Source organism: Paracoccus sp. MC1854 (assembly GCF_014164635.1).
Classification (GTDB): domain Bacteria; phylum Pseudomonadota; class Alphaproteobacteria; order Rhodobacterales; family Rhodobacteraceae; genus Paracoccus.
In genome coordinates this window covers 111,517-154,236 of the sequence record NZ_JACJFU010000009.1, presented here as the reverse complement: position 1 = coordinate 154,236, position 42,720 = coordinate 111,517, and the positions used below count along the sequence as shown (strand labels likewise).

Genomic DNA, 42,720 nt, shown 5'->3' with positions numbered 1-42,720 from the left:
GACGGCCGCCCTGGGGCTTGGGCCGCGGCCTCGGCAGCAACGGCTCCAGCGCCGCCCACAGATCATCGGATACAAGGGGCTTGCTCATGTCCCCTAACGCACGAGAGGCGGTTTTGTTAGGCGCTCTAAGTCAGGCATTGCGGATGATGATGAGATGAGACGACATGATCTGGCTCGTTGAATGGGAAATGAAAAAGGAATGCGGCGCTCAGGCCCGCAGCCCGGCGAAGGTCATCGGGTCGAGGCTGACCTGCGCGAAGGTCGGCCCCTCGGTCAGCAGGCTGACGGCGTCGTGGGAATGCAACGATTCCTGGTGGCTCGCGATCACGCGGAAGTCGCCGACGCGGGGTTCCAGTTCCAGCTCGTGGGCGAAGGCGCGGACGGCGTCCTCGACGAAGATCGGGTTCGCGGCGTTCAGTTCCGCGAAAGCCTGCTCGTCCTCGCGCTTGACCATCACCTGCGTCTCGGTCGCAACCGCGCGGCGGCAGAGTGCCACCATGTCCTCGAACCACAGCTTCTCCTCGCCTTCCATCACTGCCGAGATACGGGCGATCGAGCGCTGGGAATGGGGCGTCGCCAGCTGGCTGCGCGATTCGCGGGCGTGTTCCGACAGTTCCAGCGAACAGGGGCAGGTCGAGGAATAAACGTAATCGAAGTGCATGACCTTCAGGCGCTGCCCGCCCTGGTCGATCAACTCCATCGCGATGTCGTAATACTGCCAGCCGCTGAGGCCCGAACGCAGCGATTCGACCTGTATCGGATAGGACAGCCGCATCTGCAGCCGCGCGTCGAAGGAATCGAGGTGGTCCTTGTAGTCGCTGACCGCCGCCGCCAGCACCCCCAGCGAGAACTGCTTTTCCGCATGGGCGTAGAAGGACCGCATGATCCGGCTCATGTTGATGCCCTTGCGGTCGGCGTCGAGGCTGACGGTGCCGGTCACGCTGGTTTCCAGCATGATCTCGCCCCCGTCCCGGCGGCGATAGCGGATCGGCAGGCGGAAATGGGAAATGCCGACGTGCTGGATGACCTTGCGGGCGCCGACGATCAGGCTGGCCGGGCCGTTCTGCAGGTCCGGCAGGTTGGCGCGATACTGTTCGTCCACCTTGAAGTCGGACGGATAAGTCCGGCTGAGTGCAGGATAAACGGGAATGAACGGCTTGTTGCGGGTCATGGCGCGTCCAGAGGCTATGCGTTGCCCCGAATATGGGGAACCGCGCCCGAAAGGCCAGAGGCTTAAGCCAAGGCCCCCAACAAGTCGGAGATCAGGTCGTCGGGATGTTCCAGCCCCACTGACAGCCGAACTAGCCCTGGCCCGATGCCCATGGTGGCGCGGCTGGCCTCGCCCAACCGCTGGTGGGTGGTGGTCGCCGGGTGGGTGGCAATGGACTTGGCATCGCCGAGGTTGTTCGAGATCGACACCAGCTCCAGCCGGTTCAGCATGGCAAAGGCTGCCTCCTGCGTGCCGAGGTCGAAGGCGATCATCGTGCCGCCGGACCCCATCTGCCGCATCGCGAGGTCATGCTGCGGATGCGACGGCAAGCCCGGATAGATCGTGGGCAGTCCCTCGCCCTCAAGCGCCTGCGCCACCAGCAGCGCACTGTCGGCCATGGCGCGGACACGCAGATCCATGGTCGTCAGCCCGTTCAGCATGATCCAGGCATTGAAGGGGCTGATCGCGCCGCCGGTGTGCTTGAGGTAAGGCTCGGCCACCTCGCGCACGAACTGGCGGGTGCCGCAGATGATGCCGCCGAGCGCACGGCCGCCGCCATCAACATGCTTGGTGGTGGAATAGACGACGACATCCGCGCCCTGTTCCACCGCGCGGGAAAAGACCGGGGTGGCGAAGACATTGTCGGCAATCACCAACGCGCCCGCTGCATGGGCGATTTCGGCGATGCCAGCAATATCCATGACCTCAAGAGTCGGGTTCGAGACTGTCTCAAAGAAGCAGCCCTTGGTGCCCGGCGTCACCGCCGCCCGCCACTGGTCAAGGTCGGTGCCGTCCACCAGCACCACGTCCACGCCGAATTTCTTCAGAACATCCAAGACGTAAAGACAGGAACCGAACAACTGGCGCGAGGATACCACACGGTCGCCGGGCGCGACCATGCCCATCAGCGCGCCATTCACCGCCGCCATGCCGGATGCAGTGGCAAAGGCGTCCTCGGTCCCCTCCAGCGAGGCCATGCGGTCCTCGAACATCCGGCTGGTGGGGTTGCCGTAGCGGGCATAGATGAACTCGTCGGGACCCACCTTCTGGAACCGCGCTTCGGCCTGCTCGGCGCTGTCGTAGGCGAACCCTTGGGTCAGGAACAGCGCCTCGGCCATCTCGCCATACTGGCTGCGGCGGATGCCGTGGTGGACGGAACGGGTGCGGGGATGGAGCTTGCGGTCGGCCATGGGGCGCCGATACTCCCCCGGCCGAAAAAGCGCAATCATCCCCTTGACGCTTCCGAAGCCGTCCCTAGGTTGAAGGCTCCTCGACCGGGCCCCTCTGGCGATCTCTGCGGATCGTGATGTCGGTCGCATCACGCAACACAACGCAGAGGACGACATGGAGCTGACCTCCCTTTTTCTTGGCCAACCCGTATGGATGTGGGCCATCTTCCTTGCCATCGTGCTGTTCCTGCTGGTGCTGGACCTTGGCGTCCTGAACCGCGGGCAGCAGGAAATCGGCGTGCGCAAGTCGCTGCTGATGTCCGCATTCTACATCGCCATCGGGCTGGCCTTCGGCGGCTTCGTCTGGGCGCAGCTCGGCCAGCAGTCCGCATTGGAATACTGGACCGGCTTCGTGGTCGAGAAGTCGCTGGCGATGGACAACGTCTTCGTCATCGCCACGATCTTCGGCTTCTTCGCCGTGCCCCGGCACCTGCAGCACCGGGTTCTGTTCTGGGGCATCCTCGGCGTGATCGTCCTGCGCGCGATCATGATCGGCTTCGGCGCGGCGCTGGTGCAGCGGTATGAGTGGGTGCTGCTGGTCTTTGCCGTCTTCCTGGTCGTCACCGGCATCAAGATGCTGCGCTCGGGGCACGAGGATGAAAGCGACCTGTCGCAGAACCGCGTGCTGAAATGGATGCAGCGGAACCTGCGCGTGACCGACGGCTTCGTGGGCGACCGCTTCTTCGTCCGCCAGCCCGGACAGTCGGGCAAGATGCGGACCTTCGTCACGCCCCTGTTCCTGGCGCTGATCGTGATCGAGTTCGCCGACCTCGTCTTCGCCGTCGACTCGGTGCCCGCGATCTTTGCCATCACGACCGACCCCTATCTGGTCTATACCTCGAACATCTTCGCCATTCTGGGCCTGCGGGCGCTGTATTTCGCGCTGGCCGCGATCCTGCACCGTTTCGCCTATCTCAAGCCGGCGCTGGCCGCGTTGCTGATCTTCATCGGCGGCAAGGTGCTGGTGGCCGAGGCGATCGGGATCGAGAAGGTGCCGCCGATGATCTCGCTGACCGTGACCTTCCTGATCCTTGCCACCGGGGTCATTGTCTCGCTCGTCAAGACCGCGCCGGGGCATGACGCCGCACTGAAGAAGGACGAGGCGGCCGAGCGTCTGGCCGAGAAGGCTGTGGGACAACCACGTTAATCTAGTCAGCGCAAACGTGAACGGAATGAGAACGCGGGCTTTGCAGAAAGGCCCGCGTTCTTTATGTTAGGCCGCATGAGCCAGTTCGACGATCACGACGCCTTCGAGGCCGCCGCCCGCCCTTCCCTGTCCCAGCGGGCGATGACGGGCAGCGCCGCGCCCTACCTTGACGGGCTGAACCCGGCGCAGCGGCTGGCGGTGGAGACGCTGGACGGCCCCGTCCTGTTGCTGGCGGGCGCGGGCACCGGCAAGACCCGCGCGCTGACGACGCGAATCGCCCATCTGCTGACGCAGGGCCGCGCCACGCCCGGCCGCATCCTTGCCGTGACCTTCACCAACAAGGCCGCGCGCGAGATGAAGGATCGTGTTGCCCGCCTGATGGGCGAGACGGTCGAGGGGATGCCCTGGCTCGGCACCTTCCATTCCGTCAGCGTCAAGATCCTGCGCCGCCATGCCGAACTGGTGGGCGACGGACAGGTCCACCTCAAGTCCAGCTTCACGATCTTGGACACCGACGACCAGATCCGGCTGCTGAAGCAACTGATTGCGGCCGGGAACATCGACGACAAGCGCTGGCCCGCGCGGATGCTGGCCGGGCTGATCGACGACTGGAAGAATCGGGCGCTGACGCCCTCGCGCGTGCCCGAAGGCGAATCGCACGCCTATGACGGCAAGGGTGCGAAGCTTTACGCCCAATATCAGCGGCGGCTGCTGGAATTGAACGCCGTCGATTTCGGCGACCTGTTGCTGCATTGCGTGATGATCTTCCAGGCGCACCCCGACGTGCTGGCGCAGTGGCAGGACCGCTTCCGCTATATCCTTGTGGACGAATATCAGGACACCAACGTCGCGCAGTATCTGTGGCTGCGGCTGCTGGCGCAGGCACACCGCAACATTTGCTGCGTGGGCGACGACGACCAGTCCATCTATGGCTGGCGCGGGGCCGAGGTCGGCAACATCCTGCGCTTCGAGCAGGATTTTCCCGGCGCGCAGGTGATCCGGCTGGAACAGAACTACCGCTCCACCCCCCACATCCTTGCTGCCGCTTCGGGGCTGATCGCGGCGAACAAGGGCCGGCTGGGAAAGACCCTGTGGACCGAGGCCGAGGAGGGCGAGAAGGTCCGCCTGATCGGCCATTGGGACAGCGAGGCCGAGGCCCGCTGGATCGGCGAGGAGATCGAGGCCTTCCACGGCGGCCACCGCCATTCCATCGGCAAGCGCAGCCTGAACGACATGGCGATCCTCGTGCGCGCCTCGCACCAGATGCGGGCCTTCGAGGACCGCTTCATGACCATCGGCCTGCCCTATCGCGTGATCGGCGGCCCCCGCTTCTACGAACGGCAGGAAATCCGCGACGCGATGGCCTATTTCCGGCTGGCCGTCAGCCCCACCGACGACCTCGCCTTCGAGCGGATCGTGAACACCCCCAAGCGGGGCCTCGGCGACAAGGCCATCCAGACCATCCAGCGCGAGGCGCGGGCCGAGGGTCTGTCGCTGCTGGAAGGCGCGGCGGCCGTGGTCGCCTCGGGCGCGCTGACCGGCAAGGGCGCGTCCAACCTGCGGCAGTTCACGCAGTTCATGGGCCGCTGGCACGCCGACGCCTTGGATTCCACCGTGAACCATGTCGAACTGGCCGAGCGCATCCTGGACGAATCCGGCTACACCGCGATGTGGCAGAACGACCGCTCGCCCGACGCGCCGGGGCGGCTGGACAACCTCAAGGAACTCGTCAAGGCGCTGGAGGAGTTCGACAACCTCCAGGGCTTCCTGGAACACGTCGCGCTGGTCATGGACGTGGCCGAGGGCGAGCAGGCCGAGGAAGTGTCGATCATGACCCTCCATGCCGCCAAGGGCCTGGAATACCCCATCGTCTTCCTGCCGGGGTGGGAGGACGGGCTGTTCCCCAGCCAGCGCAGCATGGACGAATCTGGCCTGAAGGGCTTGGAGGAGGAACGGCGCTTGGCCTATGTCGGCCTGACCCGCGCCGAGGAACTTGCGACGATCACCTTTGCCGGCAACCGCCGGATGTATGGCCAATGGCAATCCTCGCTGCCATCCCGCTTCATCGACGAACTGCCCGAGGATCACGTCGAGGTGCTGACGCCCCCCGGCCTTTACGGCGGCGGCTTCGGGGCCGCGGCGCAGGTGACGGGCCAGCCCTTCGCGCAATCGACCATGCACGATCGGGCCAGCCGCGCCGATGTCTACAACTCGCCCGGCTGGAAGCGGATGCAGGACCGCGCGGCCGTGCGGCCCGGCCCCTCGCACCGCCCGCCCATCGTGATCGACGCCGAACCCTCTGCCCGCTTTGCCGTGGGCGACCGGGTCTACCACCAGAAGTTCGGCACCGGCAGCGTCATGGGCATCGCCGAGGACACACTCACGGTCGAGTTCCCGGCGGGCTTCAAGACCATCAAGGCGGCCTATGTCCAGCCTGCGGGTGGAACCAACGGCGACGTCCCGTTCTAAAGGGCGGCGCTGACCACATCCGCAAGCGGCGTGGTGGGCCGGCCGATCAGCGCCGAAAGCTGGCGGCCGTCCTCGAACAACGCTGCTTGGCCCGCATCCGCATCGAAGCCTGCGACCGCCGCGGCCATCTCCTGCGGCAGGCCCATGCCGGCAAGCGCCTCGGCGTAATCGGACTCGGACAGATTGCGATAAGGGATCTGCTTGCCCGTCTGCGCCGAAACCTCGGCCGCCAGATCCTCCAGCGTCCAGGCGGTATCACCCGCGAGTTCATAGGTCTTGCCGGCATGGCCCTGGCCTGCCAGCACCACGGCCGCAGCCTCGGCATAATCTGCACGCGCCGCGGCCGAGATGCGGCCGTTCCCCGCCGCGCCGATCAGCGCACTGTTGGCAATCGCCGCCTTCAGGTTGCCGGTGTAGTTCTCGGCATACCAGCCGTTCCGCAGAATCGTGTGCGGAATGCCCGACCGGGCAAGCACGTCCTCGGTCTGGCGGTGCTCCTCAGCCAGCGACAAGGGCGAGCGGTCGGCGTGCAGAAGGCTGGTATAGACGATCTCGCCGACACCCGCCTGCTTCGCCGCGTCGATCACGGCCTGATGCTGAGCCGCGCGCTTGCCGACCTCGCTGGACGAGATCAGCAGAAGCTTGTCCACTCCGGCAAGCGCCGGTGCCAGCGTCGCGGGCCGGTCATAGTCGAAAAGCCGCGCCTCGACCGCAAGATCGGCGGCTTTATCGGGCGAGCGGGCCAGCGCGACGATCTGCCCGGACGGCAGCAGCTTTTTCAGCTTCTCGATGGTCAGGCGGCCAAGCTGGCCGGTGGCTCCGGTGACGGCGACGGCCATGGTCTTCCCCTTGGTTCCATGTGATGCAATTCAACGGGTCGGGTTGATCCGAAACGATGGTATCCCTTAGATGGTTGCCGTCCCTTACCCGCGAAAGGCAGCCCATGTCCCCCAAGTTCAAGGCCGCGCTCGACTACGGGCCGCTGATCGTCTTTCTGGCGGTGTTCCTGCTTTACCGCGACCGGACGGTCATGTTGTGGGGGCAGGAATATCCCGGCTTGATTCTCGCCACGCTGGTCTTTGTGCCGCTGACCATCGCCGCCAATGCCCTTCTGTGGTCGCGCACGGGCGAGTTGTCGGTGATGCAGCTTGTCACGCTGGTGGTGGTCGTGGTCTTCGGCGGGCTGACCGTCTGGCTGAACGACCCCCGCTTCATCAAGATGAAGCCGACGCTGATCTACCTGACCTTTGCCGCGCTGCTGGGCGTCGGTGCGGCGCTGGGCCGCAACTGGCTTGGCCTTGCGCTGGGCGAGGCGATCCCACTGTCGCCCGAGGGCTGGCGTATCCTGACCCACCGGATCATCTGGTTCTGCCTCGGCCTTGCGGCGCTGAACGAACTGATCTGGCGGACGCAGAGCGACACCGTCTGGGTCGTCTTCAAGACCGTCGGGTTGATCGTCCTGACGATGCTGTTCTTCGTCCTGAACGCCCGTGTCTTCGGGCGCTATGCGCTTTCGGCCCCGAAGGATAGCGGTCCCGGCGTCGGCTGAGGCGCCCCTGCGGCGAAGGGCGGCGCCAGAAGCCGCGACCAGCGCCGCGACGGCTGTTCGGGGCGGCAGCGCGCCAGCGAGGCCAGCGGCAGTTCCGCCGGCGTGCAGAGGATCGCGCGCCAGACGTCGAACAGCCCCCGCCGCAGATAGGGCGACCAGTGGCAGGCCCGGCTCGCCCCGCGCGCAATAGGGAAACCCAGCGCCCGCAGCCCGTCCAGCGTGCTGTCATCGTCGATCTGCAGGTCGAGCCAGTTCCCCCGCGGCCGGTCCAGCCCGAAGCCGAGCGCGCTGTGACGCCCGGCTGAAAGCAGCAGTTCCAACCCCAAGTCATAGGGGTCGTTCTCGCGCGAGGTAACGTTGACGACATCGGCCAGCATCCCGGCGGGACTGGCGATGGCGGCCTCGGCATCGTGGCGCAACTCGGCCGCGCTCAGCAGGATGACCCGGCCGACCGCGCCAGGCGTCGCCCGGCGCAGCGCCGACAGCGCCACCCTGCCCCCCAGCGAATGCCCGATCATCGCCACGGGGCGCTGCGCTGCCAGCGCCAGCCGGTCGATCAGTCCGGCAAGATCGGCCCCTACCCGCGAGGCCCGGGCATGGGCCTGCCGGAACCGCCCGAGCGCGGGCCAGCCGTGGGCGATGGCAAGCCCTTCGTCGCCATCCGCGGTGAACCCCAGCGCCGCGGGCCATGACACCGCCCGCCGTGCCCGGGGATCGGGATCAAGTGACAGGATGTGCCTGTGCGGCGAGGTTTCCGCGCGTTCGGGCGAGAAGCGATAGCCGTGCAGCATGATGATGATTGGTGCGCCGGGTGGCAGGCTGGCCGCGCGGGCCCACAGGTCGGGTCGTGCCCCTGCTCCGCTATCCAGCGCGATCAACGCCATGGCTGCCTCGTCCTGCCGCGAGGCCGTGATGCCTGCCCGCTGCGACCGCAGGATGACGCGCCGGTGCAGGTTCGGTGACAAGGAAGGATCAGACCGGCGGCAAGCCCGCCTGCGGCTCAGGGGCGTTGGCCGCGGCCCTGGTTTCACGAGGCTCTGGTCTGCGGCCAGGAAAAGGAAAACCGCGCCACGGCAGCAGCCGGGCGCGGTTCTGGTCGTTCGGAAAAGGAGATCTTACTTGATCTTGCCTTCCTTGTATTCGACGTGCTTGCGCACGACGGGGTCGTATTTGTTGACGGTCATCTTCTCGGTCATGGTCCGGGCGTTCTTCTTGGTGACATAGAAATGCCCGGTGCCCGCCGTCGAGTTCAGCCGGATCTTGATCGTCGTCGGCTTCGCCATTGGTCCTGCTCCTGCTTCGGGGCGGGCCGTAGGCCAGTCCGATAACCCCGTGAAATTCCTGAAGCCCGCCTTTTAAGGCCAGCGCGCCCCGAGTCAACCGGATTCTGCGTGAAAGCCCATGGAAATCATGCGCGGATGGCCTGTAAGCCGGGTTCTGTCCGGGGGTGCCCTTGTAGAGGGGGCGCCCCGTGGATGACCATTCCTCTGGTCCCGCCGTTGCCGACGGGCTCTAGCTGCCAACCCGGATCTGCTGGGGCGCAGGCGGCCCTGCGGGGCCAGGCCCCGCGCGCGATCCCTATTCGGCATTGCTCCTGGTGGGGCTTGCCATGCCGGTGCGGTTGCCCGTCCCGCGGTGGGCTCTTGCCCCACCGTTTCACCCTTGCCCCCGCAAGCAGGGGCGGTCTGTTCTCTGTGGCGCTTTCCCTGGGGTCGCCCCCGCCGGGCGTTACCCGGCACCATGCCTGCATGGAGCCCGGACTTTCCTCGGAGGGCCGAAGCCGCCCGCGGTCATCCGGCCATCCGCGCTGGCTTCAGATAGAAGCCGCCGGCCAAGCGGTCAAGCCGCCTCAGTCCAACTGGACGGCTGCCAGGATCGGACCCGGCAGCCCGCCTGCCAGCGCCTGCTGGACAAGGATCGCGTGCCGCGTGTCGTCGGGATAGGCGTCGTTCGGATCGTTGCCCGCCCGCACGGTCAGCCGCAGCGGCTCGCGCGCAGGCCACAGGGTCACCGGCTCGGTCCCGACCACGATATTGCTGTAGACGATGCTGCGGCCGCGATTTTCGCCCGCCTTCACCAGCACCGTGCGATGCGGCAGGTAGCGCACCAGCGTCACCTCGACCCCACCGGGGATCGGGGCGCGGGGGGTCAGGTCGATGACATGCCCGTCGCCCGCCTCGGTTGCCGTGACCATGACCACTGGCGGACGGGCGTGGTGTTCGTCGATCAGCGCCATCAGCGCCGCGCGATGCAGGGTCAGCACCGTGTCCTGCCCGTCCACGATGATCTGCGGCGTATAGACCCCGCGCTCGCCCGCCACGGCGGCATAGCCTTCCTGCCGGGCAGCATGCTCGGGGCGGCCGAACTCATCCGTCCAGCCGAGATAATCCCAGTAGTCGACGTGCCAGCTGAGCGTCAGGACACCCGGCTGTTCGGCCAGCGAGGCGACCAGCGCATCGGCCGGCGGGCAGGACGAGCAGCCCTGCGAGGTGAAAAGCTCGATCACCACCGGCGGATCGCCGACCAGCCCGACCCGCCCCTGACCCGGCGCCACGCCCGCCGCGGGGGGGTGGCGTTCGGGCACCAGCGAAAAGGCGCCCTCGGGGATCTGGGTTCCGGCTCCTTCGGGCGCCTCGATCAGCGCGACTTCTGCGGGGGCGGGACCGGCCATGACCGTGAGGGCAAGGCCGAATGCGGCCGCAAGCCGGACAGGACACAGGGAAAAAGTTAACGGCAACATCATCATTGCCGATCGGAGTAGGCCAGCAGGGCGGGCAAGGCCAAATCAAGGCTTCGTTAGCATCCGGGCATAGCGGGCCCACTTGCAAGTTCCGACGATTATGTATACCGTCGCATACAATCAATTGCGCCCCCCTGACTCGTCCAGAGCGCTTGCACCGCAGGACGAGTCGGGGCAATTCGGGCGTCGTCTGCCACCTTGTCCCTGAGGAAGCTTGCCATGCCCATCGTCACCGGAACAGACACAGCCAAGACCCGCCGCGACCTGACGGTCGGCGGGAAGACCGTGGCCTATTACTCGATCCCCGCCGCGACCCAGGCGGGACTGGGCGATTTCTCGAAGCTGCCGGCCTCGCTGAAGGTCGTGCTTGAAAACATGCTGCGCTTCGAGGACGACGGCTTCACCGTCAGCGTGGACGACATCAAGGCCTTCGCCGAATGGGCGCAGAACGGCGGCAAGTCCGACCGCGAGATCGCCTATCGTCCGGCCCGCGTGCTGATGCAGGACTTCACCGGCGTCCCGGCGGTTGTGGACCTTGCCGCGATGCGCGACGGGATCGTGGCGCTGGGGGGTGACGCGCAGAAGATCAACCCGCTGAACCCGGTCGATCTGGTCATCGACCACTCGGTCATGGTGGACGAGTTCGGCAACCCCCGCGCCTTCCAGCGCAACGTCGATCTGGAATACGAACGGAACATGGAACGCTACCAGTTCCTGAAATGGGGCCAGGGCGCGTTCAACAACTTCCGCGTGGTGCCGCCCGGCACCGGCATCTGCCATCAGGTGAACTTGGAGTATCTGGCGCAGACCGTCTGGACCGACACCGACCAGGACGGCAAGACCGTGGCCTATCCCGACACGCTGGTGGGCACCGACAGCCACACCACCATGGTCAACGGCCTTGCCGTGCTGGGCTGGGGCGTCGGTGGGATCGAGGCCGAGGCCGCGATGCTGGGCCAGCCGATTTCCATGCTGATCCCCGAGGTCGTCGGCTTCAAGGTGACGGGCGCGCTGCGCGAGGGCGTGACCGCGACCGACCTCGTGCTGAAGGTCGTCAAGATGCTGCGCGACCACAAGGTCGTCGGCAAGTTCGTCGAGTTCTACGGCGAGGGGCTGGACAACATGCCGCTGGCCGACCGCGCCACCATCGCCAACATGGCGCCCGAATACGGCGCGACCTGCGGCTTCTTCCCGATCGACGACGAGACCCTGCGCTACCTGCGCCAGACCGGCCGCGACGAGGACCGCATCGCGCTGGTCGAGGCCTATGCCCGCGCCAACGGCATGTGGCGCGAGAAGGGCTTCGAGCCTGTCTTCACCTCGACCCTGCATCTCGACCTGGACGACGTGGTGCCGGCGATCTCGGGGCCGAAGCGCCCGCAGGACCACGTCGCGCTGGATGCCGCCGCCCAGACCTTCAAGGATTACATCGGCAGCCTGCCGCCCGCGCCGACGGCGCCCGTCCAGCAGAAGGCGAAGATGACGGCGGAAGGCGGCGCACCCATGCCGCACCCCGACGACATCCCGGGCGGCGACCGGGACGGCTCGATTGCGCGTGCCGCGGTCGAAGGCAAGGATTACGCGCTGCATGACGGCTCGGTGGTGATCGCGGCGATCACCTCCTGCACCAACACCTCGAACCCTTACGTGATGATCGGAGCGGGCCTTGTCGCCCGCAAGGCGCGGGCGTTGGGGCTGAACCGCAAGCCCTGGGTCAAGACCTCGCTGGCCCCTGGATCGCAGGTGGTCAGCGAATACCTGAACGCCGCCGGCCTGCAGGAGGATCTGGACGCGCTGGGCTTCGACCTCGTGGGCTTCGGCTGCACCACCTGCATCGGCAACTCGGGGCCGCTGGAGCCGGCGATTTCCAAGGCGATCAACGACAACGACCTGGTGGCCGTGTCGGTGCTGTCGGGCAACCGCAACTTCGAGGGGCGGATCTCGCCTGACGTGCGGGCGAACTACCTGGCCAGCCCGCCCTTGGTCGTGGCCTATGCCATCGCGGGCGACATGAACATCGACATCACGACCGAGCCGCTGGGCACGGGCAAGGACGGCCAGCCCGTCTTTCTGAAGGACATTTGGCCGACCTCGCAGGAGGTCAGCGACCTTGTCCACAAGGTCGTGACCCGCGAGATGTTCCAGAAGAAATACGCCGACGTCTTCAAGGGCGACGAGCGCTGGCAGGCGGTCGAGACCACGGACAGCGAGACCTATGACTGGCCGTCGACCTCGACCTACATCCAGAACCCGCCCTATTTCCGGGGAATGTCGCAGGAACCCGGCGTGATCTCGGACATCGAGGGCGCGCGGGTGTTGGCGGTCCTCGGCGACATGATCACCACCGACCACATCTCGCCCGCCGGCTCGTTCAAGCCGACGACCCCGGCCGGGAAATACCTGATCGAGCGTCAGGTCGCGCCCGCCGACTTCAACAGCTACGGCTCGCGCCGCGGCAACCACGAGGTCATGATGCGCGGCACCTTCGCCAACATCCGCATCAAGAACGAGATGCTGGAGGGCGTCGAAGGCGGCTACACCAAGGGCCCGGACGGGCAGCAGGCATCGATCTACGACGCCGCGATGGCGTGGAAGGACCGGGGCGTTCCGCTGATCGTGGTGGGGGGCGTCGAATATGGCGCGGGTTCCAGCCGCGACTGGGCGGCCAAGGGCACCAACCTGCTGGGCGTCAAGGGTGTCATCGCCGAAAGCTTCGAGCGCATCCACCGTTCGAACCTCGTGGGCATGGGCGTGATCCCCTTCGAGTTCACGGGCGGCGACAACCGCAAGACCCTGGGCCTGAAGGGCGACGAGGAAATCTCGATCACCGGGCTGGCAGGCGACTTCAAGCCGCTGGCGCTCGTGCCCGCCACGATCCGCTACGCCGACGGGACCGAGAAGACCGTGCAGCTCAAGGCGCGCGTCGATACCGAGGTCGAGATCGAATATCTCAAGAACGGCGGAGTCCTGCACTACGTGCTGCGCAACCTTGCCAAGTCCTGAGCCTGTCAGGCAGCCTGTCTGGACATATCATCAAGGCCCCGGGAAACCGGGGCCTCTTTTCTGGGCCTTTCCGGCGTCCTGAATGCACGACGGATACCGCAGGCGAAAACAGGAACGCCTTCTTCCCATCACGGGTCAGAACCCCTCTATCGCCGGTCAGCAAACACCCGCCGGTCGCAATGGCGTCACGGGAATATTTTTCTCCGTGATACGTTGTCTTCGTGACCACACCCGGTCAGGCAAGGAGAATCGGCATGGCGATCATCAACGGAAACGACAGGGCGAACACTCTTTACGGCACCCCGCTGGGCGACCTGATCCGCGGGTTCGACGGTGACGACCGTCTTTATGGCCGCGCAGGCAACGACACCATCCATGGCGGCGATGACGATGACCGCATCTGGGGTGAGGCAGGCAACGATCTCCTCAACGGTGGCGACGATGAGGACTCGATCTGGGGCGGCACCGGCAACGACACCATCAATGGCGGCGACGACGACGACCGCCTATGGGGTGACGCTGGTAACGACCTCCTCACCGGCGGCGATGGCGAGGACTCGATCTGGGGCGGCGATGGTAATGACACCATCACCGCTGACGACGGCAACGACTATATCCACGGCGGCCTCGGGAACAACCTGATCAATGCCGGAGACGGCAACGACACGATCTGGTCGGCCTCCGGTTCCGACACCATCAACGCGGGCGATGGCAACGACTGGATTTCCTCGGGCGCGGGCGGCGACCGGATCTTCGGGCTGGATGGCAACGACACCATCGACTCGGGCGCGGGCAACGACATCGTCATCGGCGGAGAGGGTAACGACCGCATCCGCGGCGGCGGCGGCAACGACGACCTGGCCGCGGGCGAAGGCAGCGACACGCTGGACGGCGGCGGTGGCAACGACATGCTGCGGGGCGGCGAGGGCGACGACCTGTTCATCTTCAACGCGGGGCAGGACACAATCCGCAACTTCGACAGCGAGGATGACAGGATCGACCTGCGCAGCTTTGCCGGACTGGACAGCTTTGCCGATGTGCGGGACCACCTGAGCCAGTCGGGCGGGCACGTCTATTTCCGCGATGGCTCGGCCTCGCTGAAGATCGAGTGGACCTCGCTGGCAAGCCTCGGGTCCGACGACTTCATCTGGTGATCGGGGGGCCGGGAGCCGGGGGTGCAGGCAAGGCGCTGCGCCCTCAGCTTCCGGCGGCCAGTGCCTTGTCCAGTTCGGGGCGGAAGCGGTCGGTGTAATCCTCGCGCACCAGCGGCCCTGCGTGGCGGTGCAGGATGTTGCCCTCGCCGTCCAGGATGAAGGTCTCGGGCGGGGCGGTCACGCCCCATTCGATCGCCGTGCGGCCCTGCGGATCGGTGGCGATCGCGGCGAAGGGATCGCCATGTTCCGACAGAAAGCGCAGCGCCGCAGGTTCAGGGTCCTTGAGATCAATGCCGACGACCTTGATGCCCTCGGCCGTCAGGGCCTCCAGCGTGGGATGCTCGGCCCGGCAGGGCGGGCACCAGCTTGCCCAGAAGTTGACAACCGTCACCTCGCCCGTCCGCAGGTCGGCGTCGGTCAGTTGCGTCTTGCCGGACAGCGTGGTCGCGGAGACCGGCGGCGCCTGCCGCCCCACGAAGGCCGAGGGCAGTTCGTTCGGATTGTCCCGCCCCATGCCCCACAGGAAGATGGCGGCAAGGCCCGCGAAGGCCAGCGGCGGAATGGCGACAAGCGGAGAGATCCTAGCCACGGCGTTCCACCTTCTCCAGCGCACGACGCGCCCGTGCTGCGGCGATCAGCGTCTGGGCGATCAGGCCCACGATCAGCACGCCGGAAATGCCCCAGGCGGTCAGCACCGGGACTGCGTGGCGTCCAAGCTCGGTCATCATGCGCGAATCTCCCTTGCCAGCAGGGCCGCGGTGCGGCGGCGGCGGATCTCGGTGCGGGTGCGGATCAGCAGCAGCGTGACGAACAGAAGGAAGAACCCCAGCATGCAGGCATACAGCGGATAGCTGTAGACCGAACTGATCCGGTCACCCGGCGCCACGCTGATGGTTGCGCCCTGGTGCAGCCCCTGGTTCCAGAAGTTCACCGCATAACGCGACAGCAGCGCAAAGACCGAGCCGACGAGGCACAGAACGCCCGTCAGATCGGCGGCGTTGTCAGGGTTCTCGATCGCCGACCACAGGGCCATGTAGCCCAGGTAGAACAGGAACAGGATCAGGAACGAGGTCAGCCTCGGGTCCCATTCCCACCATGTTCCCCAGGTCGGCTGGCCCCAGACCGCGCCAGTGACCAGCGCCATCAGCGTCATCACCGCACCGATGGGCGCTGCCGCGCGGGCGGCCAGCGCGCTGACGTGGTGGCGGCGGACCAGCCAGATCAGCGAGGCGACCAGCATCATGATCCAGATGTTGATCGCCATCATCGCGGACGGGACATGCAGGAACATGATCTTGACGGTCGCGCCCTGCTTGTAGTCCTCGGGCGTCATCCAGCCCCAGACCAGCCCGATGGGCAGGCAGATGGCCGTGGCCCCGATGATCCACGGCAGAACCGCACCGGAGGTCCGCATGAACTTGACGGGGTTGGCATATTCCCAGATCGACATGGTCTTTCCTCTAGCCGCCCAAGGCGGCGCCGTGAAGTCCCCTCACCGCAGGTTGACCCGCAGGGCACCCGCCGCGGCAAAGGGGATCGCGGCCAGCACAAGAAGGGTGATCCCGGCCAGCAGCACCAGAGGCGTCGTTCCGTCACCGCCTGCGGCCCCGCGTCGCACCGCCTCGGCCCCGAAGATCAGCGTGGGCACATAGAGCGGCAGGACCAGCAGCGACATCAGCAGCCCCCCGCGGCGCAGGCCCACGGTCAGGGCCGCGCCGAAGGCCCCCAGCATCGACAGCGCCGGCGTTCCCAGAAGCAGCGCGGCGACCAGCCAGAGCTGCGCCTCCGAGGGAAGATGCAGCAGGATGCCGAAGACCGGCGCGGCCACGACCAGCGGCAGGCCGGTGGTGATCCAGTGGGCGGCGGCCTTGACCAGCACCGCGCCTTCCATCGGCAGGGGCGCGGTGGCGAGCAGGTCGAGGCTGCCGTCCTCCCAGTCCAGCGCGAAGATGCGGTCCAGCGACAGCAGGCACGCCAGCAGCGCCCCGACCCACAGGATGCCGGGCGCGATCCGGGCCAGCGTGCCCCCTTCCGGCCCGACGCCAAAGGGAACCAACGTGCAGACGATCAGGAAAAAGGCAAGGCCGAGGCCGAAGCCGCCCCCGGCCCGCGTGGCGAGCCTCAGGTCACGGATCAGCAGGGCGAGCATGACGCTCTCACTTGAGGCAATTCATAAAACACCGTTCTCGTTCATGAGGGTGCAATGCCCTCGCCCCCACAGTGAAAGGCCAAGGTCATTCATCCGAAGGCCTCGTCGAAGCTTGCGGGTGCCCGAGAAGGCGCCCCTGCAGTGGCGCGATAGGCGCCCAGGTCCAGCACCCGCGCCTCGGGCAGCCCAAGGTCGATGTGGGTCGCCATCAGCGCCGCGCCCCCTTGCGCCAGATGGGCGCGGACCACTTGCGCGAACAATGCGACCGAACCCGCATCCAGCGAGACGGTCGGCTCGTCCAGAACCCAGACCGCGCGTCCCGTTACCAGCAGCCGCGCAAGGCCAAGCCGACGCTTCTGCCCCGCCGACAGCATCGCCGCCGGTCGCTCGGCCAAGGCAGTCAGGTTCATCGCCTTTAATGCCGGTTCGACGGCAGGTCCGCCGAAGACCTCGCGCCAGAAGCGCAGGTTTTCGATGACGCTCAGCGCGCTTTTCAGCCCGTCGGCATGGGCGGAATAGGCGATCACGTCGGGATCGGTGATGATCTCGCCTTCGGTCGGCGGCTGCAGCCCGGCCACGGTCCGCAGCAGGGTCGTCTTGCCGATGCCGTTGGGGCCGCGCAGGATCAGCGCCTCTCCCCGGTCCAGTACGAAGCTGATCCCTTCGACAGCGCGGCGGCCACCTCGGGACACGGCGAGGCCCCTCGCCTCGACCAGCGGCATCAGACGGGGATCAGCGCGCAGGCGACGCGCCGCCCCTCGGACAGCGTGAGGTTGTAGCTGCGGGCGGCGCTGGGGGTGGACATCGTCTCGACCATCAGCCCCGCGTCTTCAATCGCGGCCATCAGGGATGCGGGCAGTCGCGCGATCTCGGCGCCCATGCCGATGAACAGTACATCGACCGACCCGCCGAGGCCCGTCAGCCCGTCCACGTCATCCAGCCCGCCCCAGGGCCGCAGATCTTCGCCGGCAAGCAGCACCGGGCCATGATGAACCTGACCCGCCACGCGGAAGAAGCCGGGGCCGTAGCCGTCCACCGGAATACCGTCGGGATAGTCGGTTTCGCGCATCGCCATCAGGGCGCGTCCTGAAAGGGCGTGCCCGCCAGTTCGTCCCGCTCGGCCTTCTGCGTCTTCTCGGGCTTGCCCCAGTCGCGGCGCACGCCCAGCCACAGCACGATGCTTTTCGCCAGGTAGACCGTCGAGTAGGCCCCGATGAAGACGCCCAGGAACATCGCGAAGACGAAGTTGCGGATCACGTCCCCGCCCCAGATCAGCAGCGGCGCCAGCGCCAGCGCCGTGGTCATGGCCGTCATGACCGTCCGGGACAGCGTCTCGTTGACCGTCAGGTTCATGATGTCAATCAGCGGCATCGTCTTGAACTTGATCAGGTTCTCGCGCAGCCGGTCGAAGACCACCACCGTGTCGTTGACCGAATAACCGAGGATCGTCAGCAGCGCCGCGATGGTCGTGAGGTCGAAACGCAACTGGAACAGCGAGAAGATTCCGACCGTGATCAGCACGTCATGGATCAGCGCCGTGACCGCGCCCACCGCGAACTGCCATTCGAACCGCAGCCAGATATACAGCAGGATGCCAAGGGCCGCTGCGCTGACCGCGTAGATGGCGGTCATGATCAGCTCGCCCGAGACCTTGGGACCGACCGATTCCACCGCCGCGAAGCTGACATTCGGATCGACCACCTGCAGCGCGGCCTCGATCCGGTTCAGTTCCTCGGGCGTGACCGAGCCGGTGTCGTCGGTCGCGCCGATGCGGATCTGCGCCACATGACGGTCGGCGCCGAAGGTGGGGTCGAAGACCTCGGTGATCGAGACATCGCCGAGATCAAGCGCCTCAAGGGCCTGCCGGTAGTCGCTGACCTCGAAGGCGGTCGAGCTTTCCGCCCGGATCGTGGTGCCGCCCTTGAAGTCGATGCCGAAGTTCAGCCCCATCGTCAGGGCGATGATGACCGAAGCAACCATCAGGACGAAGGAGATGCCGGTGGTCAGCCACTGCCAGCGGAAGAAGTCGATCTTCGTGTTGTCGGGGACGAGTTTCAGACGGAAGGCCATGATAATCCCCTTACAGGACCAGTTCGGTCGGGCGGCGGCGTTCCAGCCAGATTATGATCAGCAGCCGCGTCAGGTAGATCGCGGTGAAGACCGAGGTCGCGATGCCGATGACCAGCGTGACCGCGAAGCCCTTCACCGGCCCCGAGCCGAGGAAGAACATCACCAGCGCGGCGATGAAGGTGGTGACGTTGGCGTCGATGATCGCGCTCATCGCCTCGTTGAAGCCGTCGTCGATGGCCTTCACCACGCGCTTGCCGGCCCGCAGTTCCTCGCGGATGCGCTCGTAGATGATGACGTTGGCGTCCACCGCCGTGCCCACGGTCAGCACGATCCCCGCGATGCCGGGCAGCGTCAGCGTGGCCCCCATCGCTCCCATGATCGCGAGGATCAGGATGACGTTGACGACAACGGCGATCGAGGCGAAGACCCCGAACAGCCCGTAGCTGGCCACCATGTAGGCCACGACCAGAACGGTCGCGATGGTGGCCGCCTTGCTGCCGGCGTCGATCGAATCCTGGCCCAGTTCCGGACCGATGGTGCGTTCCTCGAGGAAGGTCATCTCGGCCGGCAGGGCGCCCGCCCGCAGCAGCACGGCCAGTTGCGTGGACTCCTCAACCGACATCGCGCCCGAGATCTGGCCCGAGCCGGTGGTGATCGCCTGCCGGATCACCGGTGCCGAGATCACCTGTTCGTCCAGCACGATGGCAAAGGGCTGGCCGATGTTGGCCGTGGTATAGGCCCCGAAGCGGCGCGCACCCTGCGGACCGAAGCGGAAATCCACGGAAGGCTGGCCGTTCTGATCGAAGCTGGGCCGCGCGTCGGTCAGGTCCTCGCCGGTGACGACGGGCGCCTCGGCCAGCGTGTAATAGACGCCGGGCTCGTCCATGGACGGCACGACGATGTTGCCAAGGCCCGCCTGCACGTTCGGATCGGTGCCGCGCCCGACGACCGGGTTGAAGGTCAGCTTGGCGGTGGTTCCGATCAGTTCCTTCAACTCCTCGGCCGAGCCGATGCCGGGCACCTGAATCAGGATGCGATCCTGGCCCTGCCGCTGGATCGTCGGCTCGCGGGTGCCGACCTCGTCCACGCGGCGGCGCACGATCTCCAGCGACTGCTGGATGGTGCGGTCGTCGGTCGCGGCCTTTTCGGCCGCCGAAAGCTGCACGATCAGGGTGGGTCCGCTTGCCGTGACGTCGAGGGTCGAGGCCCCTGCCCCCGTCAGCGACACCACCGGCGCCGCGAAGGTCCGCGCGATCTGCACCGCGCGGGACATCTGGTCAGGATTGCCGATCTCGACATGCAACTGGTCAGGAGGCCCCGGAACCCGGCGGACGCCGCCTAAGCTGTCGCGCTCGGCCGCCAGCGCATCGCGCAGTTCCGGCCACAGCGCAGTCATGCGCGACTGATAGACCTCGTCGACATTGATCTCGCCCAGAAGATGCGCCCCGCCCCGCAGGTCAAGCCCGAGGTTCACCAGCGTCGAGGGCAGCCAGTCCGGCCACAGCGACCGGGCCGCCGCCTGTTCGGGCGTCTCGAACCCCGCCCGTCCGGCCTCGACGATGGCGTCGTTATGCGCCTCGACCCGCCCGTAGAACAGGTTGGGCATCGCATAAAGCAGCCCGAGGGCCACGAGGGCGAGGATCAGGATGCGCTTCCAGGTCGGGATCTGCAGCATGGCGGCCGCGCCTTACGCGTTCGCGGCGGCGGGGGCGGTGCGGTTGACCACCTGCGCGATAGTGGGGCGGACGACGCGGATGCGGACGCCGGTGGCGATCTCGACCTCGACCTCGTCGTCGCGCACGGCCATGACCTTGCCGATGATGCCGCCCTGGGTGATGACGGTGTCGCCCTTTTTCAGCGTCTCGATCATCTGGCGGTGCAGCTTCATCTTCTTCTGCTGCGGCCGCATGATCAGGAAATACATGATCAGGAAGACCAGAATCAGCGGGATGAACTGGGCGAAGGCTGCGCCGCCGCCGGCGGCGGGTGCCGCGGCCTGGGCAAAGGCGGGGGAGACGAACATGGGCGATCCTTGTCGAAGGGTCTGGAAGCGCCGGGCCGAAAGGCGCCGGGCGGCGGATTGGCGCGGAACCTAGTCGCGCAAGCAGCCCTTGTCCAGAAACAGCCGCCGCTGTTGGGCCAACGCCAGGTCACGACTGCGGGGGCGGATGGTGGACTCTCTCCCTCCGCTCGTGTCTTTGGGCGGCAGTCTATCTCAGGGAGGCAATCTCCATGTCCGACGCATCCGAGGAAACCCGCCGCCTGATCGCCATCATGGCCGCCCTGCGCGACCCCCGGACCGGCTGCCCCTGGGACATCGAGCAGGACTTCGCCACCATCGCCCCTTCCACCATCGAGGAAGCCCACGAGGTTGCCGACGCCATCGCGCGGCAGGCTTGGGACGAACTGCCGGGCGAGTTGGGCGACCTGCTGCTGCAGGTGGTGTTCCACGCACAGATGGCTTCTGAGAAGGGGATGTTCGATTTCGCCGATGCCGCCCGCGCGATCTCGGACAAGCTGGTGGCCCGCCACCCCCATGTCTTCGGCGACGAATCGCGCGAGAAATCCGCCGAGCAGCAGGTGAAGGACTGGGAGGCGATCAAGGCGCAGGAACGCGCCGCCAAGGCGGAACGCGGCACGCTGGACGGCGTGGCGCTGGGGCTTCCTGCCCTGACCCGGGCGGTCAAGCTGCAGAACCGCGCCGCCCGCGTCGGCTTCGACTGGCCCGCGACGGACCAGGTGCTGGACAAGCTGCGCGAGGAAACCGCCGAGCTGGTCGCCGCCCGCGACAGCGCCGACCCCGGGCATCTCGCCGAGGAATTTGGCGACCTGCTGTTCGTGATGGCGAACCTCGCCCGCCACCTCAGGATCGACCCCGAGGAGGCGCTGCGCGGCGCGAACGCCAAGTTCACCCGCCGCTTCCAGTCGATCGAGGCCGCGCTGGCCGCGCAGAGCCGCCGCCCCCAGGATTCGACGCTGGAAGAGATGGACGCGCTGTGGGACGCGGCAAAGGCGGCCGAGAAGACCTGACCGAAAACCACAACCGCGCGAGATGCGGCGGCGCGGCTTGACTTGGGTCTTCCCAGCTGCCGTCCTGAACCTGCCGCCCGCGGTTGCGGGCCAGCAGCAGAGGCAGCCCCATGGCCCCACATGATCCGACCCGTCGCGCGCTGCTTGCCGCGCTTGCGGCCACGTCCGCCGCGATGCTGGGTGCCCGCCCGACCGTCGCACAGGGGAACGCGGCCGCCTCGGCGGGCCTCATCTCGCCCAATGTCTGCCTGCTTGGCGTCGATGTGACGGAAGGCCCGTTCTACCTTGACCGGAGGATGGTCCGCGCCGACGTGACCGAAGGCAGACCGGGCCTTCCACTGGAGATGGCGGTCCAGATCGTGGACGCATCCTGCCGCCCCATCCCGCAAGCGCGCGTGGACATCTGGCATTGCGATGCGCTCGGCGTCTATTCCAACGTCGCCGGACAGGATACCGCGGGGGAAACCTTCCTGCGCGGCACCCAGATGGCGGACGAGCACGGGATCGTCACCTTCAGGACGATCTATCCGGGCTGGTACCGGGGACGCACCACCCATATCCACCACAAGGTGTATCTTGATGACACCAACGTGCTGACCGGCCAGATCTTCTTTCCCGACACGCTGTCCCGGCGGATGTATGATCAGATGCAGCCCTATGCCGGGCGGCGGGCGGAACGCGACACCTTCAACGGGAACGACGGGATCGCGCGGCGTGCAGGCCCCGGCGCCTTCGCCGGGATGGAGGCGGCGGGCGATGGCTACCGCGGCAGCCTGGTCATCGGCGTGGACCCGCAGGCCACAAGCCGCAGCGCCTGACTAGCCGCTGACCGCGGCCAGCGCGACACCGTAATCCTCAAGCGTTCCGGTCGCGCCGCGCTCGGACAGGATGCGCTTCCACGCCCTGGCGCCGGGACGACCGTGGAACAATCCCAGCATGTGCCGGGTGATCTGGTGCATCCGCCCGCCCGCCCCGATGTGCCGCGCGATCAGTTCGCGCATGGCCAGCGCAGCTTCCACCGGTTCGGCAAAGGGCGGCTCGTCGCCCCAAAGCCGGTCCGCCGCCCCGAGGATGTTCCACGGCTCATGATAGGCCGCGCGACCGATCATGACGCCGTCCATCGCCCCAAGATGCGCTTCTGCCGCCTGCAGCGAGCCGATGCCGCCGTTAACTGACAGGTGCAGCGACGGGAACGCCGCCTTCATCGCATGGACCAGCGGATAGTCGAGCGGCGGGATCTCGCGGTTCTCGCGCGGGCTGAGCCCCTGCAGCCAGGCCTTGCGGGCATGGATGGTGACGCGGCGCACCCCCGCGGCGGCAAGCGTTTCCAGAAAGGCGGGCAGCACCTCGGCAGGCTCCTGCTCGTCCACGCCGATGCGGCATTTCACCGTGACCGCGACGGGGCTGACAGCCTGCATGGCGCCGACGCAATCGGCGACCAATCCGGGGGTCTTCATCAGCACGGCCCCGAAGCAGCCCGACTGCACCCGGTCGCTGGGGCAGCCGACGTTCAGGTTGATCTCGTCGTAACCCCAGTCGGCTGCGATCCGCGTGGCCTCGCGCAGTTCGGCCGGGTCCGAACCGCCAAGCTGCAGCGCCACCGGATGCTCGGCCGCGTGATGGTCCAGAAGCCGCGCACGGTCGCCATGGATGACGGCGGGCGCCGTCACCATTTCGGTATAAAGCAGCGCCCGCCGGCTGAGCAGCCGGTGGAACCCTCGGCAGGCGCGGTCAGTCCAGTCCATCATGGGGGCCACGGACAAACGGGCCGCCCGGACGGCCGGATCGTTGTCGCAGCGGTTCAGGGGCATTCCGACCGTCATCGGTGTATCAGTATGAGGGGGCAGCGGATTGGGCATGAGACTGGCGCATGTAGCAGATGCAGGGCACCGGCCGCAACTCGGCGGCCGATGACAGGCCGCCGGGGTTGATGCGGCCATGCAGGCGCGGCTTGAGCCTGACGCTGTCCCTTCCTATCTTGGTGGCAAGCGCGAAAGGCCTCCTCATGTTCTCGATCCCCGGCAAGTCCCCTGTCACCATCACTCCCGCCGCCGAGGTGCGGATCGCCCGGCTCATGGCCGACAAGGGCGCATCGGGCCTGCGGATCGGGCTGAAGAAGGGCGGCTGCGCGGGGATGGAATACACGATGGAACTGGCCGAGACCGCCCTGCCCAATGACGAGGTGGTGGAACAAGGCGCCGCCCGCGTGCTGATCGCACCCACGGCACAGATGTTCCTGTTCGGCACCCAGATCGATTACCAGACCGGGCTTCTGGACAGCGGCTTCCGCTTCGTGAACCCCAATGTCACCGATAGCTGCGGCTGCGGGGAATCGGTCCGGTTCGAGCCTCTGGAAGGCTCGGCTGCGCGCCGCGACAGCTGAGGGCGGCCCTTCGTCAGCGCCGGAGCCTCCGGCGGGGATATTTCAGGCCGAAAGACGGACTGTGCCTTTCTTGACCGGACGACGCTTCTTCTTCGGGCAAATATCCTGGGATCGTCGTGTACGCCGATGGGGCAACGTCCCTGCGCGGCGGTGACGCGCGGCACGGGGCCTTGATCCGCCTTGACCTGACGGGCTAGGCCAAGGCCGACCTTACAGGAGGATCTGATGTCGCCCCGCAAGCTCGCTGCCGGAAACTGGAAGATGAATGGAACCCTCGCCGCGCTGGCGGAGGTCGAGATGCTGATGCGCGACTGCGCGGGTGCGGGGGTCGAGATGCTGATCTGCCCGCCCGCCACGCTGCTGCGCCCGATGGCCGAGCGCGTCAGGCAAGGCACCGTTGCCGTCGGCGGGCAGGACTGCCACGCGAAGGAAGCGGGCGCGCATACCGGCGACATCTCGGCCGAGCAACTGCGGGATGCGGGCGCGACCCATGTGATCGTCGGCCATTCGGAACGCCGGGCCGATCACGACGAGACGGATGAGGCCGTTTCGGCCAAAGCCGTGGCCGCTCATCGCGCCGGCATCACCAGCGTCATCTGCGTCGGCGAAACCGAGGCGCAACGCGACGCGGGCGAGACGCTGGACGTGATCGCGCGCCAGCTTGCGGGCTCGGTCCCGGATTGCGCCACCGCCGGGAACACCGTGATCGCCTATGAGCCTGTCTGGGCCATCGGCACCGGCCGCACGCCCACGAGCGACCAGATTGCCGAGGTCCATGCAGCCATGCGCGATGCGTTGGTGGCCCGCTTTGGTGACGGGGCCGGGTTCCGCCTGCTTTACGGCGGCAGCGTCAAGCCGTCGAACGCCGCCGAAATCTTCGCCATCGCCAATGTCGACGGGGCGCTGGTGGGGGGCGCAAGCCTCAAGGCCGCGGATTTCGGTCCCATCGTCAAGGCGCTGGACGCCGCCTGAACCCTTGGCACGGCCCGGCGCGCCGGGCCGTCCCTACCGGAACAGGATCAGCGAGCCTGGCGACCAGCTTACGCGAGTGCGGGTGCCGAGGTCCGGCAGGTCGCGACCGAAGACGTTGCGCATCGAGATGCGGACCTGATGCGCCTGGCCGTCGAAGCGGTCGGCTCCGTCCAGCCGCACGTCGTAATACGTCATGTCACCGTAATAGACCATTTCCTCGATCACGGCAGAGGTCTCGCGGTCCGGCGCGGGGGCGTCGCGGGGCAGCAGCGTCACGGCCTCGGGGCGGAAGCCGACCGAGGGGCCGCTGTCGCCCGCATCGGCGCGGCTGACATTGGCGGCGGGGATGTCGAACTCGCCGAAGCCGGGGACATCGACCCTCACCCCCTGCCCCCTTTCGCCCAGGATATGGGCGGGCAGGAAGTTCATCACCCCGATGAAATCCGCGACCCGGCGGCTGACGGGGCGGGTGTAAAGCGCTTCGGCGTTGTCGAGCTGCGCGATCTCGCCCTCGAACATGACGGCGATGCGGTCGGACATGACCAGCGCTTCCTCCTGGTCATGGGTGACCAGCACGAAGGTGATGCCGACCTGCCGCTGCAGCTTGATCAGTTCGACCTGCATCTGCTCGCGCATCTTGCGGTCCAGCGCCGACAGCGGCTCGTCCAGCAGCAGCACCTTGGGCTTGAGGATGAGGGCGCGGGCCAGGGCCACCCGCTGGCGCTGCCCGCCCGACAGCGCGTGCGCCGCCCGCCCGCCGTAGCCGTGCAGGCCGACCATCGCCAGCGCTTCCTCGACCGCCTTCGCCTTTTCGGCGCGCGAGCGAGGATCGCGGCGCAATCCGAAGGCCACGTTCTCGGCCACGGTCAGGTGGGGGAAGATGGCATAGGACTGGAAGACCATGTTCGTCGGCCGGACGTTGGCGGGCACGTTCGCCATGTCCTTGCCGTCGATCAGCACGACACCCGAGCCGATGTCCTCGAACCCTGCGATGGTCCGCAGAAGCGTGGTCTTGCCGCAGCCCGACGGGCCGAGGAGCGAGAAGAACTCGGCCTCGCGGATGGTCAGGTCGATGCCGCGCAGGGCGTGGTAATCGCCGTAATACTTGTGGACGTTCCGGCACTCGATCATCGCCCGGCGCGTCTCAATCGGTGTCGGACGGCCGTGCTCGTCGCGGGCGGGCCCGCCCTCGCGCGCCACAGGCATGGGGTTTCGGGCGTTCAAAGCAACCCTCCGCTGCTCGTCTGGCCGGTGCGGGCGGCGCCGCGACGGCGGAAATATTCTGCGACCGCCAGCAGCGCGATCGAGGCGGCGACCAGCACCGTTCCCAGCGCCATGATCATCGGGATCGACTTGGGGAAGCGAAGCTGGCTGAAGATGTAGGTGGGCAGCGTGGGCTCGTTGCCGGCCAGGAAGAAGGCGATGATGAACTCGTCCAGGCTGATGGTGAAGCTCATCAGCATGGCCGAGATGATGCCGGGCATGACCAGCGGCAGGATGACCAAACGGAAGGCGCTCCATTTCGTTTCGCCCAGGTCGTAGGCGGCTTCCTCGAGCGACTTGTCCAGCGACGAGAAGGCCGTCGTCAGGATCGCCACGGCATAGGGCATGCAGATCAGCGTGTGGCCGATGATGACGGTCAGGATCGACAGCTGCACCCCCGCCGCCAGCAGCACCACCAGCAGCGAGATGCCGACGATGATCTCGGGCAGGATCAGCGGCAGCATGATGAGGCCCAACGCCCCGCCCTTCCCCGGAAAGCGGTAGCGGGTCGAGGCGCGGGCGGCGAAGATCCCGAGGCAGGTCGCCAGCACCGCCGAACTCAGCGCGATGGTCAGCGAGTTCACCAGCGCCCGCCGCAAGGTCGCATTCCCCCACATTTGCCCGAACCACTGGGTGCTGAAGTCCTGCAGCGGGAAGGCGATGATCGTGCCCGAGTTGAAGGCGAAGATCGGCAACAGCAGGATCGGCGCGTAAAGGAACAGCAGGTAAAGCAGCGCATAGGCGCGCAGGCCCCCGCCCCTCATTGCCGGACCCGCAGGAAGCGTCGGTTGAGCAGCAGGAAGATCACCGCCAGCACCGCGACGATGCCCATGGCCGTGACCGCGATGGCCGAACCATAGGGCTTGTTGTCGATGTCCAGCATCTGCGCCTGGATGAGGTTGGCAACCATGGGGATCTTGCCGCCGCCGATCAGGGTCGGGGTGACGTAGTCCCCGATGGTCGGGATGAAGACGATCAGCACCGCCGCCAGGACGCCCGGCATCGCCAGCGGCAGCGTCACCCGCCAGAAGGTCATCAGCCGGCTTTCGCCGAGGTCGCGACCCGCTTCCAGCAGCGAGCGGTCGATCTTTTCCAGCGCCACGTAGATCGGCAGGATGGCGAAGGGCGCATAGGCATGGGCCAGAGTCACCACGATCGACCCGGTATTATACAGAAGGAAGCCCAGCGGCTGCTCGATGACCCCGAGGTTCTTCAGGCCAGAGTTGATGACGCCGTTATAGCCCAGGATCACCTTCCACAGGAAGACGCGGATCAGGTAGCTGGTCCAGAAGGGGATGGTGATGAGGAAGATCCACATCGCCTTGTGCTTCGGCGGCACGACGAAGGACAGGAAATAGGCCACTGGAAAGGCCAGCACCACCGTCACCAGCGTCACCAGCCCCGCCACCCACAGCGACCGCAGCATCAGCGTGCGGAAGATCGGGTCGGCCCAGACGGCGCGGTAGTTTTCCAGCGTGAATTCGCGGATGATCGTCTGGTAGCCGTCCTTGAGAAAGGAAAACGCCAGGATCGTCAGCAGCGGGATGGCCAGCATCACGACGGCATAGACCAGCGGCGGCGCGATCATGCGCAGCCCCTGCCCGGCCTCGCTGCCGTGTGCGGTCGCCATCGTTCCGTCCCTGCCGGTCAAATCGTTTTGCGGCATCGATTCCACAGTCCTGCGCCAAGGGAAAGACGCAATCGCGCGAGCGCGGCCAAAGCCCGAGATGACTTTCCGTCAGGTCGATGCGGCGCCATGTGGACAGACCCCCCGCGCAGATGCAATCTGCGCGCATAAAGCGGGGGCGGCCGGGTCAAGGCCGACATCCGTCACAGAGGAGGACATGATTTGACCGACAAGACCAAACTCGACCGCCGCCGGTTCCTGACGACCGCCTCGCTGGGCGGCGCCGCGGCTGCGGCCGGTGCGACGCTCGCTGCGCCCGCCATCGCGCAGGAGATGCCCGCAATCACCTGGCGCGTTGCCTCGTCCTTCCCAAAGTCGCTTGAAACCATCTACGGCAGCGGCGTCGACGTGTCCGAGCGCGTCAAGGCCATGACCGACGGCAAGTTCACCCTGCAGGTCTTCGCGGCGGGCGAGATCGTCCCCGGCCTGCAAGCCATCGACGCGGCGACCGATGGCACGGTCGAGGTCGCGAACTCGGTCGGCTACTACAGCTGGGGCAAGGACCCGGCCTTTGCCTGCGGCGCCGACCTGCCCTGGACCTTCAACGCGCGCGGCAAGGCCGCCTACAACTATCACGGCGGCGGGATCGACGCGTATAACGAATTCCTGGTCAAGCATGGCCTGATGTGCCTGCCGGTCGGCAACACCGGCGCGCAGATGGGCGGCTGGTACCGCAAGCAGATCACCGGGCTGGCGGACATGCAGGGCCTGAAGATGCGGATCTCGGGCCTTGCAGGCCGCGTGGTGGAAAAGCTGGGCGTGGTGCCGCAGCAGATCGCCGGGGGCGACATCTATCCGGCGCTGGAAAAGGGCACCATCGATGCCGCCGAATGGGTCGGCCCCCATGACGACGAGAAGCTGGGCTTCCAGAAGGTCGCCCCCTATTACTACTATCCCGGCTTCTGGGAAGGCGGGCCGACGGTGGGGATGTTCTTCAACCTCGCCAAGTGGAACGAACTGCCCGAAGTCTACAAGTCGATCCTGCGCTCGGCCTGCCAGGCGACGGACCTGAACACGCTGTCGGAATACGACTTCAAGAACCCGCCCGCGCTGAAGCGCCTGGCGCAGTCGGGCGCTCAGCCCCTGCCCTTCCCCGAGGACGTGATGCAGGCGGGCTTCGACGCCTCGCGTCAGGTTTATGACGAGCTTTCGGCCGAGAACGCCGAGTTCAAGCGGATGTGGGACGCGCAGAAGCCGTTCCTGTCGGACTGGTATCTTTACAGCCAGACCACGGACTACACCTTCGACACGATGATGATGATCCAGCAGCGCAACGGGAAGGTCTAGGCTTCCCGCCTTTGCCGAATGCACCGCCGTCCCTTCGGGGCGGCGGTTTCACTTTGGGTCGCAGGAAGATCGGCAAATGGAAAGGGCGCCTCGCGGACGCCCTTTCCTGTTCAGTTGGCAGCGGGGGCCGGTGGGATCGGGACGGTGATCGTCTCGGTCGTCGCTCCGGTCGCAGCGGACCCGGACTGGCCCGGAGTCGCCGGGGCCGCGCCCCAGTTCGGGGCACCACGCAAGCCACCAGCCGCAGGGGCTGGCGGTGCCGCAGGAACAGCAGGTGCCGCGGCAGGCGCGCCAAAGTTCGGCGCGCCATCCAGGGCCCCAAGGTTCCCAGACGCCGGCGCCGGGACTGCCGGTGCAGGGGCCGCCGGGACAGGCGCGGGCGCAGCGGGCGCACCGAAGTTCGGCGGCGCGCCGAGCCCTCCCAGCCCGCCGGCCGGCGCCAACGGTGCGGTAGGTGCTGCCGCATCCGGTTGGGACGGTGCCGGGGCGGCCGGTGCGCCAAAGGGATTGCCCAGGCCGCCGACGCCACCCGGCGCCGCCCCGGGCGCAGCGGGCGCGCCGAAGGGGTTGCCGCCAAGACCGCCAAGACCCCCGCCAAGACCCCCGCCAAGGTTGCCCGCCGGGAAGCTCACCTCGACATTCGAGGTGTCGATCGCCGGGCCCTTGTAGTGCATGACCAGGCCGGGGAAGGCCATCACGATGCCGACCATCACCAGCTGGATGCAAACGTAAGGCACCGCGCCCCAGTAGATCTGGCCGGTTCGCACCGGCTCCATCATCAAGCCGGTGACCTTGTCCTTGTAGGGGACCTTTGGCGCGACCGACCGCAGGAAGAACAGCGAAAAGCCGAAAGGCGGGTGCATGAACGAGGTCTGCATGTTCACTCCCAGCAACACGCCGAACCAGATCAGGTCGATCCCCAGGCTTTCCGCCGCCGGCGCCAGCAGCGGCACGATGATGAAGGCCAGTTCGAAGAAGTCGAGGAAGAAGGCCAGCAGGAAGACCAGGATCGAGACGACGATCAGGAAGCCATACTGGCCGCCGGGCAGCGAGGTCAGCAGGTGCTCGACCCAGATATGCCCGTTCACCCCGTAGAAGGTCAGCGAGAAGACCCGCGCCCCGATCAGGATGAACATGACGAAGGACGACAGCCGCGTCGTGGCCGTCAGCGCCTGCGGGATCACCCCGCCGCCCAGCCGGCCCTTGGCCCCGGCCAGGATCAGCGCGCCGACGGCGCCCATCGCCCCGCCTTCGGTCGGCGTGGCGATGCCCAGGAAGATCGTGCCCAGCACCAGGAAGATCAGCGCCAGCGGCGGGATCAGGACGATGATGACCTGCTGCGCCAGACGGCTCATCACGTTGGTCTTCAGCGTCCGATCCAGCAGCGCCAGAACGTAGATCACGATCACCGCGGCCGAGGGCGCGAGGATATCCGCGTTGGTGCCGTAGCTCGGATACATCCAGATGAACAGCGCATAGGCCAGCGCACCCGTCAGGCCCAGCGCCACCAGCAGCGAGGTCACGCCGGAACCCAGCGTCCGTGCCTCTTTCGGCAGCGCTGGCATCGAGTTCGGGCGGATGATCGTCATCACGAAGATATAGGCCATGTAGAACCCGGTCAGCACGAGACCCGGGATCATGGCGCCCTTGTACATGTCGCCCACCGACCGGCCGAGCTGGTCGGCCAGAACGATCAGCACCAGGCTGGGCGGGATGATCTGCGCCAGCGTCCCCGAGGCCGCGATGGTCCCCGAGGCGATCCGCCGGTCATAGCCATAGCGCAGCATGATCGGCAGCGAGATCAACCCCATCGCGATCACCGAGGCTGCGACCACGCCCGTCGTCGCCGCCAGCAGGGCGCCGACGATGATGACGGCATAGGCAAGGCCGCCCCGCACGGGTCCGAAAAGCTGGCCGACGGTGTCGAGCAGATCCTCGGCCATGCCGGATTTCTCAAGCACGATGCCCATGAAGGTGAAGAAGGGGATGGCCAGCAATGTCTCGTTGGATAACAACCCCCACAGCCTGTCGGGCATGGCCTGCAGCAGGTTCCAGGACAGGTTGATGTTGCCGCCCGACAGGCGCGCGAGTTCCACCCCGATGACGAAGAACAGCAATCCGTTGGCGGCCAGCGCGAAGGCGACGGGGTAGCCCAGCAGCAGGAACACCACGAGGCTTGCGAACATGATCGGCGCCATGTTCTGCGCGATCAGTTCCATCATTTGCGCGGTCCCCGGTCGGTATGGTTGGTGCTGTGGTCAAGGGGATGGTCGATCTGGTCCGTCAGCGGATGATCAGGATCGGCAAAGCCCGCCTCGGACAGCAGCTTGTCGTCGATAACGACCTCGCCATGGGCCGAGAACTGCGCCTGCGTGTCGGGGATGATGCCGCGCATCACCGCGATCTTCTTGATGATCTCGGATATCCCTTGGAAGAACAGCAGCACGAACCCCGCCAGCAGCAGCGCCTTGGCCGGCCACAGGACCAGCCCGCCCGCGTTCATGGACCGTTCGCCCGAGGCGATCGAGCGTTCCAGCCAAGGCACCATCAGCCAGATCATCAGGATGACGAAGGGCATCAGGAACAGCACATGCCCGATCAGGTCGATCCAGTGCTGGGTCCGGCGCGAGCGACCGCCGTAGATGATGTCGATGCGGATATGTTCGTTTTCCAGCAGCGTATAGGCCGCCGCCAGCAGGAAGGCCGCGCCGAACAGATACCATTGCAGTTCCAGCCAGGCGTTCGAGGAAATCGACCATACCTTGCGGATGATCGCGTTCCCCGCGCTGACAAGCACGGCGACAAGGATCAGCCAGCTCACGCTGCGTCCGATCACCGTGTTGATGCGGTCGATGCCGCGGGACATGGCCAGCAGGCCGCTCATGTCGAGATCCCTCCCCGTCGCTGCCGCTTTGCCTGGGCCTTGGCGGCCTGTTTGATGCGGCCTTGATTGTCGCGCGGATATGGATGAGCAGCCCGGCAGCGGTCAAGCATTTCCGTGGGTCAGGCGATGGGTTGTGCAAACCAAGCGACAGACAGCATGAAGAACTACCGCAGCGCATGATTTCCGCATCACCTGCGACGGCTGAAAGCCCGGTCGGGCCGATCATTCGAGAAGCCCCCTCAGAAGCGGGTCGCCAGGCCGATCTTGAACAGGCAGCCGTCCTCGCGATAGTCCACCTCCGCCTTGGGCTGGTCGTCGGACAGATTGCCGACGCTCGCATGGAACAGCGTGCCGTCGGTCAGATCGCAGCACGCGGCCACGTCCACCATGTAACAGGGATCACTGTTCTGCCCGTCTGGGACTGAGGGCTGCTTGCCCGGACCCAGATCCATGTCATCCTCGACCACATGACCGGCCCGCTTGCCGACATAGATGACCTGACCCGACAGGTTCAGCCGGTCACTCGCCTGCCACGCCAACCGGGTGGCGACGTTCCATCCGGTCGTCGTCGCCATCGGATGGGCGGTGTCGAAATCACCATGCTCGAACTCGGTTTTCGCGATCCAGATGTCCGAGGTCGTCCACAGCAGGTCGTCGTTCAGGTAATGCTCGCCCCCGAACTCCATACCCGAGGTCTTGCCATGGTCGAAGTTGTCGCGTTGAAACAGGGGACTGCCGTCGGGCGTGAACTCGCCGGTGCGCCGGACGCCAGCATGTCCTTGATGTCGTTGTGGAAGGCGGTGATCTCCCAGCCTGTGTCCGCACCCTGATAGTTCAACCCGATCTCGCAGTTGTCCGAGGTCCTGGGGTCAGTCCGGGTCGCCGATGATCGTGCGAGGTTGCGCAGGTCGAGCGCGCCCGGCCTGCCGAGAGGCTGAGGTTGTCGCGCGGCGGCCCCGAAACATGGGTGCCCTTCCTGGTGATGATGTTGATGACCTTGCCCATCGCGTCCGAGCCGTGAAACGTGGACATCGGTCCCAGCACGACCTTGATGCAGTCTCTGGCGTCTGGCGGGACGATCTTCAGGTCGCCTCCATAAGCTCCGGGCGAGGGTGTTGCGGGTGCTGACCCGCTTGCCGTCGATCAGCCTCAGCGTGCGGCTGCTGGAAAGGCCCCGGAAAGACACGCCCGAGTTGCCGTCGTTGCTGCAAGTCAGGTTCCGCCTCGGCCTAGTCAGCAGCAGGTCGCGAATATCGCGTGCGCCGCTGGTCTGGATCACCTTCTGGTCGATCACCGTGATCGAGGAGGGGGCGTTCTGCACCGAGGTCGCGATGGACGGGATCGAGGTCATCAGGATCTCGTCCAGCGCGATGTTCTCGACGACTTCCTGCGCATGGGCGACAGGCGCGCAGACGATGTCAGCGCCGTTACGGAAAGAAGAGGCGAGCGGAGGCGGCGATCAGGGGCATCGCGATGCGGCATGTGACAACCTTCGACATGGGTAAAGATTCTGCCTGAGTGATGACGAAGATCGCCGGATGCCTTGGTAATTCAGTCTGCTTCTGGCAGGGTCAGCTCCGGTGAAGGTCGAAATCCATAATAAAAACAGTATGATGCCAAATCAGTCACATCAGCGCGGGGATGCTGAAGATGACCCTTCATGGGCAATGGACGTTTCGGCAAGGCTGCTGCGGTGAAGGTCCGCGCTGCCCCGGGCCGAGCGTTCCTCCGCATTGCCTAAGATCGCGAAGGCGGCCATCCAGGGCATACAGGGGAAACCCGGGGGCCGTTGTCCCTTCCCGAAAGATCGCGGTGCCATCGGTCCGCTACGGCGAAGGCTCAGTCGGCTGCGGCGATCCTGTCGATCATCGTGCCCCAAAGGACTGTGTCGGCCTCGATCCGCGCGGCCAGGTCGGCGGGCGTGCCGCCCTGGGCCTGCCATCCCGTCCCAAGCAGTTCTTCCTGCAGGGCAGGATCGGCAAGGATGTCGTTGATCATGGCATTCAGTCGCCGGATCACCTGGGGGTCGGTCCCGGCGGGGGCGATGATGGCGTTCCACAGCTCGGCACCGAAATCGTCGGGCAGGCCCGCCTGCCCCGCCATCACCGGCGCTTCGGGCATCTGCGGGGAGGCCTCGGCACAGGTGGCGCCAAGGATTCGCATCGTGCCGGACTCGACATGGGGCAGCGCGGCCGAGGGCGCCATGAAGCCCGCCTCGATGGCGTTCTCGAGGATGGAACTGGTGACCTCGGCGTAGCTGGCAAGGGGGACATGCCGCATCTCGATGCCCGCCGCCGCTGCGAAAAGCTCGGCGGTCAGATGGGCGGCCGACCCTTGCCCGACCGAGCCGTAGCGGATCGTCCCGGATTCGGCCTGCGCGGCCCTGACGAAGCCGGAAACATCCGTGTAGGCAGCATCAGTCGACACCGCCAGGACCAGCGGCGAGGTCGCGATCAGCGCCACGGGCGCGATGTCGGCCACCACGTCATAGCCCGGGTCCGACATCAATCGCGGAGAGGCTGTCAACGGCCCGTTGCTGGTGATCGCGAAAGCGTGGTTGTCAGGAGATGCGGCCAGCATCTGCCGGATGCCGGCGACACCGCTCTCGCCCTCGTTGTTCTCGACCACCACCGGCTGCCCCAGCCGCTTGGACAAGGGCCCGGCGATCAGCCGGGCCAGCGTGTCGGGTGACGAACCCGTTTGAAATCCGACATGAAGATGCACCGGGCCGGTCGGCCACGATTTTTCATGCGCCGTGGCGGCAATCGGCGGAAGGGCAAGAGCCAGAGCGGCGGCCAGGATGGTGCGGCGGGTTGAAATCAGCATCGGTCGGTCCTGAAGTCGTCAACGCCCGGTTGCGCGCGGCAGGACTGGGCGGGCGGACCCTCGGATATTCGGGATGAATGGGTCAACCCTCGAAGCGCGGAAAACTGTTTGCGTTCAATGCGGCAGAATGTCGTGCCATTCCGGGTGGCGGCGGAACTGCGCGGCGGCAAAGCTGCAAAGCGGCAGCAGCCTGCGCCCGTTCGCGCGGGCGTCCTCGACGGCGCGGGCCACCAGCGCCTGCCCGACCGATTGGCCGCGCAGCTCGGGCGGGACAAAGGTGTGGTCGATGATGTCGATGCTGTCCGACGCGGTCCAGGTCATCTCGGCCTCGGCGCCGTCCAGCCGGGCGACATAGCGTCCGCCCTTGTCGCTTTCCTCGCGTTCGATCTGCAATCCGGTCATTGGGATGTCCCTTCGTTTCTGCGATGTTCATGTGGCAACCGGATGTCCTCGGTGAATCCCTCGGCCCCGATGAGTGGGACAAAGGCGACGGCCCCAAGGTCATCCCGTTCGATGCCTCCCCGGGTCCGACGCAGGCGCAGCAGCCGCTGCATCGCGTGTCGCGGCCCGACCGGCATCACCAGCCGACCGCCCGGCGCAAGCTGCGCCAGCAGGGCGGGCGGCACCTCGGGTCCGGCCGCGGCGACCAGGATCGCATCGAACGCGCCCTTTTCGGGCCAGCCCCGCGAGCCGTCGTCATGGCGGATCTCGATGTTTTCATAGCCGAGCCGCGCCAGCCGCTCTCGCGCCGCCGCGGCCAGCGGTCCGATGCGCTCGACGGCTATGACCTCTCGCGCCAGCCTGCCGGCCACGGCGGCGGCATAGCCGGAACCCGCGCCGATCTCGAGCACGCGGTCGTCCGGGCTGATCTCGGCCGCTTCAAGCATCGCCGCGACGATATAGGGCTGCGAAATCGTCTGCCCCTCGCCGATCGGAAGCGGGCGGTCGGCATAGGCATCGGCGCCGCTGCCCGGCACAAAGGCCTCGCGCGGGACATGCCGCATCGCCTCCAGCACCCGGGGGTCGCGGACGCCGCGCGCCTCGATCTGGGTGGCGACCATCTGCAGCCGTTCCTGCCTGCGGTCCGACATCGTGCAGCCTTCCATAACCCGGTGACACGGGATCAACGACCGTCCGGCCGCCGCGTTCCCGGCGCGCCCCTTGCACCCCCCCTCCCTCCGGCCTAAGTCAGACGGCAGCAGAGGAACCCGGAGGTTGTGACATGGCGATCGAAGCCTACGAGATCGAAACGTTGATCCGCGAGGCTTTTCCGTCGGCCCAGATCACGATCACCGACCTTGCGGGCGACGGGAACCACTATGCCGCCGAGGTCGTCGATGAAAGCTTCCGCGGCAAGAACCGGGTCCAGCAGCAGCGCATGGTCTATGCTGCGCTGAAGGGCCGCATGGACGGCCCGACCGGGGCGCTGCACGCGCTGGCGCTGACGACCAAGGCACCCGACTGATCGCAACTTGCTTGGGGACATACCCGAAATGACCGACACCCGCACCGCAATCCAGGAACTGATCGACAACAACGATGTCGTGCTGTTCATGAAGGGCACGCGCGAGGTTCCGCAATGCGGATTCTCAAGCCGCGTCGCTGGCGTGCTGAACTACATGGGCGTGGCCTACCGCGACGTGAACGTGCTTTCCAGCGACGACATGCGGCAGGGCATCAAGGATTTCTCGGACTGGCCGACCGTGCCGCAGCTTTACGTCAAGGGCGAATTCGTCGGCGGCTGCGACATCATCACCGAGATGACGCTGTCGGGCGAACTCGACCAGCTTCTGGATCGCACCGGGGTCGCCTATGACAAGCAGGCTGCCGACAAGATCCGCGAAGCCAATAGCTGAACAGGATTTCCGCAGGAAAAAAGGGCCGCAATCCGCGGCCCTTTTTCATGTCTCAGACGTAGCGGTCGTCGTCGCGGTACTGGTCATCGTCGTCATACGGGTCGTAATCGTGGCGGTCGTCCGACTGGCGGCGGCCCTTGACCCGGTTGGCGATGGCGATCCCGATCGCGAAGGCGCTGAGCAGCGGCGGTATCGTGGCCATGTCCGAATGCTTGACGCGGTCCACGGTGTTCTGCGCCTCGGCCAAGAAGCCCGGCGTCAGACCGACCTTCTGTGCCGCCTGCCCGGCGACATTGCGGGTGAACCCCTGGACCTTCGCCTCGGCGTCGCTGGCGAACTTCTCGGCCTTGTAGGCCGCATTGTCCATCAGCGTGTGCACCTTGTTCTCGACGGTGTCCACGACCTCGGTCGCCTTGACGCGGGCCTTTTCCAGCGCCGCGTCGGTGGCGAGGCTCAGCCGCGTCTCGACCTCGGCCTTCAGCTCGTCGGTGCTGGGCACCGGGTGCTCGACCTTCTTCGACATCGACAGAAGCACGACGCCGATGATCACGAACAGGAGGCCGATGGCAAGCGAGGCCCCCAGCGGGCCCCAGCCGAGGTTGCGCGCAAGGAACGTCCACAACGCCGCCAGCAGGAAGCCCGCCGCCAGTGCGAAGACGGCGCCGGCGGCCGCCTTCATGGCGACCCTCCGGCCCGCGTCGCTCAGCGCGAGCTGCATGTTGCGCGCGTAATCGAACATCGGATCAGCGACGCGCGAGGATCAGGCCGACGAGAAAGCCGATGCCGGCCGCGATGCCCAGCGCCTGCGCGGGCTTGCGGCGGACCATGTCCGACATCTCGTCGTAATAATCGCCGGCATATTCCGCCACCTCATGGGCGCGGCGCTCGCCTTCGCGATACAGGCGGTCAGCCTCGGACTTGGCGCGGTCCACATACTCGGCGCCACGCTCCTTGGCCGTGTTTGCCACGTCAGCGGCGACGCTCTTGATCTTGTCGGCGTTGGTGTTGCCGGTGGCCTCGTTCCACGCGTCCTTGGCGTCGTCGGCCAGCTTGTTGACGCCGTGCTTCACATCCTTGGCAGTATCCTGCGCGGCGTCCTTCACGTCCTTGGCGGCCTGGTTCATGTCGTTCTGGGCGTTGGTGGGGTTGTTGGCCATCTTCGGTGTCCTTTCGAAAGGGCAGTTGCTTATGGCACCTGAACAAACCCCGCCGGGGTTTCGTTCCATGGTCGTGACGAAGATCGGGATGCCACGATCCCCAAGGGGTTGGAACGCCCCGACAGTTCTCATCGTTGATCCTGTGACAGCCTGCAGGTTGCCGACGCCCTTGTATCCTGCAGCATGAACATGAAGGGAGTCCCCGGGCCATGACCGACATCACCGCCAACGCCGAACGCGACGCCGAGACGCTGCGCAGCAGAAGGGGCTGGTTCATCGTCCTGGGCATCGCGCTGATCGCCCTCGGCATCATCGCCTTCGCCAACCTGTATGTCGCCACTGTCGCCACCGTCTATTATGTGGGCATCCTGATGATCGCCGGGGCCGTGGCGCAGATGGTCATGGCCTTTGGCGTCAAGGGCTGGACACGGGCGATCTTCCTGATCGGCGCTGCCATCCTTTACGGGCTGGCGGGGCTCTTCGCCTTCATGGACCCGCTGCTGGCCTCCACCGTCATCACGCTGCTGCTGGCGGCCATGCTGATCGCCTCGGGGATCGTGCGGATCGTGCTTGCCATGCGTGAACGGCCGCGCAAGGGCTGGGGCTGGGTGCTGGCAATGGGCATCCTCAGCATCATCGTGGCGCTGGTCGTGATGGCCGGATGGCCGGTCAACAGCCTGTGGATTCTGGGGCTGTTCCTGTCGGTGGACCTGATCTCGCAGGGTCTGGGCTGGCTTTTCGTGGGCATCGGCCTCGGCCGGGTCTGAGGCCCCCCGCCCATGCCGCGCAATCCGTTCTACAGTGGCCCGGTGTCCGACCATTTCGACGGGCTGCGCTTTCATTCCCCCCGGGAACCCGAGGCCAACAGCCTGCTTGAGCTTGCCTGGATGAACGCGGTCAAGACGGCGCGCTTCTGGCCGCCCGTCACCCCCGAGCCGCGCTTCGACCGCCCGCCGCAGCGGCATGGCGGGCTGCGGATCGCGATGATTGGCCATGCCAGCCTGCTGGTGCAGGTGGCGGGGACGAACCTGCTGGTCGACCCCGTCTATGCCGACCGGCTGGGACCTGTCCCCGGCACCGGCCCGCGCCGGGCGCAGCCGCCGGGCATCCGCTTCGACGACCTGCCGCCGATCGACGCGATCCTGCTGACCCACAACCATTACGACCACATGGACATCCCCGCGCTGATCCGCCTGTCGCGCCGGTGGGAGCCGAGGATCATTGCGCCCCTGGGCAATGACGTGCTGATCCACCGCCATGATCCGGGCGCCGGGGTCGAAGCCTATGACTGGGGCGAGACGGCCGTGTTGTCGCCCCGCCTTGCCGTTCATCTGGAACCGGCCTTCCACTGGTCGGGGCGCGGCGTGGCGGACCGGCGGATGACGCTGTGGTGTTCCTTTGTCCTGACCAGTCCCGGCGGGGGCGTCCTTTATCATGTCGGCGACACCGCCTATGGCGACGGCAGGATCTTCCCCCGTATCCCGGAACGCTTCGGCCGGCCTGACGTGGCGATCCTGCCCATCGGCGCCTATGAGCCGCGCTGGTTCATGCAGGCCCAGCATGTCAATCCGAACGAGGCCGTGCAGATCATGCTGGATACCGGCGCCCGCCGCGCCTTCGGCCATCACTGGGGCACCTTTCAGATGACCTACGAGGCGCAGGAAGAACCCTGCCACGAACTCCGCCGGGTGCTGGACGCCCGTGGCCTTCCCCGCCGGTGCTTCCAGCCGCTCAGCCCCGGCGAGGCGGTCGAGCTTCCCTGGCGCTGAGCCGTCACATCAGCGGGGAAAACAGCCGCGCGACCGAATCGCGAAAGCGCAGCGCGGCGTTGCGGCTGCGGTATTCCTCGGCCGTGAAGGCGCGGCAGTGCCTGCTGTCCTCAAGGAACGCCCTTTCAAGCTGTTCCGACAGCCCGGCGTCATAGATCACCGCGTTCAGTTCATAGTTGATGCTGAAGCTGCGGATGTCGATGTTGGCCGAGCCGACCGAACAGACCACCCCATCGGTGATGACCGTCTTGGCGTGCATGTAGCCCGGTTCATACAGCAGCACGCTGGCGCCCGAGGCGGCGATCTCCTCCATGTAGGTGTTGGCGGCCCAGTAGGGCACATGCTGGTTGGTGCCGCGCTCGCTGATCATCACCCGCACGTCGACGCCCGACAGCGCCGCCGCCTTCAGCGCCTCCGAGATGCTGGTGTCGAGGATGAAGAAGGGCGACTGCATGTAGACGCGCTTGCGGGCGCTGGTGATCATGGCGAAGTAAAGCTGGCGGATCGCTTGCCATTCGGAATCCGGCCCCGACAGCGTCATCTGCACCGGCAGATGCGCATCGGCCAGCCGGTCGGTCGCGGGCGAGAAGTTTTCGGGCCGGAAAAGGTCCTCGCCGGTGGCGTTGTGCCAGTCCACGGCGAAAACCGCCTGCAGCAGCGTCGCGGCCGAGCCCACGACGCGGATGTTGGTGTCGCGCCAGGTCTCGAAGCCTTCGGGCGGCCTGATATGCTCGCACCCGATGTTCAGCCCGCCCGTGTGGCCGACCACCCCGTCGAAGACCGCGATCTTGCGGTGGTTGCGATAGGAAATGGTGTGGACGCGCCATAGCTTCGAAAAGGGCTCCATCCTGATGCCCGCCGCGCGCATCTTCCTGATGAGACGCCGCTTGAGCATGAAGAGCGAGCCGACCGGGTCGTAGATGATGCGCACATCCACGCCCTCGGCGGCCTTGGCGGACAGGATCTCGTAAAGCTCGTCGGCCAGCGCGTCGGTGTTCCAGCTGAAATACTGCAGGTGGATGGACTGGCGTGCCGCCTTCATGTCCTCGATCAGCGGCGGATAGGCCTCTTTCGCGTCATGCAGGATGCGAACCTCGTTGCGGGTGGTGATCGTCGAATGGCTGGTGTTGTAGACAAGCTGCGCCAGCGTGCGCCCCGACCCGCCGTTCGCGTCCATGCGGGCCACCGCCCGCTCGTGTTCCGGCGCGAGTGCCGCGAATACCGGGTTCAGCCGGTCGGCAAGTTCCTGGCGCATCAGGTTGCCGGTCTGGCCGAAATCCTGGTGCTTGCGCCCGAACAGCAGGTAGACGACCACGCCGAGGCCGGGCAGAACGAAGAACAGCAGCATCCAGGCGAAGGTCGCGCTGGGGCGGCGGTTCTCTGAGATGATGTAGGTCACGGTGACGACGAGATAGCCGGCGAAGGCTACGGACAGGATGGTGGTCATCGTCGCCTGCATCATGTCTTTCCTGATGTTCCCGCCGGTTCATATTGGCGGCGCGCCGGACCAAGGGCCAGCGGCTTCTGGCGGCGGAACTCAGCCGTCGCGGTCATAGGCGAACCAGTAGCAGCCGGCGATCAACCCGCCGCCCACGATGTTGCCCAGCGTGGCCCAGAACAGGTTGGCCGCCATCCCGCCCATCCCCAACGAGGGGTCGGCCCCGGCGGCGGGGTCCAGCCACATCACCCCCAGTCCCATCGGGATCAGCGACATGTTGGCGACGGAATGTTCCAGTCCCGCCGCCACGAAGGCCGCGATCGGCGGCACCAGCGCCAGGATCTTGCCCTGCGTGGTGCGGGCGGCATAGCTCATCCACACCGCAAGGCAGACCAGCATGTTGGCCAGGATGCCCGAGGCGAATGTCGCCCCCGCCGACTTGGCCGTCTTCTGCCCGGCGACCTCCAGCGCGGCCGAGGCCAGCAACCCCTCGCCCGCCTCATGCCCGCCGGCGGCGATGAACAGGACCACCACGAAGACCGAGCCCGCGAGATTGCCGGTCCATGCCAGCGCCCAGGCGCGCCCGATCGCGGAAAACGAGGACTGCCCCTTGAACAGCCGCCCCAGCATGAGGGTGTTGCCGGTGAACAGCTCGGCCCCTGCCACCAGCACCAGGATCAGGCCCAGCGAAAAGGCAAGTCCCGCCCCCACCTGCAGGATGCCGAAGGGAACCGACCCTTCGGGAACCGCCATCACCACGAGAAAGGCGACCGAGCCGAAGGCGATGAACACGCCGGCAAGAAACCCAAGCACCAGCGTTTCCGCAGCCCCGAGATCAAGCGCATCCCCATAGCTGTCACGGGCTTCCGCCGGCAGATCGGGTGGCGCATGGTCGTCGATCTTCTTTCCGGCTTCGCTCACCCTCTGTCCTCCTTGGCCTCTGGTCCGAACCGATGGCGGGGAAGAGGGTTCCGAGCGGATGAGGCCGCTGGCGCGCATGTGAGGGAAAGACCGGGATTTTCCGTGGCGCGCGCCACCCGGAAACGAAGAACCCCCGCCGCGGCGGGGGTTCCATGGGGATCACTCGGCGATGGTGACGCGCGCCATGTAGTCGGGTTCTTCGACCGCGCCATTGGCGTTCGAGTCGCCCTTCTTGATCGCGTTCAGCACGTCCCAGCCTTCGACAAGCTGGCCCACCACGGTGTATTGTCCGTCAAGGAACGGCGCCGGGGCAAGGTCGATGAAGAACTGGCTGTTGGCGCTGTCCGGGTCCTGGCTGCGGGCCATGCCCACGGTGCCGGCCTGGAAGCTTTCGTCATTGAATTCGGCCTTCAGGTCCGGCAGGTCCGACCCGCCCATGCCGGCGCGAGAAAGGTCCGCGCCCTGCTTGCCGAATTCGGTATCGCCTGTCTGGGCCATGAAGCCGTCGATCACGCGATGGAAGACGA

General features: G+C 66.5%; 45 protein-coding genes, 1 other RNA gene and 1 pseudogene (1 of these 47 only partly in view). 15 read left to right on the top strand and 32 right to left on the bottom strand.

Going from position 1 to position 42,720, the window contains the following annotated elements; translation table 11 throughout:
* Nucleotides 1–208 precede the first annotated feature (208 nt).
* Together folE2 and H5395_RS10025 are read right to left on the bottom strand one after the other, a co-directional pair.
* Complete coding sequence (gene folE2, locus H5395_RS10030) at nt 209–1,171, bottom strand: GTP cyclohydrolase FolE2 (protein ID WP_182792433.1); 963 nt, start codon at nt 1,169–1,171, stop codon at nt 209–211.
* Nucleotides 1,172–1,233: 62 nt separating this feature from the next.
* The gene (locus H5395_RS10025; RefSeq protein WP_182792432.1) at nt 1,234–2,400 is read right to left on the bottom strand and encodes an aminotransferase class I/II-fold pyridoxal phosphate-dependent enzyme; all 1,167 of its coding nucleotides are present in this window, start codon (nt 2,398–2,400) and stop codon (nt 1,234–1,236) included.
* 154 nt (nt 2,401–2,554) lie between these two features.
* Here H5395_RS10025 and H5395_RS10020 point away from each other — a divergent pair, with 154 nt between their 5' ends.
* Together H5395_RS10020 and H5395_RS10015 are read left to right on the top strand one after the other, a co-directional pair.
* Complete coding sequence (locus H5395_RS10020) at nt 2,555–3,586, top strand: TerC family protein (RefSeq protein ID WP_182792431.1); 1,032 nt, start codon at nt 2,555–2,557, stop codon at nt 3,584–3,586.
* A gap of 75 nt (nt 3,587–3,661) precedes the next feature.
* Entirely contained in the window at nt 3,662–6,055 is a 2,394-nt protein-coding gene (locus H5395_RS10015; protein WP_182792430.1) for an ATP-dependent helicase, read from the top strand.
* Here the strand turns inward: H5395_RS10015 and H5395_RS10010 are convergent.
* The gene (locus tag H5395_RS10010) at nt 6,052–6,894 is read right to left on the bottom strand and encodes an SDR family oxidoreductase (protein ID WP_182792429.1); all 843 of its coding nucleotides are present in this window, start codon (nt 6,892–6,894) and stop codon (nt 6,052–6,054) included. The two genes, H5395_RS10015 and H5395_RS10010, sit on opposite strands and share 4 nt — an antisense overlap.
* Nucleotides 6,895–6,998: 104 nt before the next feature.
* On the opposite strand from H5395_RS10010, the gene H5395_RS10005 reads away from it, so the two are divergent.
* Nucleotides 6,999–7,604: an inner membrane-spanning protein YciB gene (locus tag H5395_RS10005; protein ID WP_234450854.1), complete on the top strand. Its 606-nt coding sequence runs from the start codon at nt 6,999–7,001 to the stop codon at nt 7,602–7,604.
* Here H5395_RS10005 and H5395_RS10000 read toward each other — a convergent pair.
* The 4 genes from H5395_RS10000 to H5395_RS09985 form a co-directional block, all read right to left on the bottom strand.
* Complete coding sequence (locus H5395_RS10000; RefSeq protein ID WP_182792427.1) at nt 7,559–8,569, bottom strand: alpha/beta fold hydrolase; 1,011 nt, start codon at nt 8,567–8,569, stop codon at nt 7,559–7,561. The genes H5395_RS10005 and H5395_RS10000 overlap by 46 nt on opposite strands.
* A 150-nt stretch (nt 8,570–8,719) precedes the next feature.
* Nucleotides 8,720–8,887 carry a 50S ribosomal protein L33 gene (gene rpmG, locus H5395_RS09995; protein WP_011750518.1) on the bottom strand — a complete coding sequence of 56 codons (168 nt, stop codon included), beginning with the start codon at nt 8,885–8,887 and terminating at the stop codon, nt 8,720–8,722.
* A gap of 127 nt (nt 8,888–9,014) precedes the next feature.
* Nucleotides 9,015–9,410, bottom strand: an RNA gene (gene rnpB, locus H5395_RS09990) — RNase P RNA component class A.
* Between the two features lie 43 nt (nt 9,411–9,453).
* A complete protein-coding gene (locus H5395_RS09985) occupies nt 9,454–10,275 on the bottom strand; it encodes a thioredoxin family protein (protein WP_182792426.1) in 822 nt (273 codons plus the stop codon).
* 288 nt (nt 10,276–10,563) lie between these two features.
* Between H5395_RS09985 and acnA the strand changes: the two genes are divergently transcribed.
* Together acnA and H5395_RS09975 are read left to right on the top strand one after the other, a co-directional pair.
* A complete protein-coding gene (gene acnA / locus H5395_RS09980; protein WP_182792425.1) occupies nt 10,564–13,347 on the top strand; it encodes an aconitate hydratase AcnA in 2,784 nt (927 codons plus the stop codon).
* Between the two features lie 254 nt (nt 13,348–13,601).
* The gene (locus H5395_RS09975) at nt 13,602–14,501 is read left to right on the top strand and encodes a calcium-binding protein (RefSeq protein ID WP_182792424.1); all 900 of its coding nucleotides are present in this window, start codon (nt 13,602–13,604) and stop codon (nt 14,499–14,501) included.
* Nucleotides 14,502–14,544: 43 nt separating this feature from the next.
* On the opposite strand, the gene H5395_RS09970 is transcribed toward H5395_RS09975, so the two are convergent.
* The 9 genes from H5395_RS09970 to yajC form a co-directional block, all read right to left on the bottom strand.
* A complete protein-coding gene (locus H5395_RS09970; protein ID WP_182792423.1) occupies nt 14,545–15,090 on the bottom strand; it encodes a DsbE family thiol:disulfide interchange protein in 546 nt (181 codons plus the stop codon).
* Nucleotides 15,083–15,229, bottom strand: a complete 147-nt coding sequence (ccmD, locus tag H5395_RS09965) for a heme exporter protein CcmD (protein WP_182792422.1) — start codon at nt 15,227–15,229, stop codon at nt 15,083–15,085. Before ccmD ends, H5395_RS09970 begins: the two co-directional genes overlap by 8 nt.
* Complete coding sequence (locus tag H5395_RS09960) at nt 15,226–15,951, bottom strand: heme ABC transporter permease (RefSeq protein ID WP_182792421.1); 726 nt, start codon at nt 15,949–15,951, stop codon at nt 15,226–15,228. Before H5395_RS09960 ends, ccmD begins: the two co-directional genes overlap by 4 nt.
* A 42-nt stretch (nt 15,952–15,993) precedes the next feature.
* Nucleotides 15,994–16,650 carry a heme exporter protein CcmB gene (ccmB, locus tag H5395_RS09955; protein WP_182792420.1) on the bottom strand — a complete coding sequence of 219 codons (657 nt, stop codon included), beginning with the start codon at nt 16,648–16,650 and terminating at the stop codon, nt 15,994–15,996.
* An 89-nt stretch (nt 16,651–16,739) separates the two neighbouring features.
* The gene (gene ccmA, locus H5395_RS09950; RefSeq protein ID WP_182792419.1) at nt 16,740–17,372 is read right to left on the bottom strand and encodes a heme ABC exporter ATP-binding protein CcmA; all 633 of its coding nucleotides are present in this window, start codon (nt 17,370–17,372) and stop codon (nt 16,740–16,742) included.
* On the bottom strand, nt 17,372–17,725 hold the full coding sequence (locus H5395_RS09945) for an Mth938-like domain-containing protein (protein WP_182792418.1): 354 nt from the start codon (nt 17,723–17,725) through the stop codon (nt 17,372–17,374). The genes ccmA and H5395_RS09945 overlap by 1 nt, the downstream gene beginning before the upstream one ends.
* A complete protein-coding gene (gene secF / locus H5395_RS09940) occupies nt 17,725–18,720 on the bottom strand; it encodes a protein translocase subunit SecF (protein ID WP_182792417.1) in 996 nt (331 codons plus the stop codon). Before secF ends, H5395_RS09945 begins: the two co-directional genes overlap by 1 nt.
* 10 nt (nt 18,721–18,730) lie before the next feature.
* Nucleotides 18,731–20,395, bottom strand: coding sequence for a protein translocase subunit SecD (secD, locus tag H5395_RS09935; protein WP_182792416.1), 1,665 nt, complete (start codon nt 20,393–20,395; stop codon nt 18,731–18,733).
* Nucleotides 20,396–20,407: 12 nt separating this feature from the next.
* Nucleotides 20,408–20,743, bottom strand: coding sequence for a preprotein translocase subunit YajC (gene yajC / locus H5395_RS09930; protein ID WP_182792415.1), 336 nt, complete (start codon nt 20,741–20,743; stop codon nt 20,408–20,410).
* A 209-nt stretch (nt 20,744–20,952) separates the two neighbouring features.
* Between yajC and mazG the strand changes: the two genes are divergently transcribed.
* Nucleotides 20,953–21,750 (top strand): nucleoside triphosphate pyrophosphohydrolase, encoded by a 798-nt coding sequence (mazG, locus tag H5395_RS09925; protein ID WP_182792414.1) that lies wholly within the window; start codon nt 20,953–20,955, stop codon nt 21,748–21,750.
* Between the two features lie 110 nt (nt 21,751–21,860).
* On the top strand, nt 21,861–22,568 hold the full coding sequence (locus H5395_RS09920) for an intradiol ring-cleavage dioxygenase (RefSeq protein ID WP_182792413.1): 708 nt from the start codon (nt 21,861–21,863) through the stop codon (nt 22,566–22,568).
* On the opposite strand, the gene dusA is transcribed toward H5395_RS09920, so the two are convergent.
* Nucleotides 22,569–23,498, bottom strand: a complete 930-nt coding sequence (gene dusA, locus H5395_RS09915) for a tRNA dihydrouridine(20/20a) synthase DusA (protein WP_370576432.1) — start codon at nt 23,496–23,498, stop codon at nt 22,569–22,571.
* Between the two features lie 257 nt (nt 23,499–23,755).
* On the opposite strand from dusA, the gene H5395_RS09910 reads away from it, so the two are divergent.
* Together H5395_RS09910 and tpiA are read left to right on the top strand one after the other, a co-directional pair.
* Nucleotides 23,756–24,133: an iron-sulfur cluster assembly accessory protein gene (locus H5395_RS09910; RefSeq protein WP_182792411.1), complete on the top strand. Its 378-nt coding sequence runs from the start codon at nt 23,756–23,758 to the stop codon at nt 24,131–24,133.
* A gap of 225 nt (nt 24,134–24,358) precedes the next feature.
* Entirely contained in the window at nt 24,359–25,105 is a 747-nt protein-coding gene (tpiA, locus tag H5395_RS09905) for a triose-phosphate isomerase (protein WP_182792410.1), read from the top strand.
* 33 nt (nt 25,106–25,138) lie between these two features.
* Here the strand turns inward: tpiA and H5395_RS09900 are convergent, their stop codons facing one another.
* The 3 genes from H5395_RS09900 to H5395_RS09890 form a co-directional block, all read right to left on the bottom strand.
* Nucleotides 25,139–26,236, bottom strand: coding sequence for an ABC transporter ATP-binding protein (locus tag H5395_RS09900; protein ID WP_182792441.1), 1,098 nt, complete (start codon nt 26,234–26,236; stop codon nt 25,139–25,141).
* Between the two features lie 89 nt (nt 26,237–26,325).
* Complete coding sequence (locus H5395_RS09895; protein WP_182792409.1) at nt 26,326–27,132, bottom strand: ABC transporter permease; 807 nt, start codon at nt 27,130–27,132, stop codon at nt 26,326–26,328.
* On the bottom strand, nt 27,129–27,998 hold the full coding sequence (locus H5395_RS09890; RefSeq protein ID WP_182792408.1) for an ABC transporter permease: 870 nt from the start codon (nt 27,996–27,998) through the stop codon (nt 27,129–27,131). Before H5395_RS09890 ends, H5395_RS09895 begins: the two co-directional genes overlap by 4 nt.
* A gap of 219 nt (nt 27,999–28,217) precedes the next feature.
* Between H5395_RS09890 and H5395_RS09885 the strand changes: the two genes are divergently transcribed.
* Complete coding sequence (locus H5395_RS09885) at nt 28,218–29,342, top strand: TRAP transporter substrate-binding protein (RefSeq protein WP_182792407.1); 1,125 nt, start codon at nt 28,218–28,220, stop codon at nt 29,340–29,342.
* Nucleotides 29,343–29,452: 110 nt separating this feature from the next.
* Here the strand turns inward: H5395_RS09885 and H5395_RS09880 are convergent, their stop codons facing one another.
* The 3 genes from H5395_RS09880 to H5395_RS09870 form a co-directional block, all read right to left on the bottom strand.
* A complete protein-coding gene (locus tag H5395_RS09880; protein ID WP_255440595.1) occupies nt 29,453–31,564 on the bottom strand; it encodes a TRAP transporter large permease subunit in 2,112 nt (703 codons plus the stop codon).
* Nucleotides 31,561–32,226 carry a TRAP transporter small permease subunit gene (locus H5395_RS09875; protein ID WP_182792406.1) on the bottom strand — a complete coding sequence of 222 codons (666 nt, stop codon included), beginning with the start codon at nt 32,224–32,226 and terminating at the stop codon, nt 31,561–31,563. Before H5395_RS09875 ends, H5395_RS09880 begins: the two co-directional genes overlap by 4 nt.
* 239 nt (nt 32,227–32,465) lie before the next feature.
* Complete coding sequence (locus tag H5395_RS09870; RefSeq protein ID WP_182792405.1) at nt 32,466–32,912, bottom strand: hypothetical protein; 447 nt, start codon at nt 32,910–32,912, stop codon at nt 32,466–32,468.
* Nucleotides 32,913–32,927: 15 nt separating this feature from the next.
* On the opposite strand from H5395_RS09870, the gene H5395_RS18925 reads away from it, so the two are divergent.
* Nucleotides 32,928–33,056 (top strand): hypothetical protein, encoded by a 129-nt coding sequence (locus H5395_RS18925; RefSeq protein ID WP_255440594.1) that lies wholly within the window; start codon nt 32,928–32,930, stop codon nt 33,054–33,056.
* 341 nt (nt 33,057–33,397) lie between these two features.
* Here the strand turns inward: H5395_RS18925 and H5395_RS19470 are convergent.
* The 4 genes and pseudogenes from H5395_RS19470 to H5395_RS09850 all read right to left on the bottom strand — a co-directional run.
* Nucleotides 33,398–33,577: pseudogene (locus H5395_RS19470) on the bottom strand (TonB-dependent receptor plug domain-containing protein); the annotation flags it as partial.
* 488 nt (nt 33,578–34,065) lie between these two features.
* Nucleotides 34,066–35,052, bottom strand: coding sequence for a tripartite tricarboxylate transporter substrate binding protein (locus tag H5395_RS09860; protein WP_182792403.1), 987 nt, complete (start codon nt 35,050–35,052; stop codon nt 34,066–34,068).
* Nucleotides 35,053–35,166: 114 nt separating this feature from the next.
* Nucleotides 35,167–35,454 carry a GNAT family N-acetyltransferase gene (locus H5395_RS09855; protein ID WP_182792402.1) on the bottom strand — a complete coding sequence of 96 codons (288 nt, stop codon included), beginning with the start codon at nt 35,452–35,454 and terminating at the stop codon, nt 35,167–35,169.
* Complete coding sequence (locus tag H5395_RS09850) at nt 35,451–36,143, bottom strand: protein-L-isoaspartate(D-aspartate) O-methyltransferase (RefSeq protein WP_182792401.1); 693 nt, start codon at nt 36,141–36,143, stop codon at nt 35,451–35,453. The genes H5395_RS09855 and H5395_RS09850 overlap by 4 nt, the downstream gene beginning before the upstream one ends.
* 131 nt (nt 36,144–36,274) lie before the next feature.
* On the opposite strand from H5395_RS09850, the gene H5395_RS09845 reads away from it, so the two are divergent.
* The gene (locus tag H5395_RS09845) at nt 36,275–36,517 is read left to right on the top strand and encodes a BolA/IbaG family iron-sulfur metabolism protein (protein WP_182792400.1); all 243 of its coding nucleotides are present in this window, start codon (nt 36,275–36,277) and stop codon (nt 36,515–36,517) included.
* Between the two features lie 28 nt (nt 36,518–36,545).
* A complete protein-coding gene (gene grxD, locus H5395_RS09840; protein ID WP_182792399.1) occupies nt 36,546–36,908 on the top strand; it encodes a Grx4 family monothiol glutaredoxin in 363 nt (120 codons plus the stop codon).
* 52 nt (nt 36,909–36,960) lie between these two features.
* Here the strand turns inward: grxD and H5395_RS09835 are convergent, their stop codons facing one another.
* Both H5395_RS09835 and H5395_RS09830 read right to left on the bottom strand, forming a co-directional pair.
* Nucleotides 36,961–37,647: a phage holin family protein gene (locus H5395_RS09835; protein WP_182792398.1), complete on the bottom strand. Its 687-nt coding sequence runs from the start codon at nt 37,645–37,647 to the stop codon at nt 36,961–36,963.
* Between the two features lie 4 nt (nt 37,648–37,651).
* Nucleotides 37,652–38,065 (bottom strand): YqjD family protein, encoded by a 414-nt coding sequence (locus H5395_RS09830; RefSeq protein WP_182792397.1) that lies wholly within the window; start codon nt 38,063–38,065, stop codon nt 37,652–37,654.
* Between the two features lie 209 nt (nt 38,066–38,274).
* Here H5395_RS09830 and H5395_RS09825 point away from each other — a divergent pair, with 209 nt between their 5' ends.
* Entirely contained in the window at nt 38,275–38,832 is a 558-nt protein-coding gene (locus H5395_RS09825; RefSeq protein ID WP_182792396.1) for an HdeD family acid-resistance protein, read from the top strand.
* A gap of 12 nt (nt 38,833–38,844) precedes the next feature.
* Nucleotides 38,845–39,834, top strand: coding sequence for an MBL fold metallo-hydrolase (locus H5395_RS09820; RefSeq protein WP_182792395.1), 990 nt, complete (start codon nt 38,845–38,847; stop codon nt 39,832–39,834).
* 4 nt (nt 39,835–39,838) lie between these two features.
* Here H5395_RS09820 and cls read toward each other — a convergent pair whose 3' ends face one another.
* The 3 genes from cls to H5395_RS09805 all read right to left on the bottom strand — a co-directional run.
* The gene (gene cls, locus H5395_RS09815) at nt 39,839–41,296 is read right to left on the bottom strand and encodes a cardiolipin synthase (protein WP_182792394.1); all 1,458 of its coding nucleotides are present in this window, start codon (nt 41,294–41,296) and stop codon (nt 39,839–39,841) included.
* Between the two features lie 75 nt (nt 41,297–41,371).
* Nucleotides 41,372–42,193, bottom strand: a complete 822-nt coding sequence (locus H5395_RS09810; RefSeq protein ID WP_182792393.1) for a formate/nitrite transporter family protein — start codon at nt 42,191–42,193, stop codon at nt 41,372–41,374.
* Nucleotides 42,194–42,352: 159 nt separating this feature from the next.
* On the bottom strand, nt 42,353–42,720 hold the 3' portion of the coding sequence (locus H5395_RS09805; RefSeq protein WP_182792392.1) for a peptidylprolyl isomerase. 226 nt of this gene lie beyond the right edge of the window; 368 of the gene's 594 nt are visible here — the last part of the coding sequence; the start codon falls outside the window, past its right edge — the gene reads right to left on this strand; it ends in the stop codon at nt 42,353–42,355.

Coding starts and splice junctions, on each gene's coding strand:
- H5395_RS10010 (WP_182792429.1), bottom strand. CDS start 6,894: ATGGCCGTCGCCGTCACCGGAGCCACCGGCCAGCTTGGCCGCCTGACC.
- tpiA (WP_182792410.1), top strand. CDS start 24,359: ATGTCGCCCCGCAAGCTCGCTGCCGGAAACTGGAAGATGAATGGAACC.
- H5395_RS09920 (WP_182792413.1), top strand. CDS start 21,861: ATGGCCCCACATGATCCGACCCGTCGCGCGCTGCTTGCCGCGCTTGCG.
- H5395_RS09835 (WP_182792398.1), bottom strand. CDS start 37,647: ATGTTCGATTACGCGCGCAACATGCAGCTCGCGCTGAGCGACGCGGGC.
- H5395_RS09900 (WP_182792441.1), bottom strand. CDS start 26,236: ATGATCGAGTGCCGGAACGTCCACAAGTATTACGGCGATTACCACGCC.
- mazG (WP_182792414.1), top strand. CDS start 20,953: ATGTCCGACGCATCCGAGGAAACCCGCCGCCTGATCGCCATCATGGCC.
- H5395_RS09830 (WP_182792397.1), bottom strand. CDS start 38,065: ATGGCCAACAACCCCACCAACGCCCAGAACGACATGAACCAGGCCGCC.
- yajC (WP_182792415.1), bottom strand. CDS start 20,743: ATGTTCGTCTCCCCCGCCTTTGCCCAGGCCGCGGCACCCGCCGCCGGC.
- cls (WP_182792394.1), bottom strand. CDS start 41,296: ATGATGCAGGCGACGATGACCACCATCCTGTCCGTAGCCTTCGCCGGC.
- H5395_RS10020 (WP_182792431.1), top strand. CDS start 2,555: ATGGAGCTGACCTCCCTTTTTCTTGGCCAACCCGTATGGATGTGGGCC.
- rpmG (WP_011750518.1), bottom strand. CDS start 8,887: ATGGCGAAGCCGACGACGATCAAGATCCGGCTGAACTCGACGGCGGGC.
- ccmD (WP_182792422.1), bottom strand. CDS start 15,229: ATGATGACCGAGCTTGGACGCCACGCAGTCCCGGTGCTGACCGCCTGG.
- ccmB (WP_182792420.1), bottom strand. CDS start 16,650: ATGCTCGCCCTGCTGATCCGTGACCTGAGGCTCGCCACGCGGGCCGGG.
- H5395_RS09960 (WP_182792421.1), bottom strand. CDS start 15,951: ATGTCGATCTGGGAATATGCCAACCCCGTCAAGTTCATGCGGACCTCC.
- H5395_RS09825 (WP_182792396.1), top strand. CDS start 38,275: ATGACCGACATCACCGCCAACGCCGAACGCGACGCCGAGACGCTGCGC.
- acnA (WP_182792425.1), top strand. CDS start 10,564: ATGCCCATCGTCACCGGAACAGACACAGCCAAGACCCGCCGCGACCTG.
- folE2 (WP_182792433.1), bottom strand. CDS start 1,171: ATGACCCGCAACAAGCCGTTCATTCCCGTTTATCCTGCACTCAGCCGG.
- dusA (WP_370576432.1), bottom strand. CDS start 23,498: ATGATGGACTGGACTGACCGCGCCTGCCGAGGGTTCCACCGGCTGCTC.
- H5395_RS09890 (WP_182792408.1), bottom strand. CDS start 27,998: ATGGCGACCGCACACGGCAGCGAGGCCGGGCAGGGGCTGCGCATGATC.
- H5395_RS18925 (WP_255440594.1), top strand. CDS start 32,928: ATGGTCGAAGTTGTCGCGTTGAAACAGGGGACTGCCGTCGGGCGTGAA.
- H5395_RS09945 (WP_182792418.1), bottom strand. CDS start 17,725: ATGGCGATGCGCGAAACCGACTATCCCGACGGTATTCCGGTGGACGGC.
- secD (WP_182792416.1), bottom strand. CDS start 20,395: ATGCTGCAGATCCCGACCTGGAAGCGCATCCTGATCCTCGCCCTCGTG.
- secF (WP_182792417.1), bottom strand. CDS start 18,720: ATGGCCTTCCGTCTGAAACTCGTCCCCGACAACACGAAGATCGACTTC.
- H5395_RS09855 (WP_182792402.1), bottom strand. CDS start 35,454: ATGACCGGATTGCAGATCGAACGCGAGGAAAGCGACAAGGGCGGACGC.
- ccmA (WP_182792419.1), bottom strand. CDS start 17,372: ATGCCGCTGGTCGAGGCGAGGGGCCTCGCCGTGTCCCGAGGTGGCCGC.
- H5395_RS09910 (WP_182792411.1), top strand. CDS start 23,756: ATGTTCTCGATCCCCGGCAAGTCCCCTGTCACCATCACTCCCGCCGCC.
- H5395_RS09820 (WP_182792395.1), top strand. CDS start 38,845: ATGCCGCGCAATCCGTTCTACAGTGGCCCGGTGTCCGACCATTTCGAC.
- H5395_RS10025 (WP_182792432.1), bottom strand. CDS start 2,400: ATGGCCGACCGCAAGCTCCATCCCCGCACCCGTTCCGTCCACCACGGC.
- H5395_RS09975 (WP_182792424.1), top strand. CDS start 13,602: ATGGCGATCATCAACGGAAACGACAGGGCGAACACTCTTTACGGCACC.
- H5395_RS09860 (WP_182792403.1), bottom strand. CDS start 35,052: ATGCTGATTTCAACCCGCCGCACCATCCTGGCCGCCGCTCTGGCTCTT.
- H5395_RS10005 (WP_234450854.1), top strand. CDS start 6,999: ATGTCCCCCAAGTTCAAGGCCGCGCTCGACTACGGGCCGCTGATCGTC.
- H5395_RS09850 (WP_182792401.1), bottom strand. CDS start 36,143: ATGTCGGACCGCAGGCAGGAACGGCTGCAGATGGTCGCCACCCAGATC.
- H5395_RS09845 (WP_182792400.1), top strand. CDS start 36,275: ATGGCGATCGAAGCCTACGAGATCGAAACGTTGATCCGCGAGGCTTTT.
- H5395_RS09880 (WP_255440595.1), bottom strand. CDS start 31,564: ATGATGGAACTGATCGCGCAGAACATGGCGCCGATCATGTTCGCAAGC.
- H5395_RS09870 (WP_182792405.1), bottom strand. CDS start 32,912: ATGGAGTTCGGGGGCGAGCATTACCTGAACGACGACCTGCTGTGGACG.
- H5395_RS09985 (WP_182792426.1), bottom strand. CDS start 10,275: ATGGCCGGTCCCGCCCCCGCAGAAGTCGCGCTGATCGAGGCGCCCGAA.
- grxD (WP_182792399.1), top strand. CDS start 36,546: ATGACCGACACCCGCACCGCAATCCAGGAACTGATCGACAACAACGAT.
- H5395_RS10015 (WP_182792430.1), top strand. CDS start 3,662: ATGAGCCAGTTCGACGATCACGACGCCTTCGAGGCCGCCGCCCGCCCT.
- H5395_RS09895 (WP_182792409.1), bottom strand. CDS start 27,132: ATGAGGGGCGGGGGCCTGCGCGCCTATGCGCTGCTTTACCTGCTGTTC.
- H5395_RS09875 (WP_182792406.1), bottom strand. CDS start 32,226: ATGAGCGGCCTGCTGGCCATGTCCCGCGGCATCGACCGCATCAACACG.